Below are 57671 nucleotides of genomic sequence, written 5' to 3' on the forward strand. Positions count from 1 at the left end.
CCATAAGCCAACCCCTGCACTACTCCTGCTGTAATCCTCAGTCCGGTAAAACTACCAGGCCCCCTGTCAAAAGCGATGGCATCCAGTGCGGTGAGTTGGAGAGCTGCCTCTGAGAGTAGCTCATCCACCATTGGCAGTATCCGCTGGGTGTGGCCACGCGGTGTTATCTCAAACCTCTCTACCACCTCATCTCCCACCAGCAGTGCAGCTGAACACCCCTCGGTGACTGTATCGATGGCCAGTATTTTACTGCTCATGCTGCCGCCTCTCTTTTCTGCTCATGCTGCCGCCTCCCTATGTTCTCTGCCAAAGAACTCTCTTACATCCTCAATATCCCTGGTTCTTGCCATATCCGGAAGACTGTTGAGGAAAGTATGGCCGTAGCTTTTCTTCAGTAGACGAGGATCACAAACTACGAAGACACCTCTATCCTCCACGTCCCGAATCAACCTCCCTGCCCCCTGGCGCAGTGCAATTACCGCCCGGGGCAGCTGTAGCTCCATAAATGCATTTCGCCCATCGCTATTGAGGGCATCAATCTTTGCCTGCAGTACCGGGTCACCCGGAGAGGCGAAAGGAAATTTATCAATAATCACACAGGAGAGCGCCTCCCCACGGACATCGACACCCTCCCAGAAACTGGAGGCTCCAAGCAGCAGTGCATTCCCCAGTCGACGAAAACGGTCAATCAGTCTGCTCCGAGGGGCCTCTCCCTGAACCAGCAGGGGAAACTCTATATCCCTCTCGCGCAGATATTCTGCCGCATAACGCAGCGCACGGTGACTGGTGAAGAGAAGAAAGGTACGCCCCTGGCTGGCCTCGATAACCGGCAGCACGGCCTCCATCATTCTCTCGCCATAGTCTGGGCTATTGGGCTGCGGAAGCCCCTGTGGGTGAAAGAAGAGAGACTGGTTCTGAAAATCAAAAGGGCTCTCCCAGTGGAATGTCTCCGCCTCGTCAATCCCGAACTCGCGCAGGAAGTGGTCGAAGCTCTCACCTACAGTCATCGTGGCCGAGGTAAATATCCATCCACAGTTCCGGGCCGCCATATGGCTCTGAAATGTCTCACTGATCTCAAGCGGGGTGTGATGTATAGAGAAACCGTTTTTACGCAGTTCCATCCAGTGAATCTGTCCCGCTGGTGCCACTCCCGTAAGACGAATAAAGCCATCTAGCAGCTCCTTTCCGCGCTGTGCACACCCCTCCAGCCCCTTCCCTCGATCGGCAACTTTTTCCAATTCAACAGCAATCTGTCTGATCGCCTGCTGGAGAGCCTCGGCCTCATCATGAAATTCTGGTTTAGCGGAGAGTTGAGCCCACGGGTAACGCCCTATTCTGTCACCCATGATAAGGCGGAAGTCGGCCACTGCCTTTTTCAGGTCATCTGCACACTGTTGAAGTGGCTTGTGGTCTGGCGCATCGGTTAGATACTCCGCAACAGTGTCTTCTGCCAACTCCTGTAGCTGGCGGTGGCTGATACGCTCTCCAAAGAAGCTCGTTGCTGTCTCTGCCAGCTGGTGAGCCTCATCAAAAATAACCGCATTGGCGCCCGGCAACAGCTCCCCAAAACCCTCATCTCTCAGCGCCATATCAGCAAAGAAGAGGTGGTGGTTGACCACTACCAAGTCAGCCTCCTGTGCCCTGCGTCGCGCATTGGCCACGTGACATTCATCCCACTCCGGGCACTCCTGGCCAAGACAGTTGTCTGCAGTAGATGTAACTCTGGGCCAGAGTAGATCACCCTCTTCCACATCGCTCATCTCGGAGATATCACCACTAACAGTCTCCATCGCCCAGCGTCTGATCTTCATGAATTTGGCAGATTCCCTCCTGGAGTAGAATCGTCCCTGATCTTCAGTAAGATTTAACCGATGGATACATAGATAGTTGGATCGCCCCTTTAGCAGCGCAGTAATTGATGAAGCCCCCAGAATCTTGCGTACTGTTGGAAGATCTCGATGATAGAGTTGATCCTGCAGATTCTTGGTTCCAGTAGAGATAATGATCCGCTTGCCAGAGAGCAGCGCTGGCACCAGGTAAGCATAGGTCTTTCCTGTCCCCGTTCCCGCCTCAGCCACCAGAACTTTCTCTTCACCTATTGCTGCATCTACCGCATCCGCCATCTCCATCTGCGGATGACGGGGCTGGAATCCATCTATTGCATCAGCAAATGGACCTTTTTCACCAAGAACTTCTGAAGGAGCACTAAAATCCACCGCTAGTTACCTGCTCTGCGCCTTGCCTGAATTGCCCCTGACGAGTCTCCAAGTGCATCCTTTGCCTGCGCAATCAGAGACCAGTTCTCCTGTTGCAGAACTGGTTTTCCGGTTGCCAGCCGATTTGAGCGCTGCGCCAGAGTTACACTCTCCTCATAAGATGACTGCCTGTAGCGAATTCTGGCAAGATCATGCCAAAGAGTTGCCCTCTGTGAATCAATCCGCAGCGCCCGTTCCAGTAACACCTCTGCTTTTGAATCATCCCCCTGCTGCAGCGCAGACTCAATCTGTCTGAGTATCTCCTGCAATGGATCCGGGGTCTCTCCCGCTACTGGCGGCGACCGTCTGACCACTGCCTTAGCTACTGGATATTTAATTGACGGCGAGTACCCTTCTCCGGTCGAGAGCGAGTGATCCTCAACCGGTATCCTTGAGGTTGCCGCACAACCGGCAATCGACAACAGGCCAATTATTAAAATCCATTTCAGTACGCTATCCATTTGCGCCACATTGTACCGCTCTATTTGGCTCACTGCCCTCGATAAAGGGAATCTCCATGGAATCTGGACATTCTCTGGCTGTGCTTGACCCATCCGCATCAACCCACACCTTTACCACCCCCTCGGGATAGAGGAGATTGAGCGGGGTTACTGGTAGCCGAGACATCAATTTACCCCATACCCGCAGTGCCCCAGATGAGCCGGTAAGGCCTGCCGGATTATTATCATCTCTACCCATCCAGATCACGGCCAGGCGATCACCACTAAACCCTGCAAACCAGCTGTCCCGCAACTCATCTGTGGTACCGGTCTTGCCTGCCAGACCCATTGATGGTGATACCACCTTGTTTAGATAACGTGCCGTTCCAGATCTAACAACCTGCTGCATCCCCCACTGCAACAGGGCAATGGCTTTTGGTGAGGCAACCTCTTCAAGATGCAGTGGATAACGGTTGAGCGGCGCCCCATTACGGTTCATTACTGCACGTATGGAGCGCAGTGGTGAGCGCACCCCTCCACCTGCAAGAGGCTGATAAAGCTTTGCAACATCAAGTGGTGACAGCTCCAGGGAGCCAAGAAAAATTGATGGGTAACGGGGGATATCACGTTCCACCCCAAGCCGCTTCAAGGTGTGGGCAACCCTTCCAACTCCAAGGTCCACCCCCAACCTTGCTGTAGAGAGATTATAAGAGTGGCTCAGTGCACGGTGGAGCTGAACATCTCCATGATACTTGCGGTCATAATTCATCGGTCGCCACCGATTCTTGCCTTTTCCAAGCTCAAACGGTCTATCTACCAATGGGGTTATCAACGTATAACGTTCCGGCTGTTCCAGGGCTGTCAGGTAGATTGCCGGCTTTACCAGTGAACCAATTGGACGAACAGCATTCAATGCGCGATTGAATCCGGCAGCACGAGAGTCCCTTCCTCCAACTATCGCCTCCACCTCTCCATTATCCGGACTGATTACAACGACAGCCCCCTGTAGATTACGCTTGCCTCCATTTTTGAGCTCGCCAATTCTCTCTCTCAGACTCTCTTCCGCAGCAGACTGTACCTCTGGATTGAGAGTTGTGAAAATCTGCAAACCTGCAGATACAAGATCCTCTCTGTTGTAATCGCGCAGAATCTGCCTACGTACAAGGTCAAGAAAAGCTGGGTGGCGTGACTCGCCTGATGGAGCCTGCTCCAACACACCAAGCGGAGAGTGCTTTGCCATCACAGCCTCATTTTCAGAGATCTCTCCCTGCTGCAGCAGAAGATCAACAATCATATTTCTACGCTGCTTGGCCCTCTCTGGATGTCTCCTCGGGTTATACCATGATGGCCCCTTTAACATCCCAACCAGCAGTGCCGATTTGGCAAGCGTAAGCTGGCCGGCATCATGCCCAAAGAAGAATCTACTGGCCATCCCTACTCCGTGGATTGCACGGCGCTGATCCTGTCCAAAGTAGACCTCATTCAGATAGGCCTCAAGAATCTCGCTCTTCTGAAAGTTGGACTCCAGAATAAAGGTGATCAAAAGCTCCTGGAACTTCCTCCATAAAGTACGTTCTCTGGTCAAGAACATATTCTTGGCCAACTGCTGGGTCAGCGTGCTCCCACCCTGAACTGCCTTTCCAGCACGTAGATTGGCAAATAGAGCTCTAGCCATCCCTGCCGGACTGACCCCTATGTGATCATAAAAAGATCGATCCTCTACCGTAGTAAGGGTGCGGACAAAGATATCTGGCACATCCTCCAGGCGAAGAAGAATCCTGTCCTCCCCATGAGATGGATAAAAACTGCCGATGGGCAGAGGATCCAGCCTGACAACCCCGACATCATCCCCCTCTATCAGATCAACTATTCTGGAGATTTTCCCCCGGTTGATAGAGACCCGAATCTGCCTGGACTTCTCTATCCCGTCCCAGAAATGAAACCGTCTGCTATGGAGTGAAACGGTATCTTCTTGATGAAGATAACTGCCCTCATTGCGAGAAAGAGAGCCGGGTTTTTTTTGGTAACCCAACTGATCAAGTGAATTAACCAGTTGATCAGCATCTATTGTCTTCCCGGCATAAAGCTCAAGTGGAGAGGCGTATACTCGTGCAGGCAGCTCCCACCGTTTGCCTTCAAACTGATCACGAACCGTAAAATCCAGCCACAACGTATAGAGCAATAAAATTGGCAGCAAAACAATAGTGCCAAACTGGAACAATCTGCGTAACAGCATACGTAACCACCCACGTCTGGCGAGGTGGCGCTTATTGCCTTTTTGTGGCCCTCTTTTTTTTATCGTTTTCTTCTGATGACCAGATCTGTTTCTGGCACTGCTCACTTAAGGGAACGAACCATTGATTTAACCTGATCTACCTTGAATTCCCGATCAATTTTCTTACTCATCTCCTTAGCCTCTTTTTTTGAGGCCAGAGACTCGGTAACAATACGCAGACTCTTTTTACCTTTTCTGGTTATCTCGCTCAGTCTTACCTTGTACCCCTTGGACTGCATCTTCTTCAGAAAACTCTCAGCCCGCTTTCTGCTCTTTGCTCCATAACTTACCACCTGTACCTCATATCTCTTGCCACTCTCCTTGGCCTTACTCTCCGCTACCGGAGTACTCTTCCCTGGTTTACTCTCTGGCTTGGATTTTGGTTTAACCTCTGGCTTGGGTGTGGCCACTGGCCTGGAAACAGGTTTGGAGGCAGGCTTCGGCTTGGCAGGCCGCTTTGGAGTTGGCAAGAAATCATCATCACTAATCTCAATAACCGTCTTGGGAAGATTATCAGGCCATGGAGGGATATTGCTCTCCATCAGCTTCACCTCTTCACGAGGATCATCCATCAGAAAAGGGACCAGAATAACAGCCAGTGAAACCAGAACAATTCCACCAATAATGCGTTGTTTTAATTCAACTTTCTGAAGCACAATCGACCCCTCTCTCCAATATAAATAGTTACAAAAGCAATGATAACACTACCGTACTACAGCATAGACATCAAAAACAGAGGCCAAACTTCTTCCCTATTGGAGGTCAAGAACAGCCGCAACTGTATAAAATGACCCAAAAACAATAATTCGATCACCACTATCTGCCAATCCTATGGCAGATTCAAAAGCCAGCTGAACAGTCTCGAATGAGTCAACTCCTGAATCACCAACCGTGGATACTACCACCTTCTCGATCTCACTTGAGGATGCTCCTCGTGCCACATCCAGACCTGCAACCATCCACTGGTCAATCTCTGGAGAGAGGGCCTCAATAACAACCTTCAACTCCTTGTCTTTCAGCATGGCAACCACTGCGATGGTTTTTCCATCCGTTGCGGTTGATGCCAGATTCTCGGCAACTGTTCTGGCCGCCTGTGGATTATGGGATACATCCACAATAACCTCTGGAGCATGCTGAATGGTTTGAAAACGCCCCATAAGGGCTGACTGTGATAGCCCCTCAGCAATCTTCTCCTCACCAATCTTATCCATCCATCCCAACTGCTCTATAACCTCCAGCACTGCTGCACTGTTCTGCACCTGAATCTCTCCATACAAAGCTGGAAATGGCAAATGGTATATCTCTCGGTCACTTGATCCGCGCCATGACCACCCACTTTCATCCGTTACAAAGCAGAAATCTCTCCCTATTTTAAACAACGGGACACCCACTGTTCTGGCGTAGTCAGAGACTGTTAAAGGTATATCAAAATCCCCGATTACAGCAGCTCGGCCACTTCGAAAAATTCCCGCCTTCTCTCTCCCGATCTCCTCCCGACTCTCGCCAAGCCACGACTGATGGTCAAGATCAACTGTAGTTAGTAGCGCTACATCTGCATCAATGATATTTACCGCATCCAGCCGACCACCCAATCCAACCTCCAGCACAATCAAATCCAGGGGCTGACGCCTAAAGATCTCCAGCGCCGCAAGTGTACCGAACTCAAAATAGGTAATGGATTCCTGCTGGCGCGCCTCATCAACAACCTCAAAAGAGTCACACAACAGATCATCAGTCACAATCTTGCCGTTGACTCTAATCCGCTCGTTGTAACGCAAAAGATGTGGCGAGGTATAGACCCCAACCCTCAATCCTGCTGCAAGGGCGATGGATTCAAGAATAGCGATAGAGGAGCCCTTGCCATTGGTTCCAGCAACTGTAACAACCTTTGGTTCAGGGGAGAGTATATTCAGTCGCGTAGCAACTCGGCGAATACGCTCCAGACCTAACTCAATCTCCTCAGGGTGTAGCGTCTCCTGCCAGGAGAGCCACTCATCCAGAGTTCTCAAGCTGCCGATGAGTTCTGACTGTTTTCCATCATCATGGAGAGCAGGGAAGAGAGTTTCTCTCGCATCTCACGGCGGTCAATAATCATATCAACGGCACCATGCTCCACCAGAAATTCACTACGCTGAAAACCTTCCGGAAGCTTCTCACGAACTGTCTGCTCAATCACCCGTGGACCGGCAAAACCGATCAGGGCCTTAGGCTCTGCAACATTGATATCCCCAAGCATGGCAAAACTGGCGGAGACTCCACCCATGGTTGGATCGGTCAAAACAGATATGAATGGAAGACCACGGTCTGCCAGTCTGGTCAATGCAGCACTGGTCTTTGCCATCTGCATCAGAGAGAAGAGTGCCTCCTGCATACGGGCACCACCACTGGCACTAAAACAGACGAGAGGGACATTCTGTTCCAGGCTGGCATTTACCGCCCTTACAAAACGCTCCCCAACGACAGAGCCCATTGATCCACCCATAAACTTGAACTCAAATGCAGCAGCTACCAGAGGAACATCCTCCACTCTGCCCTGCATCACAATAAGCGCATCCTTCTCGCCTGTACTTTTCTGTGCCTGGGCAATGCGATCCTTATACTTTTTGAGATCCTTAAAATTCAGGTGGTCTACTGGGGAGAGGTCCGCTGCAATCTCCTGCGTACTATCCTTATCAAAGAATAGCTCCAGACGACGGCGCGCACCTATTCGCATATGGTGGCTACATTTTGGGCAGACATCCTGGTTGCGCTCCAGTTCTGCGCGATAGAGTACAGCCTCACAGGATGGGCACTTGATCCATACCCCCTCAGGAACTGCCTTCTTGCCACCTTCCGTTCTGATTTTTGGAAGAATTTTTTCAAACCAGGTCATATTGCTATCCCTTACTCTAATTCTTGTCCAGTGCTACCCGCATCTCCGAGAGGATACCACCAATTGCCTCTGGAATCTGATCTGGAGTCTCACGCATTGACTCCATTTTTGAGACTAGCACACTTCCCACTACAACCGCATCTGCCACTGCACCAATTGCAGCCGCTGATTCTGCATCCCTTATTCCAAACCCAACCCCTACAGGAAGATCGGTCTGTTGGCGAATAGCATTAACCTTGTCTCCGACCTCTGATATATCTGGAGCCTGTGAACCAGTCACCCCTTTTACGGAAACATAGTAGATAAAACCCCTGGCCGAATTGGCAATCATGCCAATCCTTTTCTCAGTACTGGTTGGAGCCAACAGGTAGATGGGGTCAAGACCATGTGCCTCACAAATCTGCTCAAACTCTGCCCCCTCCTCCGGCGGCATATCAACCGTGAGCACACCATCAACACCAGATGCCTCCGCAGCTGTGGCAAATTGCTCCACACCCATATTCTCAATTGGGTTGAGGTATCCCATCAACACAACTGGCGTAGTCTGGTTGCTCTCTCTAAACTTTTTCACCATCTCAAGCACATGGTGAATACTGGTGTTCTCCTCCAGTGCGCGCTCACTAGAGCGCTGGATAGTTGGGCCATCTGCCATTGGGTCTGAGAATGGCACTCCCAGCTCAATAATGTCGGCACCCGCATCCACCATTGCACTCATCACTGGCACCGTAACTGAACGATCGGGATCACCTGCAGTCACAAACGGGATCAGCGCAGTACGTCCAGCTGCCTTGCACTGTTCAAAACAGGAGCTGATTCTGCTCATACCTCGACCCCCTCAATCTCTGCAACAGTATGAATATCCTTGTCCCCTCGCCCGGAGAGATTGACGATAATAATCTGATCCTTGCTCATGGTTGGCGCCAGCTTGGTTACATAGGCCAGTGCATGGCTCGACTCCAGTGCCGGCAGGATACCCTCAATACGGGTCAGGTCATGGAACCCCTGCAGTGCCTCCTGATCATCAATTGCCACATACTCAGCCCTCCCCTGGTCCTTGAGCCAGGAGTGTTCCGGACCTACTCCAGGGTAATCGAGCCCAGCAGAGATTGAGTGGGTCTCGATAATCTGCCCATTCTCATCCTCGATGATATAGGTACGGTTGCCGTGCAGTACCCCCGGCTTTCCTGCATTGAGTGTTGCTGCATGCTTGTCTGTATCCAGCCCCAGACCAGCTGCCTCAACCCCATATATCTTGACTTGATCATCATCGAGGAATGGATGAAAGAGACCGATCGCATTTGAGCCGCCGCCCACACAGGCTACCAGTGCATCTGGAAGTCTGCCTGCCTGCTGCTGAATCTGCTCTCTCGCCTCTCGACCAATAATAGTCTGAAAGTCACGCACCAGCATCGGGTAGGGGTGAGGGCCGGCAACGGTCCCAATGATGTAGAAGGTGTCGTCCACATTGGTGACCCAGTCCCGCATCGCCTCATTAAGGGCATCTTTCAGGGTTTTGGAGCCAGAACTTACGGGAACCACCTTGGCCCCCAACAATTTCATGCGGTAGACATTGAGCTTCTGGCGCTCCACATCCACCTCTCCCATATAGACCACGCACTCCAGACCCAGTCGTGCCGCCACTGTCGCTGTAGCAACCCCGTGCTGACCCGCACCAGTCTCCGCAATAATTCTGCTCTTTCCCATGCGCTGAGCAAGCAGCGCCTGGCCAATGGTGTTGTTTACCTTGTGTGCTCCGGTATGGTTCAGATCCTCACGCTTGAGCCAGATCTGTGCGCCACCAAGATGGTCACTCCAGCGTTGAGCATGGTAGAGCGGACTTGGACGACCCACATAGTGCTGCAGATCCTCATCCAGCTCACGCAGAAACTCCTCATCCTCCATATAGCGCGCATACGCCTCGGTCAACTCCTCCAGTGGAGCCATCAGGGTCTCTGAGGCAAAAATCCCTCCATAGATCCCAAAATGCCCATGGCTATCCGGCTGATCTGTCCATCGATTACTCACATCCTGCTCCATTCATCTTGTTGTCTAGTCCTTGACTCGCCTCACATTATCTATAAAGCGATATACCTTGAGGTGATCCTTAACCCCTTTCTCTCGCTCTACACCACCACTTACATCTACAGCCCATGGCCGAACCTGCCTTATTGCCGACTCAACATTATCGGCATTGAGACCACCAGCAAGCACCAACGGCTTATCCATCCCGGATGGAATCCTCTCCCAATCAAAAGTCTCACCAGTTCCACCCGGCACTCCAGGCTGATAGGCATCTACTAACAGGGCTCTGGCTGTTGCATATCTTGCGGCCTCTTGCTGCAGATCAACATCCTCTCGCATCCGAATCGCCTTCATATAGGGGCGAGAGAACGAGTCACAATAAGCCGGGGATTCATCACCATGAAACTGCAACAGATCCAGTGAAACCTTACTAAGAACCTCATTTACAAAACCTGCCTCTGCATCAACAAAGAGCCCTACTGTAGTCACAAAAGGTGGCAGGGCACCAATAATCTCAGCTGCCTGCTCCACAGTTACAGCCCTGGGACTTGGCTCATAGAAGACCAGACCAATCGCATCTGCACCACTCTCAGCCGCATAGATGGCATCCTCTTTAGAGGTTATTCCACAGATTTTCAAACGGGTTTGCATCGCGCAATATTATCACACTGAGGGGATATCAAAATGGTCAGGATACTCCACAGAGACCAGAGAGAGCCCCTCTGGCGGAGCTGTAATTCCACCCTGGGTTCGGTCTCTCAGATCCAGCACCTCTTTTGCCCACTGCGGCTCATTGAGTCCACTCCCGATAGAGATCAAGACCCCTGCAATATTCCGCACCATATGGTGGAGAAATGCATTGGCTCTAACCTCAATCCAGACCTCTTCCCCATGACGGGTCACATTCAGGCTGTGGATAGTACGTACAGGGCTATGGGCCTGACATGCCACCGCTCGATATGAGCTGAAGTCATGCTCCCCCATAAGGTGGTTCGCACCCTGTTGCATCATCTCCTCATCGAGAGGCCGATAGACCCAGGTACGCTCATCGGCAGATATGGCTGTACGCACAGGGCGGTTAAATATAATGTAACGGTAGGAGCGGGAGAGTGCAGAAAACCGGGCATGAAAATCGTCCGAGACCGGCTTGATCCATGCAATACAGAGATCCCTTTCCAGGTTGGCATTGGCGCCATGCACCCATCCACGTTCACTGCGTTCAGAATCACTATCAAAGTGGATAATCTGCCCGGCCGCATGGACTCCTGCATCAGTACGTCCTGCAGTTGTTACCCTGACAAAGTGATCTGCAACCTTTGACAGAGCCTTCTCTACCTCCCCCTGGACTGTACGAACATCCGGTTGCTGCACTTCCCATCCATGAAAATTGGTTCCACTATACTCAACTCCAGCGGCATATCTGGTCACTTGACATCCCCACTATCAGGTTTCTGAATTCTACCCTCAATCCGTTCAACCTCATGATAGAACTCCTTCCATATATCACCACTGTTGTCCTCATCATGGCTACTGCTACCGGTTAATCCTCTATCGCGAGTTGAAAAATTGCCATCCTGATCTGTGATAGATACAGGATCAGCCGCCCTCCACCAACGTATAAATACCAATGCTATCAACCCACCCAACAGGATAAAGAGAGACCATTTTGAGACAACAGGAAGACGCCCTGGTGAAAAAACCTGCTCTACATCGGTTAGCCATGACCCCTGGTCGTCTGCAACCCCTGGCCTGGAAACCATTACTTCACGTACTTCCAGTGCACGATTTCTATCATGCAACAGCCCCTTTATGTAAGTAGCACTTGAGTTTGGTGCCACAGGATCAAGAAATATAGTGAAGTCACGTTCAATCCCACCATCACCGGAGACAAGTTTTAGCTCAAGAATTGGCTGGTTTATTGGAGAGAGTGAAAGCAGAAGCAGTGCGCCCCTGTCGGTTATTCTCTCCACCTCATACTGTTGTACAGAGTCACCTTTCCCGGTTATGGAAAATTTCTTTATCTGTAATTCACCTGGTAGCAACTGGATCTCTGCAATCAAGGGAGAGCCCAGTGCAGAATAAATCTTTATAGATTCATCTGCCTCTGTTTTACCAACAGACAGAATAGAGAGAAGAGCAATCCAACTTATCGTCTGTAAAGATGCACGTTGTAATTTCTGCATCAATCGTTACCAAAACAGTATAGCGAACCTGCTACAGCTCTAATGCAATTCCCATCAGGCGACGCAGTGGTTCTGCAGCGCCCCATAACAGCTGATCTCCAACAGTAAATGCGGATATGTATTCTGGCCCCATGGTTAGCTTGCGTACTCGTCCGACAGGAACGCTCAAGGTTCCAGTTACCTTGGCCGGTGTCAGCTCAACCATGCTCAGGTCGCGGTCATTTGGGATCACCTTCACCCAGTCATTGGCCTGGGCCATGATCGATTCAATCTCTGATACCGGAATGTCTCTCTTCATCTTGATGGTCAGTGCCTGACTGTGGGAGCGCATTGCACCAATACGGACACAGAGTCCATCAATAGGTACTGGGTTATCACTGCGACCCAGAATCTTGTTGGTCTCTGCCTCTGCCTTCCACTCCTCTCGACTCTGCCCACTTGGAAGCTGGGTATCAATCCATGGGATCAGGCTGCCAGCCAGTGGCACCCCAAAATTGTCTGTTGGATAACCATCACTATTCATATGTGAAGAGACGGTACGATCAATCTCAAGAATTGCACTGGCAGGATCATCAAGCAATCCACCGACACTATCCCTGATGCTTCCCATCTGGGAAATAAGTTCACGCATGTTGCGCGCACCCGCACCCGATGCAGCCTGATAGGTCATTGGTGAGATCCACTCAACAAGATTCTCCTGCAAGAGTCCGCCAATTGCCATCAACATCAGACTGACTGTGCAGTTACCTCCTACAAATGTATTTTTCCCGTCACTCAGAGCGTTATCAATTACAGTGCGGTTGACTGGATCCAGCACCAGAGTGGCCTCATCATTCATTCTCAGAGATGAGGCTGCATCAATCCAGTAACCATTCCAGCCTGACTCACGCAGTGGGCCGATCACCGCCTTGGTATAGCTGCCACCCTGACAGCTGATGATGGCATCCATCTCTACCAGATCGGAGACATCATTGGCATCCCTGAGTGATGGCACCTCCTTGCCTACATCAGGGCCTGGTTGCCCAAGCTGTGAGGTAGTGAAGAAAACCGGATCAATTTTTGCGAAATCACCCTCCTCACGCATCCTCTGCATCAGAACCGAGCCAACCATGCCACGCCAACCGACAAAACCTACTTTCTTCATCTTAATCGAACCTTCTGTTTTCCGGATCCCCGCCTTCGCAAGGATGACGGTTTTCTTTGAAAAAGCGCTATAATCTAGAATTCTAGAATTGCTGATCACCAACCACCTAAAAGAGCGATGATAGCCAAAAAAGGCTATGATAATCCTTTCAGCAACATAGCACTACGAGAAAATGGGCAACACCTCCATAACGGATCCTCTGGACAGGCTTCCACCAATTCTTAAAAAAGATCTGGACCGCCATCTATGCACCTGCAACGAGGTGATAAAGATGGATGTAATCAATGCCATTGCAGATGGAGCCGTCTCCGTGGAGGCTATTAAGGAGCAGACCTACGCCACCGATGGAAATGGCTGTTGCAGACATCAGGTAGAACGTTTAATTGAGTTCATCTGCATACCGGAAACGGAGACATGAATCGCCTCGAAAGTATCGACAATCATCCTCTCAGCGCAGCTACCACCGCATCACCCATAGCAGAACAGCTCACCTCCTGCATCCCTTCTGAGTGAATATCTCGGGTACGCAGACCACTATTCAAAACCTTATCAACTGCCTGAGAAATTCTGTCAGCCATATCTGCCTCGTCCAGACTATAACGTAACATCATGGATACCGAGAGAATGGTTGCCAACGGGTTGGCCACATTCTGTCCAGCAATATCCGGAGCAGAGCCATGAATCGGCTCATACATGCCCTTACCATTGGCATCCAGTGAGGCAGATGGCAACATTCCAATTGAGCCTGTCAACATCGCGGCACAGTCAGAGAGGATGTCACCAAACATATTTGTGGTAACCATTACATCAAACTGCTTGGGTGCACGCACCAGCTGCATGGCTGCGTTGTCTACATACATATGGGAGAGCTCCACCTCTGGATAATCCCCAGCCACACGCTCCATCACCTCGCGCCACAACTCTGTAGACTCCAGCACATTGGCTTTATCGACAGAGGTGATACGCTTGTCACGCTTCATTGCGATCTCGAATGCGGAACGGCCAATACGCTCAATCTCATGCTCTGCATAGACCAGAGTATTAAACCCCTGACGCTCTCCACTATCCAAGGTACGGATACCGCGTGGCTGGCCAAAATAGATGCCTCCTGTAAGCTCGCGCACAATCATCAGATCCAGACCAGAGACAACATCCTCTCTTAGAGTAGATGCGCTTGCCAACTGTGGATATAGAATTGCCGGACGAAGGTTGGAGAAGAGATCCAGACCTGCCCTGATTCCGAGCAACCCTTTCTCTGGACGCACCGCAATATCCAGTGACTCCCACTGATAACCACCTACAGCACCCAACAGAACTGCATCAGCCTCTCTGGCAATCTCCATAGTCTGATCCGGCAGAGGGGTTCCATGCACATCATATGCGGTACCACCGATCAATCCATCCTCGGTCTCGACTGACAACCCAAAATCACTCCGCAGAACATTCAGTACCTTGATTGCCTCTGCAACAATCTCCTGACCAATCCCGTCACCGGGCAACACTGCAACTTTCTTACTCATCAACTTGTACTCTTAAAAACTGAAAATTAATAAACCAAAAATCATTATCTCGACAATCCATCTACCTGAACAACCATGGAGCCTCAGAGCTGCGGCGTGCCTCATATACCCTGATGGAATCCTCATGCTGTAGAGTCAGACCAATATCATCCAGCCCATTTAAAAGCCGATATTTGCGAAACTCATCAATCTCGAAGGAGAAGGAGCCACCTTCCGGAGTAGTTACCGTCTGTGCATCCAAATCAATCTGCAATTGATATCCGCTACCCTCTGCCTCCTCCTGAAAGAGCTGCTCAATCTCATCCTCACTAAGGGTGATAGGCAACAGTCCATTCTTGAAGCTGTTATTAAAAAAGATATCAGCAAAACCGGGAGCTATAACCGCTCTGATACCGTAATCTGTCAATGCCCACACCGCATGCTCCCGCGAGGAGCCACAACCAAAATTCTCACGTCCCAAGAGAATTGTTGCCCCCTTATACTTATCATTATTAAGTACAAAACCGGGGTTTGGGCGACGGCTTGCGTTATCAATCGAGAGATCTCCCGGATCAAGATAACGCCAATCATCAAACAGGTTGGGTCCAAACCCGGTGCGCTTGACCGACTTCAAATACTGTTTGGGGATAATCGCATCAGTATCTACATTGGGACGATCCAACGGTACCACCAACCCCTGGTGCCTGGTAAATTTTTCCATTACCGACTCTCCCTCAACAACTCTCTAACATCTGTAAAGTGACCAGTCACTGCAGCCGCAGCGGCCATTGCCGGACTAACTAGATGGGTACGACTTCCCTGCCCCTGTCTTCCCTCAAAATTTCGGTTGGAGGTAGAGGCACAACGCTCACCAGGGTCAAGGCGATCCGCATTCATCGCCAGACACATGGAACAACCAGGCTCTCTCCACTCAAACCCGGCATCGATGAAAATCTTGTCCAGCCCCTCTGACTCCGCCTGCTTTTTGATCAAACCAGACCCGGGAACAATCAGCACCTGCTTAACATTGGGGGCAACTCTTCTGCCTGCAGCAACCAGCGCTGCCTCACGCAGATCCTCAATTCGCGAATTGGTACAGGAACCAACAAAAACCTTATCGACAGATATGGAGTCAATCGGAGTATCCGCATCCAATCCCATATAGGCCAGCGCCTTCTCCATACCACTCTTTTTTACACCATCTGTCTCATTTGCAGGGTTGGGAACACTATCCTCAATTGATACCACCATCTCTGGTGATGTCCCCCAGGTAACCTGGGGTGCTATTTCTGCCCCATTCAACTCAACCACTGAATCAAACTGTGCGTCTATGTCACTGTGCAGATCCTGCCATGCCTCTACCGCCTGCGGCCATAACTCCTCATCAGGTGCATATGGTCTCCCTTTTACATACTCAATAGTTTTCTGATCAACTGCTACCATCCCGGCACGGGCACCAGCCTCGATCGCCATATTACAGACTGTCATCCGTCCCTCAACAGAGAGTTCCTCAATTGCCTCGCCAGCAAATTCGATTGCATATCCGGTACCACCAGCAGTGCCGATCTTGCCAATGATCGCCAATACAATATCCTTGCCAGTAATCCCAGGACCAACAGATCCATTGACCTTAACCAGCATGTTTTTCGATTTTTTCTGCACCAGGCACTGGGTAGCCAACACATGCTCTACCTCGGATGTTCCGATACCAAAAGCAAGCGCACCAAGCGCACCATGAGTTGAGGTGTGTGAATCACCACAGACAATAGTCATCCCCGGAAGGGTTGCCCCCTGTTCAGGACCAATCACATGGACGATTCCCTGACGAATATCTCCCATGGCAAATTCTGTAATCCCGAAATCGGATGTATTCTGTCCCAGGGTTTCTACCTGGGTACGTGCAACTGGATCGGTAATTCCCATCTCCAAATCCCTGGTAGGAACATTATGGTCAGGCACAGCCAGACTGGCGTCCACCCTCCACGGTTTACGGCCTGCCATGCGCAGCCCCTCAAAGGCCTGTGGAGATGTCACCTCATGAAGCAGCTGTCTATCGATGTAGAGCAATGAACTTCCGTCCTCTTCCTCTCGAACAACATGTGCTTCCCAGAGTTTGTCGTATAGGGTCTTTCCGGCCATGGCTTCTGTTATCGGTCCCTGAATAAGTGGATAGCGTGAAAGCGGCCCATTTTACTCCCTGCTGTCCCCGCTGTAAAAGTGTTGATGTTGCTAGCGAATCCAGCGCCAGGTCACAACAAATGCAAGCGCTGTAAGTATGGTTGAGAACAGAAAGATCGATGATGAACCCATTGTCGTCCAGACCACACCGCCCAGCAGACTACCAACCACACCACCAGCCCCAAAACTGATGCTGGAGTAGAGAGCCTGCCCCCTTCCCTGCAATTTTCCACGAAACAGATCATGCACCATGTGAATGGAGACCGCATGGATGATGCCGAAACTGGCGGCGTGGATACTCTGCGCCACAAACATCAAACCCAGACTTTCGGGGAAAAACGCGATCACAAGCCACCGAATAGCCCCCAGGAACAGACTGATCAATAACAGGTTACGCTCCCCGAAGCGAACCATCCAGCGCGACATCACCATAAAAACCGCCACCTCGACCCCAACCCCAACCGCCCAGAGCAGACCGATCAGCCCCTTGTCATAACCAAATGACTCCATGTAGAGGGTATAGAAGGTGTAGTAGGTTCCATGTGCTGCCTGGTTGAGAAAGGCAACTGCCAGCAACGCCGCCACTACCGGGCGACGCAGTACATTTTTCAGAGATAGATGTCCATGGCCATGCTCTGGATCTGGAACTGTCGGAACGGACAGACTACTAACCCAGATTCCCACCATCAGGATCATCAGCGCAACCGGCACCAGACTCACGCTATACCACTCAAGCATTGGTCCCAGTATCGCTACTGTAACGATGAAACCAACCGACCCCCAAAGTCTGATCGAGGAATAACGCTCTACCTTCTCTCCAAGATGGTTCAGCGTCACCGCCTCGAACTGCGGTAGTGAGGCATTCCAGAAAAAACTGAATAGGGCAATTACCAGTGCCAGCCACCAGTAGCCACTACCAATAAAGACCCCTGCGAAAGCAACAATTGATGCCAACGAAGCAAAACGGACTATTGATAGATGTTCTCCCCTTCTGTCAGCCCACCATCCCCAGATATTTGGTGCCACAATCTTGGTTGCTGCCAGAATTGCTGTCAGCTCTCCAATCTCACGAATAGAGAAACCAAGACTCTCCAGATATGGCCCCCAATAGGGGATCAAAACCCCCAGAGTGGCAAAATAGAACAGGTAAAAACTGGATAGTCTCTTGTATAGAGATCTATATGTAAGAGCAGTAGTCACACGATACCCGAGAATCTCAGATTACAGGCGTATCTGAATGTGCAGCTCCATTCTGGCTTCGCTGACGCAGTGCATGGTCAAGCAAAACAATCGCTAGCATTGCCTCGGCAATTGGGGTCGCACGAATCCCTACACACGGATCATGTCTGCCCTCTGTTACTATCTCAACAGGATCTCCAGCATTATTGATGGTATCTGCCGGAATCCGCAGACTGGAGGTCGGCTTGAGCGCCATAGAGACCAGAATATCCTGACCGGATGAAATCCCACCCAAAATTCCACCTGCATTATTACTCTTGAACCCATCTGGTGTCATCTCATCACGGTGCTCTGTACCCTTCTGCTCAACAGAGTCAAATCCTGCACCGATCTCAACCCCCTTTACTGCATTAATACTCATCATTGCATGGGCGATATCAGCATCGAGGCGATCAAATACAGGCTCCCCCCAACCGGGAGGCATACCGGCAGCAACCACATTGATGCGGGCACCAATAGAGTTTCCCTCTCTGCGCAACTCATCCATATAGGCCTCCATTTCGGCAACCTTGCTGCTGTCTGGAGAGAAAAAAGGATTCTGATGAACCTGATCCCAATCCAGATCCTCAACCTTTATGGGGCCAATCTGGGATAGATAGCCATGAATCTCGACCCCAAACTGGGCCTTTAGAACAGCCTTTGCAACCCCCCCTGCAGCAACCCGCATTGCAGTCTCTCGGGCAGATGATCTGCCTCCGCCACGATAGTCACGAAAACCACCATATTTCTGATTATAGGTATAGTCCGCATGGCCAGGACGAAAGCGGTCGGCGATACCGGAGTAATCCTTCGAGCGTTGATCCTCATTGCGAATCAGTAATCCGATAGGGGTTCCCGTGGTTTTTCCCTCAAACACCCCAGAGAGTATCTCTACCTTGTCAGACTCCTTGCGTTGAGTAGTATGACGAGATGTTCCAGGCTTTCTCAGGTCAAGATCTTTTTGCAGTTCAGCCTCTGAAATCTCGACCCCCGGAGGACAGCCATCCACAATACAACCCAGTGCTGCACCATGGCTCTCACCAAACGTAGTGACAGTAAAAAGTTTTCCAAGCGAATTTCCAGACATGTTCTGAATTATACATGGTTCGTAACCATGCGCCCCGTGGTTCATGTGTATAATTTCCCCATGAAAAAATCACGCCCATCAACTTATATCTCAACCCTGCTATTTGGTATCACTCTCTGTGTATCCCTACCATCCAGTGCTGACTTGATTTCGGCAAAACGGGCCATTAGTGATGGCAATGGAGAGCTAGCCATAATGGAGTTAAGCCGCCTGGCAGGGATGGGGAACAGTGAGGCCCAGTACGAACTGGGCAAACTGTACGCACAAGGAAAACTTGTTCCCGAGGATGCCAACCGTGCCATGCTGGCTCTTACCCTTGCTGTTGAAAATGGTTTCCGCATGGCAGAGTCGCTACGCAGTGCGCAACAGAAAAAAATCAATCTTATGCAATTGGCTGCTCTACAGGAACAACTCGGCACCCTGTTTCAAGAGGGTGGGCCAGTCGCAATCGACCCAAATCGTGCAACCGCATGGCTTGAAAACCGGACCCTGAACCCGGTGCCATTCACCAATGAAGAGCGCGGAGAGGTGGCCCGCAAGATAGGCAAAATATATGAAGAGAAGATCTTCAGCTTTACAGCCGCACATACCTGGTACACCCTGGCCGAGGCCTTTGGAACCGAGAGAGCACAAAAAGATCGCAAAAGAATGGAGCTATTTCTGCAAGAGAAGAGTGTTTCTCAATCCAGAATTGATGCTATTGAAAAATACAAAAGCTATCTCAAAAACCACAAGAGGATGGTGGATGGAAAACTTTAGAAGTACTCTATTCTCACGCAACCACCCTTACTACCTGATGCATGGGAAAATATAGAACCAGCTTCTGCGGACGATCCTCCATCTGCTGTAGCACCTTGCCATAACGTTGTAGCTGTGGGGTATAACGAGCCACCTCCTCATCAAGAAAACCATCCAGATTACCGCCACTATGGCTACTGGTCTTCCAGTCCACAATCCAGCGAACTCCATCCTCATCAACAAAGGTACGATCGATAGTAATATTGAATCGCTCATCTCCAATCCTGGCTGACAGACTCCATTCACTCTTTGCTTCTGCGTGGTCAGAGAGCAGATAGCAGCCCTTATCATCCTCCAGCACAAGTCGTAGTGCCTCCATCACCTTGTCTGCCGCCTCAACCATGGTCTCTGATGCCACCCCGAGCTGCCTTAGCTGGTTTTCAGCTCTCTTGCGAACGGAGCGCAGCTTGTCAGAATCACGCCAGCTCTCGACACCAGCATCTGCAATCCACTGCAAAATCGCATGCACCACTGTGCCAACATGTACAGCACTGGCTGCCGCCCACTGATAGACAACCCGTTCACTCTCAAATGTCTGTTGACCTGCGGATGGGGTGGCAGCTGGAGGGTGAGGTTGCTCCCATATAGTGGAGATACGTTGTGGCCTTGCACTGCCTTGTATAACCATCTTTCTGTTTTTTGCTGACTCCAGATCAACAACCCCCGAATCAAACAGCTGCTCATATTTGCTCTTCACAACTGGCCATAGCTGCTCAAGCAGGGAGCCAGATTGGGGACGACCAAGCTCCCCCTCAGAATCTATTTTGCTGGCACCCAGCAGGTGCAGCTTGCGTCTGGCACGGGTAGTTGCCACATAGAGCAGGCGTGATAATTCATTACGTTCGCGCGACTGCTCCACCTTGCGAACATATCGTCCCAATCTATCCTCATCACTACCCTGCTCCGCTGGACGCACCGGAGAGAGCAACAGCTGCATGCTCTCTGCAGAATTCTCACCAACTCCAGGGATCTCCAACCAGTGCAATAGCTTCTGCTGATCTCCTCTGGGTTTTCTGCCAAGCCCGGGAAGGATCACCGTATCAAACTCCAGCCCCTTGGACTTATGGATGGTCATCACCTCTACCCGACTATCTGGATCTGCCCCGGAACGAACTGTCTGCCTGTTCAACTGCTCTCGAAGGTAGTCGAAGTCAGTTAGTTCACCGCCCTCACTCATTCGTCCAAGCAGATCAAAAAACGATGCAGACTCTCTCTCTGCCTGACCAGCAACCCCCATCTGCTCATGGATGGCTGCACCTCCCAACAATACCCATGCACGCTCCACCCATAAATCGACTACCGCTTCGCCACGCTCGGCAAAAACAGATTCGAGCATGTTTCGTAACCACCTAACTCTCTCTGCACCAATTGCTGAGAGCTGCTCCAGACGGGAGTCATCAAACAGTAACGACCAGATTGTTCGATCTGCTGCCCCTGCTGTCAGAGAGAGTAGATCCTGTAGTGAGATCCCACTCCATGGCGCCCTCAATATGGCCAGCCACGCCTCCCTGTCTGCCTGATGAAAGAGGGCACGGGTTAGAGCCAGGAGGTCACGTACTACCGGCCGATCTCCCAGGGACTCAATCTCAACCGCATTGTAGGCTACCCCCGCACTATATAGCTGCCAGGTAATCTGGTTAAGATGGCTACGAGAGCGAACCAGAATGGCGATCTTGTCCCCGCTCTCCTGCAGCAGTGGAATCTCCTCCCTGACCAACTCCACCACCTTTGACGCCTCAGCCTCATAATCTGCCAGCAGTGACGGATGAACTACTACTGATCTCTCAGCAGGTTGGGGCCTTGTAGAGATCGATTCAGAGTAGTGAATAGCCCCACTAAAACGGTCCGAGTGGGCAGGAAATATTGTGCTAAAGCTCTGGTTAATCCATCTCACCACCCCCTCCTCAGAGCGGAAATTTGCCAACAGTTTTTTATACTCAAGCTGTAGTCCGCCAACCCCATCTTTGATCGCCTTGATAAAGAGCCCCACCTCGGCATGGCGAAAACGGTAGATTGACTGCATGGGGTCACCCACCAGAAAGAGGGTACGATCCTTATCCTCATTTGACCACTCTGCAGTCAGACGGCTCAACAGATCAAACTGACCATGAGATGTATCCTGAAACTCATCAACCAGAATATGGTGTATCTGATAGTCCAGGCGCAGTGCCAGATTGGTGGGCTCAGCCTCACTGCCAAGGGCCTGGAGGGCACGCCGTGCAATCTCGTTATGGTCAACTACACCCTTCTCTTCAAACCACCCCATCAACTCAATCTGAGCTATCAACAACACCTGAAACAGTGAGGTGATAGTCTCCCACTGTGAATCCTCATAACGTACTGGTGGCAGCAGTGGAATCTGCTGAATTGCCACAGCTGCCTCATGATCTGATTCAACTGTCTGCAGCAGGGAGAGCATAAGCTGCTTTAACTTGCCCCCTGCAGCTCCAGGGGGGAAGCCGTTATTCTTGTTCCAGCTATTTTTCGATACCCTGAACTTCTCACCACCCTTGAGAAAGAGCGACGCAATCCCCTGCCACTGGGGCAGAGAGAAGGCATCTGCCTCTGGCAACCTATCCATGGCAGCACAGGCAGAGACAGGCTGATTGTTGGCACCACTATTCACAACCTCCGCAGCAGAGGCGGCAAGAGTGACTAGCTGGTCAACCCCGCTCTCCCCCAAAACTCTCAACAACCCATTCCTGGCGTTCTGTAGTGACTGCTCAACCGCCGTACAGAGTGTCTGCTCCAGTGAGTCACGATCAACCACACCACCCACCCCCGCGGCCACATGCGGCAGCCACTGATCACGATGTCCCAACATATCTGTCAACATGCGCTCAAGCTGGCCTACATCATTATCCAGCCATGCCAAAAGCTGAGCTACTGCAGCCCTATCCTTTTTCTCAAGATGCTGAATTGTTCGTCTGGCTGCTCCGGAAAATGCCTCTTCTGCATCATCGCTGATTCCTGGAACCCCCCCAAATGCCGCCATTACCGGCATCTGTCGAACCAGCTTTGCATTAAGACTGTCCATGGTGCGGATCTCCAGACGCCCAGGATTAGTCAACAGCTTCCACCCTCTCTCGCTGTCCCTCTTCAGCACCTCGCTGGCCAACCGCCATGTCACTGCCTTGTGTGGTTCAGCTGGAGATCTCCTGGAGGCCGCCATCATCAATGAATCAAGCAGTCGTGTACGCATCTCTCCTGCAGCCTTGCGGGTAAAGGTGATCGCGAGGATCTCCTCCGGCTCTTTAACGCCAGCCAATAGAGAGAGAAAACGCTGAATCAGCAACTCGGTCTTTCCCGATCCGGCAGGAGCCTGAACTATTGCAGACAACTCAGGGTTTAGCACCTCCTCACGAACAGTCCTCTCCTCCTCCATCTCTATCGACTGCATCACTTCTCTGCTACCTCATACTCAACCCGACAGAGAGACTCCAGTCCACAGTACTGACAACTGTTTTTTCCCTTTAGTGGATCAACCGTCGCAACTCCCTCTCTAAACTCAACAGCCAAATCTGTTACGACAGCACGCCACTGACCAATCTGCTCTCCCCACCCCCCACTGACAACTACTTTTCGTCTTCCTCCCCTGCCCTTTCCATCAGCCCCCTTAAGCAGACTCTCATCTTCCTGCTCCCCCTTATAGGCGACCTCACCAACCTGAACCTGACCAAAGAGCACCGCAGCGACATCATCAAGCAGGGTGGTATAGAGCGGCAACTGCGGCTCTTCCGGACGCTCCCCCTGCCAACTTGCGCTACTAACCTTGCCACTTTTGTAATCAATCAACACCCTGCGTCCATCCTCCAGCCTGTCCACTCTGTCCATCTTCACCGAGATGGTTATCCCATCCAGTGCAATCGTATGCAACTGCTCCATCTCCTCAATCCTGAACTCGGCTACACGCCCTCGATCCAGCTGTAGAAAACGCATCGCGAGCCGGCTCAATCTGGCAGCTTCATTGGCTGCAAAATCATCACCCATGCGATCCTTTCTGGAGTGCCTGAACTTCTCAACTGTCTCTTCTGCCACTGCCGCAACCAGTGATCTCAATACCTGCTCATCAATCTGCTTCAACTTTATGGACGAGAGCCCCAGTTGTTGCCAACATCTTTCGAGCAGATTGTGGACCAGGGTACCCCGTTCTCGCGGATCAAGTCCAAGCTGCTCTCGCTCCACACTCTCTGCCTGCAGGCGATGGCGGACAAATGCCCTGAAGGGACATTGTGACTGGTTTGCAAGAATTGAACTTCCACCACGAACCCTTGATCCATACTGCAGAGAGAGTGCACCCTCATCAATCTCTTCCAGTGAAATGTTGTCACTATCCAGCCACCACTTTTCAACTGTAGTTTTTAGACCAAGAGATTGATAATCCATAAATGGAACATCACCAACCATGGATGTCGCCCGCAGACTCTCCTCACCACCCTCACCCTCACTGCTCTCGGCAAAACTGAAGAAGACCTTGTCTGCTGCAACAGAGAAACCGGCAACCATCTCTTCTGCTATTTTCAGATTATTGCCGCAAGCTGCCATTGGCACCTGGCCACGCTGCCACTCCAGGGAGAGAAAAGGCGAAAGCTCTCTTCTGGCTGGCCAGCTCCGATCATCCATCCCCATCACCCATAGTGCGTCATAACCTACTCCCCGTGCCTCCTCTGGAGTCACAATCTCAACAGCTGCATCAACCGCCTGGTCATACTGAATATCCATTCTGGCAAGAATCTGCCTGAACTCCAAAATAGCTGCAGAGAATGAGATGACTCCAGTAAAGTCTCCAATCGAGGAGAATCGATCCAGTCCGTCTCGCCAGCTGTTATAGGCAGCGAGAGCAATATCACTCTTCTCACCATTTTCGGCCCACTCGAAAAATGCGAGGACACGACTAAAGTTGCCTGCCCACTCGGTCGTGGTTAATCTGGCCTCACTCAACCACAACCCCTCAAGCGCCCTCAGGGCCCCAAGAAAACGTGTGGCATATATGCCGCCATCTACACTCTCCTGCTCAAAAAGGCGAATCAGCGTAGCCAGAGATACCTCTGGATTACGCCAGTGGCGCAATCTCAGCTCAAGTATCGACCTCACCTCAATCTCTGCACCCTGCAGAAGCCAGGGTGAGCGCAACAGAGATGCCGCCTCCTGCAGAGGCAGGCCTCTACCTGCCAACTCCATGAGCTGCATTGCCGTATTTATACGCGGATCCTGTAATAGAGATGGTCCAGATGAAAATCTATAGGGCAGAAGATTGTTCGACAGAGACCGAACCCTGGTCTCAGGCATCAGAATGAAGCCAAACAGCCTCTCAAGACGATTCCGCCTCCCATACAACCCTGGAACCACAACAGCAACCTTGTGGCCCGGATTATCCTGCAGATAATCTCGCAACCAGTATGCAACCGCCACCTCCTCCTCACTCTCACTGGGCAACGAACTCTTAACCACTACACTGCTTATAGATACTCCGCCCTCCTCTCTTACCTCACAGCCAAGCTCGTTCAACTGTTCAATAATTTGTCTCTCGGATCTGCTGAATTGTGATGCCCCATAGATTGAGACAGTCTCTGGCAATATCTCCATGCCCCCATCAAACAGCAGCTCTCTTAACCACTCTGCAATACGTGCATGCTCCAACAAATCATGGCGTTCACAATACTCCTTAAACTGTAACTGCCAGCGCCGGAAAAGCTCCTGCTCGTCAACATGTGAATCTATGGGGAGCCCAGCGCCTCTCTCTCTCCAGCGGTTAAATATCTGGTTAGCCACTATCGCATGCTCAACCAGATCCCCCTTACGCAGAAACGACTCCTCCCCCAACAGCTCATGCGGAATTGTCTGGCGCCAAACCACCCGTTCCTGCTCGGCAGATAACAGATGTGGAAGATCAGCCCCTCTCTGTAGTTGCCGATCCCACTGCTCTCTTATCCAGGCCGACACAGACAGGATAGCTGGGGTTTCCCATACAGCGACTCCTCTCTGCAACTGGTCATCGCCCCACCGATCCCGGAGATATCGAGCCTGTCTGGCAGTTGCAGTTAACGTAAGATTCATCCAACAGACCTTATCACCATGGAAAAAATGGATCGACAGTAAATGACGAATCAGTCCATAATTAAGCCTCCTCTAATACAACGGAATACAACTCTTATGAGCACCAACCCAGATGACAAAGGACAGATTCGTGAAATCCGCATAAACCCGATTGTCCCTAGTGAATCCGTACTGGTGGCAACCGCCCGCAGTATGCGTCCTGTAACAGAGGAGGAACAGGCCCCGCGAGATACCCGCAGCCATGTAGAGAGCTGTCCATTCTGCAGTGGAAATGAGGAGAGAACTCCTCCTGCAATAGCCACATACCCCAATGAGGATGAATGGGAGATTCGTGTCGTGGAAAATCTGTTTCCAGTACTCGGAAAGGCCAGTGATGAGACTCAGGCAAACCTTAATTTTGGCCTCCAATCTGCCATCGAGGGGTACGGTCACCATGAGGTGATGATTGACCACAACAACCATGGGGCAGTAGTCAACGATATGAGTGAAGAGCATCTAACCATGCTCTTTACCGCCTATCAGGATCGAATGCGTGAGCTCTATGAGAGCAATCGAATCCGTTTTGTGCTGGTTTTCAAAAACTACGGCCCAGCTGCCGGCGCCAGTATTCGCCACACCCACAGCCAGATTATTGCAATGCCGGTGGTGCCACAGAATGTCCATGATGAGGTGATAAACAGTGCCGCTCACTACCAAAAATATCATCAATGCATATTCTGCACCCTGATTGATGAGGCCCTTACCTTCGAGACCACAATATATGACCGTCACTCAGGCGAGGTTCGCAGAAAAATAAATGTAGGGCAGTATGTAGTCGACAGATCAGACCACTTTATTGCCATCAAGCCATTTGCCAGCCGCTTCGAGTGGGAAGTCCATATTCTGCCACTGGTTCATCAAAGCGATTACCTGAACACCTCCGCAGAAGAGCTGGCAGACTTTGCAAAAATTGTAAAACGGACCATGCAGCGACTGGATGCAGTTCTGGGCGGGGTACAGTACAACTACTTCCTCCACTCCATTCCTCACAATGAAGATTGTGAGAGCTGTCACGCAAGCTTCCACTGGCATCTTGAGATCGTTCCCCGCACCAGTATCCCTACCGGATTTGAGTTGGGGTCAGGACTCTTTGTAAACACCATTAGTCCCGAGCAGGCTGCCGAGCAGCTACGTAACACAGTAGTGGAGTAAGGAGCCCACAAAGGAGCCTGCGGAGATTGCAAATCTTGTCTGATTCAAAGAGAATTACGCCCCTCTAATATAGGCCTGAAAATAACAAAATGACTACAACAACCAAGATGAGTGATGAAGAGTGCCGTTTTTGCAATGCCAGCCCCACCCGACGTATCTTGATCGAAGGAAAATACGGTTTTGCAGCACTGGATCGCCCCCCCGTCAATGATGGCCATTTTCTGGTTATACCCTACCGCCACTTTCCAGATTACTTTGAGATAGGTGATGAGGAGCGTGAAGATCTATGGTCACTCGTAGCTCAGGGGAAAAAAATAGTTGACGAAAAGTACAATCCAGATGGCTACAATATCGGCATCAATGTAGGCGAGTCTGCTGGCCAATCAGTCCCTCACCTTCATATCCACGTTATTCCACGCTATAAAGGTGATGTAGAAAATCCCAAGGGCGGGGTTCGCGGAGTTGTCCCTAAACGAAAACTATATACCCTTCAACCCGATTAACTAAGTCACTTCGTGACCCAATCAGATCTCAAGACAAAAAAAGCCCAGCTCACTGAGCTGGGCTCTTTTATTTGTACTCTGTAAACGGTGTTACGGAGTTTTTGGAGTCTCGTATGGGACCTCTGTCTGGAATGACTCCCAGATGGTCTCATAACCAACAAAGCCCTGCTCGGTTGGCTCTTTCTGGCGGGTTGTCAGGAAACGGCTATGCCCCGTAGGGACAGTTGGTTTTGTTTTTTCTTCGCTCATAAATCACCTCTTGTCTAAAAAACACAGGATGGCCACCACAAGGGATTGCAGCTTCAAACCATCTTGAATTGTTATAAAAAAAATCCTCTATCATTAAACTGGCACAACTTATAACACCTTAAGGTACCGTTCTGTTACTCGGTCAATTCTACCATATTCTCAATTTCTGGCTCAGGCTCAATCGGGCCACCCAGTTCGATCTCCTCCTCTGTCGCATCACGCACAGTGAGAATCTCGAGCTTAAAGAGAAGATCCCGGCCACAAAGTGGATTATTGCCATCAATGGTCACACTCTTCTCATCAACCCGGGTCACCAGAAAGTTTTTTGTCTCCCCTTTATCATTCTCCATGATAATGGTGGTGCCAACCTCACGGTAATCTTCCGGCACATTCTCCAGATGATCGGTAATCACCAGGGACTCATCACGTTCACCATAGAGCAAGTCACCTTCAATTGGCACCTCAATGACCTCACCACTAGAGCGCCCCTCCAATGCCTCCATAATGGGGCCAGAGAGAATCTCGTTGCGTCCATGAACATAACCGACGGGAAATTCCACAGCAGTCAATTCTGCACCGCTCTTCTGATCCAAAACCTGGTAGGTCAGTTCAACCAGCTTATTTTCCTGAACAGTCTCACTCATAACGTTCTACACCACTAGAAAATGGAGGCGCTAAAGATTTTTACATCATCCTTTTCGTAACCCAGCACCATTCTACCGAGCCACTCTCCATCCTTCTCGGTGCTTCGCACCCGGAACAGAACAGTGACATGTTCGCCACGACGGATCATCCCCAGGTAGTCTGACTCCTCTGAGAGGTTTCTTGCCAGTTGACTCTTGGCAAACTGCTTTCCAACCTCTATCTCATTGAGACCCTGCAAGAGCTCATAAGAGAAGTGGCGGGTAAACATGCCGTACTCACCTTCATTGGAATACTTAATCAAGTCATGCCACATGGGAAGGCCAGCTTCCAGAATCTCCTCGTCACTATTGTCGATAATATTCATTCAAAAATCCTGAATTTCCCACTTTATAATCAAACTATCCTCGAACAGGTCCAATAAAAAAGATCAACAGACGAACATTTACACATTCGAATGTTGATCCTTTATTGAACCGATCCAACAAGGATCAGACTAGCTCTCTCCAGACTTTATATCTGCAAGAGCCTTATCCTCGATATCTCCAACCAGGTGATACAGTGGAGCTTTCTCCATAGTATATGCACCAGTCTTCGGATCACGACGAGATACTGTCAGAACATGCCAGTTCTTGTCATCTACCTTCATGGCATCACCACGGTAGTAGTAACCAGGCCAGCGTGTCTCCTTACGGAACAGGGTGTGCTGCATAACAGACTCAGAGGCAAGCATACGATGCTTCAGCTCCCAGGCACGTAGCAACTCGTGGATATCCTCTGCAGCAATCTTCTCAAGATCCTCTTCCAGGATCTTCATCTTCTTCAGACCAATGTTCAACAGCTTATCATTGGTCATGTAGTTAACAGATGCACCACCAGCGTACTCATCCATCATCTTCTGCAGACGATCAAGACCCTGGCGTGGGTTGATGTAGTTAGGGTTAACTGAACCAGCAACGATATCGTTACGATAAACCTTATAGTGCTCCATTGGCTTATAGATATCTTCCTTGCGGTCACTGATCTGCTTCTCGGAAACTACGATTCCATCAGCCTTGCCATCATCGATGTACTTACAGGCAGCCTTGGCAGCCAGACGACCCTCTGTGAATGAGCCAGAAGAGAATGCATGTGGAGTACCACCAACAGCATCACCAGCACCAAACAGACCTTCAACTGTGGTCATACGGTTGTAGCCCCAGAAGTACTCATCAGGAGATACATCCTCAGGACCAGAACACCATGCACCACAACCGGTAGCATGTGAACCCATAACGTATGGCTCGGAGGTTGTCAGCTCAGGATTCTCATACTTTGGATTGACGTCAGTCGCAGCCCAAAGTACAGCCTGACCAACAGTCATGCCGAGGAAGTTGTGCCAACCGATCTCCTCAAGATGCGGATCCTGGAATGAGTGCATGGTTACCATGTGAATTGGGCCACGTCCTGCATTGATCTCATTGATCAGTGCATGGTTACGCAGACAGGTTGGAATAGGACGATGAGTTGCGTGTGACGCTTCTGGATCCAGATACTCCTTGCCTACCATCTTCTGCAGATCAGGGAACCACTTGGACTCATACTCTTCACCATTACAGTTCTGAGTGTAAGTCTTAAGATGCAGGAAGTATGCACCAACAGGACCATAACCATCCTTGAATCGAGCAAGTACGATACGGTTTTCCATCTGAGTCATCTTGGCACCAGCCTGAATCATCAGACCATAAGCAGAACCAGAAGACCAAGGTGCGTACCATACACGACCAGCACCCTCACCAACAGAACGTGGCTTAAAGATATTGGATGCACCACCAGCACCAACGACTACAGTCTTGGACTTGAATACGTGATAGTTACCAGTACGTACGTTGAAACCAACAGCACCAGCAACACGATTCTCTTTACTCTCATCCATCAGCAGATGGGTAACACAGATACGGTTGAACACCTTGTCGGCAGACTTCTTGGCAGCCTCAGCCACAAGTGGCTTGTAGGACTCACCATGAATCATGATCTGCCAGCGTCCTTCACGCAGATAGGCGCCAGTCTTCGGGTCACGCATGATTGGCATGCCCCACTCCTCAAACTGATGTACTGCAGAGTCAACATGACGTGCCATATCAAAGGCAAGGTCCTCACGAACCATGCCCATCAGGTCGATACGGGCATAACGAACATGATCTTCCGGATTATTCTCACCGAAACGGGTTCCCATATAGCAGTTAATTGCATAGAGACCCTGTGCAACTGCACCAGAACGGTTAATGTTTGCCTTCTCGGCAACAACAATCTTCTTGTCCTGGCCCCAGAAGCGTGCCTCCCATGCTGCACCAGTTCCACCGAGACCTGCACCAGCAACCAGGACATCGATATTATCTTCTACGATAGTTTTATAAGCCATTAGTAGTACACCCCTTCTTTCATTTCCAGACCATTGGACTCGAGGGTGTGTAAACTACCTTCATCGAGACGAATATATTTTGGTTCATTATATAGGCGCTGGTTGTCATCACGCTGCTCCTGACTTGGTGCAGGAACATCAGCCAGCTGAGGAATTGTCTCACGCCATGGCTTGGTCGTAATTGGTGCCAACAGATTCAGATCCATCTCTCCACTACGTGATTTAATGCGCCAGGCGATAACGCCCTTCTCCTCATCACGGTCCACACGTACCGAGTGACCCAGAGGGGCAAAGTCGGCATAACCACGGACATCGATTGCATGGTGAGGACAGGCCTTCACGCATGAGTAGCACTCCCAACACATGTTGGGCTCAATGTTATAGGCACGACGATATTTATCATCGATGTGCATAATGTCGGATGGGCAGATATCAACACAGTGACCGCAACCATCACAACGAGTCATATATACAAAAGTAGGCATAATCTTTCCTTTTTGTCTAGATTAATCTTATAAATCAGTAATGCTTTGGCTCTTCATTCTTGATGCCAAGCCCCATATAGCCAGGGTTCTTACCCATATACTCAGGGATATCAGGGAATCTTGCGTGTAGTTCAGCAGATGCCAGATCAGGTATCTCGGGCAGATTCTCATTAGAACCATCAGCATGAACTGTACGCTTGTTATAAGCTGCAGCAGGCTTGAAGAACATATGAGAGAACTTGGACCAGTAAACCCCACCGAATAGTGAAGCTGTAGAGAGGATCACCAGGATAAACCAGACTCCGGTGCCGCCACCAGTTAAAGACCAGACCAGAGCTGTAGTTGATGTAGCCATCAGTGAGAGGCTGAACATATCTCTTCTAATCTCGATATTTGTCCATGTATTACCCTCGGCAGCAACATCTACCTTGAATACAAACCAGAACCACCAGCTACCTACAAACAGACTGATAGCGCCCAGGTGCCAGAACAGATTCAATGTTGAATCGGCAGCATTATCACCAAAAATCATCATTGCAGTAGCTACATTGAATGAGATAAAACCATACATAGTCAGCAGATGTACAAGTCTGCGAGTCTGGTTACAGAACTCTCCAGAGAGTGCTACATCGGTAACAATGGTCTTGACCAGAATAGAGGCTGCAGGAGCAGTTTTTGTGGCATTCTGCTTCTCTTTTGCAGCTTTCTCGAAGAAGTATTGAGCACTCTTCTTATGCATCATGTCCAGCACAGTCATAACAATAACGAGCGCAACCATCACCATTACATACGTCTGCATTGACGCATATGTGATGCCTGCATCCACTAGTGACTGGATAGGGGTATTACTTAACATAGTATTTTCCTTTTAAAATTCAACAACAAAAATAAACATTAACAACCATCAAAAACAACTTACTGGGCAGAGTGCCCCTTCATCTCAATCTTCACATTCTCATCATCACTAAGAGTTGCGTAGTAGTCCTGAAGCACCTTGGCAACCTCTGGACGGCTGAAGGTAGCAGGTAGAGCCTCACCTTCGGACAACATCTTGCGCACCTTGGTGCCAGACAACAGAATACGATCATCCTTGCCATGAGGACAGGTCTTCATTGATGCCATGCCGTCACAGGCATTACACCAGAAGGTCCAGTCGATCTTCAGTGGCTTGGTCTCCAGAGCATTCTCTGGAATCTCGTCAAAGATGGACTGCGCATCAAATGGGCCATAATAATCACCGACACCAGCGTGATCACGACCAACAATCAGATGAGAACAGCCATAGTTCTGACGGAAAACAGCATGTAGCAGCGCCTCACGAGGACCGGCAAAACGCATATCCAGTGGATAGCCTGCCTGAACCACACTGTTTGGAACAAAATAGTTATCAATAAGAGTCTGAATCGCCTCAGAGCGAACCTCTGCAGGAATATCACCCTTCTTCAGCTTACCGAGTGTAGAGTGAACCAGCACACCATCCAGAGTCTCTACTGCAATCTTTGCAAGATACTCATGGGAACGGTGCATCGGGTTACGGGTCTGGAATGCAGCAATGGTATTCCACCCCTTTGACTCGAACAGGGCACGGGTCTGCTCAGGTGTCATGAACTGATCACCATAAGTCTCGGGGAAACCGCCCAGAGAGAGCACCTTGATTGGACCGGCAAGATTAACCTCACCCTGATCCATCACCATCTGTACACCTGGATGCTCCAGATCAGTAGTCTTGTAAACCGACATGCACTCATGCTCTTTATCGATACCGTACTTCTCGGTAACTGTCATGGTTGCAACAACATCTCCACTCTCACCATCAACCAGCGCAACATCAGAACCCTCATGGGTAGTATCTGCTGTGGCACTATCAGTAGATAGAGTTACCGGAATAGGCCAGAACAGGCCGCTCTCCATAGTGTATGAATCACAAACACCCTTCCAATCGGCATGGTTCATAAAACCATCCAGTGGAGTAAATCCACCGATACCCATCATATAGATATCACCAGCCTCACGCGAGGTAATAGTGATTTTTGGAAGTGTCTCTGCACGCGCCTTCTCATCCTCAAGGGCTGTGCCCTCAAGCAATAGTGATTTCAACTCACCGCCACCATGTGGTCTGACTAGATTTGACATCGTTATCCTTTCCATTTGAATTTTCGACCGTGCAACTCTACTGTTTCCGCTACACCGTTCAAGCAGGTAAATCTTCTTTTGATATAAGCTTCACTTATTGGTTAAAGATAATTTTATGATAGGCTGATATTAGAGCTGAAAAACAGCGCCAAAAAAAACTGCTGTTTTTATTTTAGCTGTTAAATATCATCTAGTTACAATAAGCAACCTGACACATCAACCAACCTCTGCTACACTCCGTTTAACCAACTTTTTTACTCAACTATAGCACCCATATTGATGACAAAATCTTTCCCATGCCCTTTTGCCAAGGCCATTTTGAATGGACATTCCCGCTGTAAATTCAGTGAAACATTCCATATTTCAGAGCGCCACGGAGTACAGTGCACCCAGCCCTCAACCCAACAACTCTGCGCACAACTATCTTCTCAGCTCCACCACCAGAGCCACTTCGCCCTTGGAGTAACCAGAATACCAAAACAGATTACCAGCAATATGGAGTTAAGAATTCAGTGCGGAGGGCTAAATGGTCTGCAACAGTGCACATCCAGGGAGGATGAAACTACAGATATAGCAACACTGATAGAGATGGCAACCGAAATGTTTGGTGCTATAGATAAAATGCCATACCAACAGATAATACAATCAATAAGTCAATGGGCCCCCAAAAGAAGAGGACGCCAACTGCCATGAACCTCCAGGAAGTTACCCCTTATCCTGCTTGGACTGATAATCCTCAACTGCAGCCTTGATTGCATCCTCAGCCAGCACAGAACAGTGCACCTTTACCGGCGGCAGCGCCAACTCCTCGGCAATATCTGAATTCTTGATCTGCTGGGCCTCATCCAGAGTCTTGCCCTTGACCCACTCAGTCACCAGTGAACTGGAGGCAATTGCAGAACCACAGCCATAAGTCTTGAATTTTGCATCCTCTATCACACCATCCTGGTTTACCTGAATCTGCAACTTCATCACATCGCCACAGGCCGGTGCACCCACCATACCGGTACCGACATCATCTGCATCCTTATTCATCACCCCAACATTTCTTGGGTTTTCGTAATGGTCCATCACCTTATCACTGTAAGCCATCTAACTGCTCCTGGAAAACTGCCCAAATAAATACTTGACCTTTTTACTATACTATAGGCCAATCAAGCTTGCATTAAATATCAGTGACGCATTATATTCCAATTAATGGTATCTGATTAGAAGATCGATAAAAAAACGCCAGACATCATCCTGATGTCCGGCGTTACTAACTCCTCCTCTCCCTCCTCGAAGTCCATCTCGAGGGACACTCCTCCAAGTGGGTCGAAGAACTCTACACAGCGTGTAACCCATTGTCAAACAAGATAACGCTCCAATTATGACCAAAATATCTTGCTTACACCGTCACCCCCGCGCAAGCGGGGTGGAGGATCCAGAAAACAGGCAGGAACGGGCACAGAAAATACCCATATCTAGGAATATAAACCGCACTACAGTTGTGACATCATTGCCACTCAATAATTTCATGTAGGAGGAGTTATGGAGGTAACAGCAGGTGAACTGCTTGAGGATCGCACCTCAGCAAAGACCGTATCCAGGGTGATGGCAGCGATGGCACACCCAATCAGAATGAAAATTCTCTGTCTGTTGATTGATAACGAGATGAATGTGAACGAGATACTTGCCGAGGTTGGCAGCTCTCAATCAAACATCTCGCAACATCTTGATGCCCTGAAAGGTGCCAATCTTGTGCAGGTAAGGCGCAGTCAACAACACAGCTACTACTCCCTTACCCATAACGAGACATCCAGAATAATCTTGCTGGTCCGGGATCTATTCTGCCCCGGACACGCCAGGCTATTGCGTAGCAGATCGTAGCTATAACCCTTTATGACTCCTGGTTTACGATAGTTCTCCCTTAACCAGAGAGGGTTTTACAGCGACATGGCCGGCATCCACTCAATGTGTATGCCGGTTTTTTTGTTCAGCGTCAGCTTACCGCATAAACGGCATCATCAGTTTTTCAGGCTTGGTGAACTTATTGATGTCGTAGGCCATACGTCCCATGTTCTGGTCCATTGTTGCCATCGAACCCTGCATATAACCAATATCCCCACTCATATCTACAATACTGTTCGACATCAGAGCGATATTCTCGGACATCCCCTCAATCTTGCCGGACATGGAGTTGATGTTAACGTTGAGCTGATGCATATCCTTGCTCATGTTGCCGATATTTCCGGTCATCGACTGCATACCCTGACGTACCAGAGCAAAATCAGCAGACATCACCGCCTGCCCCTGCTCCATACTCTTTGCCATGGTAGCCATGCGGACACGCATCTCTCGCATATCAGTTGACATACTGTTTACATCGCTCCCCATCTGCAAAACAGCACTCGTCATTCGGTGCATGTTCCACCCCATGCTCGCCATAAACAGTGCCATTCCCGCACCCGCGAAAACCATCACCGTTGTGGCTGTAACCCCTGGTCTCTTATCCACTACCTGCCACACCCTCCTCTGTTCACAACAATAGTTGCCGGTATTCTAGCATTATCTAAATTACAATAATGCAAAACCCATAAAAAAACACCGATACCGTCGAAGAGCGGTATCGGTGCTATCTTCCCACATTTCTCCACCCAAAAAGGAGAGAGAGGAGAGGTCTGATCCCTTACTTTGAGGCCTTGGTACCTGTACCGGTAGCGCCCTTGTTATCGGTCCAGGTTACGGTGATCTTGTCACCCTTCTCACCTGCAACCTTGATACGAAGGTATGGGTTTTTTGAGACTGTAGTGTTGATATCGGCGTTCATGAATGCAACGCCATTCTTCTCTGCAACCACGGTCTGGATAAAGTGTTCAGGAATAACATTTCCTGTCTTCTTGTCCTTTCTAAGTCCAGTCTCCATGGGGTGGGTCAATAGACATTTGACATCAATTACACCCTTCTTTGATTTAGCTCTCAGCTTTACTGCTTTCTTTGCCATTTTCTTATCCTCGTTATATATGTTCTAGGGGTGAATTACTAACCGCATCCACCAGCAGTTACCTTGACCTGGGTCTTATTGCTGATTGTTCCTGATGCAGTCTTGACAACACCATAAACATCACCAGTCTTACCCATCTTGATTCTGGTAGAGACAAATGGAACTGCCCCCTCTCCCAGGTGATAGACGCCAGCAATCGGGCGGCCATTGGCTGCCGCAACAATACTGATACTCTCGATAATACCGTCAACTCCAGTAGCATTAACCTCGACCGGCACCACGGCACCATTCTCGGCAACCTCAGGGGCCTTGATCTTTACAGTATTGCTGGGTGTTCCTGTATCACCAGCATCGCTTGACTCCATTGCAGCCTTTGGCCATGCTGCCAATACTGTGCGAGGTGTCAGAAGCCCTGCACCCAGAGCAGCAGCAACTGCACTGCCTGCCAGGGTTCCCTTCATAAACAATCTTCTTTTCATGGATTTCTCCTCCTTTTTATAAAAAATATCAACCTTATTATTCTGCTGCCATTCATAACCAGACCGTGCAACATGAACGTCAGACTTTAAACAAAATCACCATAATTGTCTACAGATTACTTGAATAAGTCACTCGCTCAATACCTCAATGGCAGCCATGATAGACTCATCAATCTCTCCATTTACAAAATCACGCACCCCAAGCCCTATTATCCGCTGCTGAATCTCCACCCCCTTACGGTCAAGAAACAGCAGGGTCGGGGTCAGCCATACCCCATAACTACTGCCCACGCCTGCCGAGGTCATCTTCTCTCCTGAAAAACCCACTATTTTCTCGGTGTCACCAAGATGAATCTTTCGGATCAGTACCAGGCCGTCATATTCACTGTTTCTAAGTAACGGAACCAGGTGGTCAGACTCCATTACCACACAGTATGGACAGTCATCAGCCGAAAACATAAGGATCATCGGGATACGGCTATCACCTGCCAACCCGCCATCACTCTGTAGATTTGAGCTGAATGGCACAGAGAAGATGTAGGTGTCACGCCCGGGGGTCTCACCAAAGAGAGATGGCGCAACCAACAGAAGAGATAAAAGCAGGGCTCCTTGCATAAAAAAACCCCAACCTCACAACATGAAGCCGGGGCCCTGTTTTCAGCTAACCGGGATCTAGCGTGGTGGGTACGCAGGAGTACTGTCACCCCTGGCATCACCACTACCGTGAAGACGCGCATTCTCGGCAGCATCAGCATCGGCCTCCATGCTGGAAGCGCCCTTGCCAGATGCGTTAATGGACATGCTGAAGTTACCCTCGGCATCACCAGAACCCTTGCCCGCACCACGTGCCTTGCCATCCATTGCACCATCAGCAGAACCTGTACCAGCACCAGACTGGTTATCGTCTCCACTCATAAATGCAAATGCACTAGAGGCAGCAAACGCCATAGCGACGAACCCGACAATTAGTTTTTTCATGACTATCTCCTTTGATTAAAAGCTAATTTTTATTGGCTGAACCTTAGTCAGCCCTGTGACTATAGCAAACAATTGATTAAATTATCAATAGCTAGCTTGAGTGATAACTTTCTCCCCTTCACATCTCCACTGTTACTCGGTACAGTCTCATCCATGCACTCAAAACCCCGCTTCTCACTCCTTAAGCAGACAGGGATAATCATTGGCCTAATCAGTCTACTGGCGGTAATCGGAATCGGCAGCTCAGCATTTATTACCCAGACCATCCAGGGTGCGGCAACCACCATCAACACCTCCGGCGCCCTGCGCATGCTCTCCTACAAGATTGCAACCCAGATGATGCGGGATCAGCGCAAGGACAACCCCACCTCGACCAAAATACGTGGCCTGATCCGTCGTTTTGACTCAAAACTTAACAGCCCATCCCTACAGCAATCGATCCCACAGCCGCGACCTCTTCCAAAAGGGGGCGGATATGAGACCCCACTGCACGCCCTATACAGATCGGTGCGGTGGCAGTGGGATGAGGATATCAAACCACTACTGCTGAGCTATGCGGCACTGCTTGACATAAAACCGAAGCAGGTCACCATCGAGCCAACCAAAGCGAAAATACATGACTCATACCAGCAGACCTATCTCTCCAAAATTGATGAGTTTGTTTTTGATATCAATAACATGGTAAGCCTGATAGAGGAGCAGACCGAGGATAGAATTCAGCTGTTGCGCAACATAGAATTTATATCACTGCCATTACTGCTACTCACCATTCTGGCTGCCCCCATCCTGCTCTACTACAGAATTCTTGTCCCCCTCAAGGATCTACTGCAGATATCTGAACAGGTGCGCAGACGTGACTTCTCCAGACAGTCAAAATACATACGTAACGACGAGCTGGGTGAGCTCGCCAAGGCCTTCAATATGATGAACTCTGACCTCTCCGCCACCTATACCGAGCTGGAGGAGAAGATTACGGAGAAGACCCAGTCACTAATCGATGAATCCAACCGGATCACCCTTATGGAGGAGCGCAACACCATTGCACAGGAGCTCCATGACTCCCTCGCCCAATCCATCTTCTACCTTAATATCCAGATCGGCCGTATAAATGCACTGATCAAACAGGGCGCGTCTCATGACCATCTCAGCCCCATAATTAATGAGCTGCGTGATACCAACGGCCTGATGGACAGACAACTGCGGGAACTGATATCCACCTTCAGAATCAAAACCAACCAGGAGGGAATTGAGGCCTCGGTTGATAAAATTATTGAAAAACAGAGGGGACGGAGCACAACAGAGCTGGAGTTTAACAACCAGATTCCAGAATTCTCTTTCTCCCATAACGAGGAGACATGTCTAATCCAGATTATTCAGGAGGCCGTTGCAAACATCATCAAACATGCTGGTGCAAAACATGGATCCATTCTACTGAAAGAGGACAAAGAGAGCGGTGAGATCATGCTTACAGTCCGTGATGACGGAGTTGGAATCACGGAAAACCCACACAGAACCAACCACTTTGGGCTAAACAACATGGAGGAGCGTGCCCTCAACATCAATGGCAGCCTTACCATCCAGGCTCACCCTCATGGCGGCACCGAGGTTCGACTAAGCTTCACCCCATCCCTGCCACAACAGAGCAAACTGTAACCTGTCAACAAGATGTGACATACTCAGAACCAATACTATAAAAAGAGAACCAACCAAAGAGAAGACCATGAGCGAATCAGACAAAATCTCCCTGTTACTTATAGATGACCACCCCCTTATACGCAAAGGGATTATCCAACTCCTGGAGCTACATGATGGAATCGAACTGGCAGGTGAGGCTGATGGTGGTGCCGAAGGAATAAAGCTTATCAAGGAGCGTCAGCCAGACATGGTACTGCTGGATCTCAACATGAGCAATATGGACGGACTCACCACACTGAAAAAGATCAAAAAACAGTGGCCGGAGATAATGGTTGTCATCCTCACGGTATCCGACAACCCGCAAAACATCATTCAGGCCTTCCGCAACAATGCAGATGGCTATCTGCTGAAAAACACAGATCCGGAGATGATTGTAGAGCACCTTATCCAGGTGATGAACGGAGTAACCATAGTCAGCCCCGAGGTATCGAAGATACTGGCCCAGGCAAAACCTGACAAAAACAACAGGCTCGACATCAACCTTACTCGTCGCGAGAGAGAGGTGCTTACACTAATCGCCGATGGCCTCTCAAATCAGGATGTAGGAGATCGCCTCGGTATCTCGGTCTGGACCGCCAAGGTACATGCAAAGCATATCCTCAAAAAACTTGGCCTCAACACCCGTAACGAGCTGATTGTCTGGGGCATAAAAGAGGGGTTCTCAAGCTAGCCCAAGCTTCCTTAGACGGATTCCCGTACAGTCAAGCCATAACGATTACAGATAAAAAAAACCTCCACCCCGTAAAGGGTGGAGGTTTTTTCCGTTCTAAGAACGAGACTTAAGCGTACTGCTTAGTGCTCTAGTCTCTTAGCACGTTGCGCCTTGAATGCAGCCTGGCGTGCTTTACGCTTAGCGGCATCTTCTGGGCTCATCTTGCCAAGGAACCACTTGTGCTCTGTTGAATTCAGAACAGCATCTAGCTCAGCCTTCAGGTGGTGTGCAGCCTTCTGGTCTGCAGCATCACCGTGCTCACCCTGCTCGATCAGCTCCCTCAGCTCAGGTACCATCTCGGTGTAGAAGTTCTTACCAAGATCGTAAGTACCTTCCCAGTGAGTGATATCTGGACCCTGCATGGAAGCAGCCATACGGGCACGACGTCCCTCATGGTGCCACAGCTCGAACCATACGAAGTCAAGCTTATGAGAGAACTTAGGTCCTTTCATCAGAGGCTTGGCCGCCTTCATCAGACGCTTACCAGGTATGCCATACTTGCGGTTATAGAGATTGATCAACCCTTCATACTGAATATAGAAGTTATCAACCCAACCCTCTTCATGACAGGATAGACATACGGTATACATCTTGTCGCGACGATCTTCCCAGTTCTTCATACGCTTGGATACAGGAGGACGGTTGGTCCAGCTGATACGGTCGCCCACATCGTGAGTAATAGGCTCTTTACGAGTCGCACTCATATGACAAGTGGCACAGGTCGGTGCTACATAGTAGTCCTCACCCACAACCCACTTGGAGCCGTCCATGTTCATCTTCTCGCGGTTAGCACGATAGGCGATACCATGCTTGGACTCGTTGAAGATTTCCATCTGAGGATGGTCTGGACCCATATGACACTTACCGCAGTTCTCAGGCTGACGCGCCTGCGCTGCAGAGAACTGGTGACGTGAGTGACACGCCGCACAGGTACCCTTGGAGCCATCAGGGTTGATTCGGCCAATACCGGTGTTAGGCCATGTGGCCGCATCCAGTGAACCATCTTCAAGAACCTTGACCTGAGAACCATGACACTGCCAGCAACCATTTACTGCCGCTGCAGAGACACCACCAGGGAAGCCTTCAGTGATCATACCGCTATCACCTTCAACCACCTCTGCGAGAAGGTTATCGAGTGACCCCATAATATCACCTGCTGTCGCATGGTGAGATTTAGCCATCTCTCGTGCCTCATTCTCATGACAGTTAGCACAGTCGGCTGGAGAAACGATAATAGAGATATGTTTCTTAACCTTCTTCTCGTCATGGATGAATGCATCAACGTCACTAGAATCTGCCGCGTGACACTCGTAACAACCTACGTTGGCACCGTAGTGCTTACTTGCACCCCACATCTGAACCAGACCTGGGTTATTCTTCTTATGGCACGCTACACACTCTTTGGTCTCATCCGACATAACATTCGGAATCTCACTGACTGCAGCATTCACTGTAGTCACACCAAGCAGGAGCAGGGCACCGGTTAGTACTCTTAGGAACATATAATGTTTCCTCCCATTTTATTGTTGAACATAGATATCTATATACTCGTTCCGGGGGGAGGGTCTTGGTATTACTCTTCGAAGCGACTCCTCCTCTCAACGCGAGTAACGGCGATGGTAACTCTACCGGGGAGGGGTATTCAAGTGTTATATAGAAAAAAATAACAACTAATTTGATGCAGGACAAATCACCAGGTCATTTATTGATTTTAGTCAATTTATCACCTCATGTTGTCGCCGAAACGGCCACCGAAACGGAAAACGTCAGGGCCACAGACATCCACACAGCGTCCACAATTTGTACATTGCGAGTAGTTAACTATATTAGAGGTGCCATCCTCTCCTTTAAGCGGTATACGGAGCACCTGGGGCTCGGGGCACACTGCGAAACAGTCCATACAGTCATTGCATGCCTCACGATCTGCCGCTCTCACCCGTACCAGACTTAACTTTCCAAGCAGACTATAGAATGCGCCCATGGGACAGATATGCCCACACCAGCCGTTGCGACTCCAGAGGAGGTCATAGAGAAATATCCCGCCCACAGCAACCCAGCCAATACCAAACCCGTAGAGTATGCTGCGCTGTAACAGGGTTACAGGGTTGACCAGCTCCCAGAGCAGAGTACCGCTAAGCAGTGACATAACCATAACCATCCCGAGCACCCAGAAGCGAATATTGGGTGAGAGCTCACACCTCTTTTTAAGTCCCAGTTTACGTCTCAACCAGGCTGCCGCATCGGTAACCATATTCATCGGGCAGACCCATGAACAGTAGACCCGACCACCAACTGCCAGATAGAAGAGCACCACAATCAGCGCCCCGACCAGTGCTGTGGTCTCAAAGGCGTGGCCGGCAAACAGCGTCTGCAGGTAGACAAATGGATCTGTCAGGGGGACTGTATCCAGCACCAGACTGGAGACCAGGTTACCCTTGATTATACGAACCGGCTCTCCCCACTCATCCAGGGCGTTCAGAGTTGTTGCTGACCCAACCAGAAACAGGGCAATAATGGAGAGCTGGGAGATTCGTCTCATTACCAGCCACTTGTGAGAACGGATCCACCCCTTCTCCTCAACTGCTGCCTTGCCTATAGAATCACGTGCCATTACGGTTTTCTCCTCTGCTCTCTTCTGTTACAGGTTGCCTGTGGTGTAACGTTAACGCATCAACCGGGCAGGGGGCAATACATGCACCACATCCAGTGCATCTCTCCATATCCATCTCCATCTGTACCTTTCCCCCAATGCGTGGACGGAAACGAAAAACCCGCTGCAGACACTGATCCCCGCAGATCTGGCAGACCACCCCCTTCTGGGCAATACAGGTGTGACTAACCCGAACCTCCAGCCCCCACGGCTCCCCATGATCCTCATCCGAGGCAAACTGTAGCGCCTTCGGCTCACAACAGGTCACACACTCCTCACAGAAGGTGCACTCTCCCCGCTTGAACTCCACAATCGGGAATCTGCTCCCACCCTCGACCAGGATTTTCTCTGGGCAGGCCTCTACACACTTTCCACAGCGGCTACAGATCTCGGTAAACTCAAACTCATCCAGTGCCCAGGGTGGACGGATGGGACGTTTTCTTCCACTCACATCACCACGCAGAAACTGGGTACGACTCACCCCACGGCCACCCTGCCCCTGTTTTTTTTTATCATCTCTGTTTTTTAAAAACTTAAACATTAAAACCGTCCCGTCCCTCACAAGTTATCCTAACCGTACTAAAGAGCCACCTGATTAACCCCAAATCTCGTCACTATCCAACAACATCAAGTGCCCGTGCCCGAAACCCAACCCCACACTCCTGTGCCAGTTGTTGACACGCCTCTATATCAACCCCCTCCAATCCATCTATAGCAGTTGCGGTCACCAATGGAATCTTCCCACTTGCTCTCCGCAGAAAATCCAGCATTGCCTCAAAGGCGCCCCCCAGCTGGGGCTGGCAGTGCCGATTATAGACCTCTCTGTTCTGTCCATTCATTGAGACCGAGAGCTCATCAATAACCCCCACCATCTCCGGTATCACATTGCGTTTATGGACCAGACTGGCCAGCCCATCTGTATTGATTCTGGTCTGCCCACCATGCTGCTTTATCCACCCGGCAACCTCAAGCAGAAGCCTGAGCCGCAGTGTCGGCTCCCCAAAACCGCAGAATACCACCTGACTGTAGCGTGATGGATCACCAATCGCCCCTATCACCTCCTCAACCTCCGGACGGTGGTCGACTGTAAGATCAAACTCGTGAACCTTCATCACCCCCTGGGTCTTGGGACAGAAGTCACAAACCAGGGTGCAACGGTCGGTAATACTGAGATAGAGGCTATCTTTTATCTGGTAGGCAATTGTCTGACTTCTCACTATGCTATTCTCTCACCACTTACCAACTGCAAACAAGATATGAATCCTTGCTAAAGTGATCACAATAATGAAAAAAATTGCCCTGCCATTAATCCTGGCGCAAGGATTAATACTGCTGTTCATGCCTCTATTAAGTCAGGCTAGCCCCACCCTGCTCGATGCTGCCAATCAGGGCGAGATCAGACAGGTCAAAAAACTGCTGCAGGCGGCAGCCCCCCTCTACCCCCTGACTCGCTCTGGAGAGACCCCGCTACACCGGGCCGCATATCATGGGTACAGAGAGATAGTCTCTCTGTTACTGAACGCAGGTAGCGAGGTTGATATCACCTCCAGACCAGGGGAGACTGCACTCCACAAGGCAGCACAGAGCGGCCATCTGGATGTGATTCAGAAACTTCTGGATGCCGGTGCCGATATCAACCGACGCAGTGAATATGGCATTACCCCACTACAGAAGGCGGTCGCCAATGGTCAGATAGATGCAGTAAAACTGCTGTTGGGATGGGGTGCCGACCCCGCACTGCAGGATGATCTTGGAATCACTCCACTACAGTACGCCGAGATGGGGGGCGAGAGTGAAATTGCAGAACTACTGGAATCTTACTTTACCTCTACCCAACGTTAGGTATAGACTCCCCGATCCACATAAAAAGTTATCCAAAGACAATTTCTCAACAAGGAGGAGAATCGTGAAAAAAGTTTATTCAGTTATGGCATCAACTGCCATCGCACTAACCCTGGCACTCTCACAGAGCCAGGCAGCTTCTGCCGACAACAGCATGGTCGATGCCGGACTAGACGAGGCAAAACAGCTCTATAGCAAGGCTCTGCCGATGAATATGGACTCTCTGAAAAGGGCCGAACTGCTTGGGCAGGCTGTAGATATCCTGACCGGGGTTATCGAAAACGATCCAAAATCTCTGGAGGCACACCGCAAACTAATGGGGGTCTACCTGCTACAACAGGATTACTCCAACGGTATCCGTACCCTGCAGAATGCAATCACCCTCGCTCCCGAGGATCCTAAGCTCTTTATCTCCCTGGCATTTATGTATGAACACTCTGGTGCCCTGGAGTATGCAGACGAGATGCTGAATCAGGCGCTTTCTCTGAAACCTGGAGATAAAGTCACAAAAATGGTCAGAGATTATAAGGTTGCCATCAGAAAGAAGATTGAGGCGGCAAAAGATAATAACAATATGGAGCAGCTTCATGGCGGAGAGAACCCCATGGACGCACAACATGGGCAGCTTAAACCTGGAGCAGATACCTCCGCCCACTAAACCATGAAAGCAGAACTCACAGACCCATTTGGCAGAAGAGTCGATTACCTCCGTCTCTCGGTAACCGACCGCTGTGACCTGCGTTGCGTCTACTGTATGCCACAGGGGTTTGATGACTATGAGGCACCCGCTGACTGGCTCACCTTTGACGAGATTGAACGGGTAGTCAGGATATTTGGCGAGCTGGGAGTCAGCCGGATACGGATGACTGGTGGGGAACCCCTGGTTCGCAAGGGCATTGTCGAGCTCAGTAGACGGCTTTCGTCGCTACGCGAAATTGATGATCTCTCCATGAGTACCAACTGTGTAAGCATGGAGAAATTTGCCCAGCCGCTTAAAGATGCCGGTATCAGCCGTATCAATGTCAGCCTTGACAGCCTCAACCCGAAAAAATTCCAGGAGATTACCGGCGGGGGCAAACTGAGCAAAGTAATTGCTGGTCTGTTAGCCTCCAAGGCGGCTGGCTTTACCCCCATCAAGATAAATGCGGTTGCGATGAAAGGGGTAAATGATGATGAGCTCGGTGATATGGTTGAGTTCTGTCTCAAACATGACTTTACCCTCCGTTTTATCGAGACCATGCCTATTGGTGATACCGGATGTCGTGCCAAGGACTCTCACTACCTTGATCTCGAGGTGATCCGCGAGGAGCTGGAACAGCGCTTTGATCTGGTCCCAAGCGTTATGCCGGGAGCGGGGCCAGCCCGTTATTTCAGGATTAAAGATACGGATATGCACTTTGGTTTCATCACCCCGATCTCTCAACATTTCTGCGAGACCTGCAACAGACTGCGCCTCTCTACCGATGGCACTCTCTATATGTGTCTGGGACAGGATGATAAGTATGAGTTACGACCACTGCTACGAGGTGGTGCCAGCGATGATGAGATCAAGGATGCAATCCACGAGGCGCTGACCCTAAAACCGGAACGCCACGAGTTCAACGAGGGCAAGGGGCAGACTGTTCGTTTCATGAATATGACAGGCGGATAGGGACCCTAAACCACCTACGACACAAACATTCTAATCGATAGAAACAGTAGAAAGAGTGCAAACAGCTGCTTTAGCCTCTCTGCCGGCAGTCGATGTGCCAACCTTGCACCAACTGGAGCAGCAAAGGCACTCATAACGATAATCCCAAAAAATGCGGGCCAGTAGATAAAGCCGCTGCTCCATATTGGTAGCCCGTCAACCCCCAACCCAGACCAGATAAATCCGACTCCGCCAGCCACCGCAATAGGCAATCCAACTGCTGCCGAGGTTCCCACGGCCTGATGTATCTTCACCCGATGCCATACCAACCAGGGTACAGTCATGGTTCCGCCACCAATTCCCACCAGCGCCGAAATCGCACCAATTACAACTCCTGCCAGGCCATTCAATATTCTCCCGGGGATCTCTCCATGGACTCTTGGTCCAAGATTGAACCCCATCTGAATCGCCACCAGAAGCTCAAACAGGGCAAAAAATATACGCAGAGAGTCACTGTTAACCTGTTTTGCAAACTGTGCTCCGAACCATCCACCCAGAACTATCCCTGGAACCAATAACCAGAACAGATCCCAGCGCACTGCCCCTCTCCTGTCGTGGGCAGAGACTGAGGAGATAGAGGTGATGACAATGGTTGCCAATGAGGTGCCGATGGCCAGATGCATCAACCATGGAGATGAACCCAGCTGCTGCTGAAAGATCCATAACAGAAACGGCACAATAACCAGGCCACCGCCTACTCCGAGGAGGCCGGCCAAGAGACCTGCAAAAGCACCAACCAGGAGATAGAGAGCTATTGATTCCATCGTCAGAGATTATCAAACTACGGAACGGTTTGGATAGAACTCAGTATGTTGCTCTCCCGAGAGAGCCGTTAAGAAAGCTCTGATTAAGTCACTTCGTGACCCAATCAGATCTCCCTTACAAATTATTCTATGGGGGAAGGGTTATGGTTCAGTATGTTACAACAACACCTGTTGAGCCCTTCCCCCAAACCCCCATTCCATTACGCTTTTTCAGATGGAATGGACACCGCCCTCCCTTAATCGGCATCAAAGTGCCATAGTTGGGTTGTTACACATCAACTAAATAGAGAGGACGGTATCCATGAAAGAGATTAACGTAATAGGTTTGGATTTGGCAAAAGATGTTTTCCAGGTACACGGCATTGATAGTGATGGAGAAGTTGTGACTCGCGTCAAGTGGATAGCCCGTTTGCTGTTAAAAGAGATTAAACCTGAATTCCCCCCCTCTTGTGCGCTAACCCCTCACTCCGCCGACTATTAACCACTACAATCTTAGCACGGGATAACGCATTAAAATCGGTTGCTGAAGCTGCAGTATAGGCCCCCATCTGATGCCCTACCACCAGGTCTCCCAGCTCCATCTTCGGTAGCTCAATCGCCTGCTCTACCACATCGATACTGTCACAGGTAGGGCCCGCCAATACACTTTCACGATGCGGCCCTTCACGGAACACCTCGACCGGATAGTCGGCATGGTCAAACAATTTGCCACTCCAGGAGCCGTAGACCCCATCATCCAGGTAGTACCAGGGGCGGCCATCACGCTCACTCTTGCCCACCACCGAGGTGATGACGGAGACTGCCGGGGCCACCAGATAACGGCCCGGCTCGGCAACCTTGCGTACACGCTGTGGCAACTTGTCGAGTGCCTGACGAATCGGCGCACAGAAATCCTCGATCTCCGGTACAGCATGCCGGTACTCCACCGGGAACCCGCCGCCCATATCGAGCAGGTTGATCTCGTTAAATCCCATTGCCCACGCCCGCTCCATCAGTGCATGGGTGGTCTCAATGGCTGCCACATGGCTATCGGGCTGCCCCGATTGAGAGCCAACATGGAAAGAGAAACCCTTGATGCGAATCCCCTTGCGGCGCGCCAACTGCAACAACTCCACTGCCTCCTCCGGGGAGCAACCAAATTTGCTGGAGAGGTCGACCACCGCACTCTTACCCTGGAAACGTATACGGATCAGCAGACCGACCCGGTTGTGGTAGCGCCGGAACTTCCTCAGCTCCTCTCTGTTGTCGACCACAAAGGTGGTAGTGCCGTAGCGTAGCGCAGCACGGATCTCACTATCCTTCTTGATGGGGTGGGTATGGATGGTGGCACGAGGAGATAGTCCACTCTGGCGCGCCAGTGCCACCTCACCACTGCTGGCGATATCGAGACCAACCCCTTCGGAGACCAGTGCAGCGATCACCTCAGCGCGAGGCAGCGCCTTGATCGCATAGAACAACTCTACTCCAGGCAGTGCAGCGGATAGCTGACGAACCTGTCGACGCAGTTGGGCCTCATCCACCACAAACAGTGGAGAACCATACCGGGTAACCAGCTGACGATACTGCGCCTCCTGCTCTGAAGCGGGCAGACTGCTCCAAGGATAGAGCGGTACGATATTATCGTTCATCAAATCACTCCTCATCCAGTGCCTCAGCAATCGCTTTCTGCAGATACTGCGGCAGAGCAAACGCAGCCTGATGGATCGCAGGATTGTAGTAGCGGGTCTCGATCCCCGCCTGTTCAAAGCGGGTCTGCAGTGTAGTCAGATCCACACTGCGCAGTGCCGTGTTATCGGTGGCCCAGGCAAAGGTCATGATCCCCCCCACATAGGTCGGCACTGCCGCACTGTAGAAAGTGCTGTCGGCAAATAGTGATCGCAGACGACGTGCCGTATCCTGCACCTCATCCAGCTGCATGAAGGCGACCCCGTTCTGGGTCACCAGAATACCGCCTGGGGCCAGACGTGCCTTACAGGCACTGTAGAAGTCCTGGGTAAAGAGGCTCTCTCCCGGTCCAATCGGATCGGTGGAGTCGGAGATGATCACATCAAACTGCCGATCACTGTTGCTGGCGTAGTTCATCCCATCATCGATCACCAGCTCAAAGCGTGGGTCATCAAAAGCCCCGGCGGAGTGGTTCGGCAGGTGCTCAATACTCATCTCAACCACAGCACGGTCAATCTCCACCTGGGTAATCTGCTCAATGCTCTGATGACGACACACCTCCCGCAATATCCCCCCATCACCACCACCGATGATCAGTACTCGTTTGGCATTGCCGTGTGCCAGCAGCGGCACATGGGCCAGCATCTCATGGTAGATGAACTCATCCGCCTCGGTGGTCTGCACCACCCCATCGAGCACCATCACCCGTCCGAAACGGGGGTTGTGGAAAATCTTCAACTGCTGCTGGCCAGTGCCGTGCTCAAAATAGACCTCACCCACCTCAAAGCCTTGCCAGTAGCTGTCGTAGAGGGTCTCTTCAAAGGTGTGTTGATTGCTCATTGGCCGCAAGCCCCGCGCAGATGCTCATGGATATTGATATGGGTCGGGTTGAAGGTGCGTTTGAACACCTCGATCGACAACTCCGGGCGGGCGTCTCCACACATAAAGACATCGAAGGCTGCATACCCCTTCTCTGGCCAGGTATGGACGCTGATATGGGACTCTGCCAGAACGGCCACTCCGGAGATCCCACCACTGGGGGTGAAGTGATGGAGATGGATATGGAGCAGTGTGGCTCCACATAGATCAACCGCCTCTCGCAAGGTCTGCTCCATCAGGTTCAAATCATCCAGATTCGAGGCCTTCCACAGATCCAGAATCAGGTGAGTGCCGGCAAAGGTGATGCCGTTGCGGGTAATAAAATGGTCGAGCAGATGCTCAGTCTCACCCTGCTGATTGTGGGTGGGCCAGATGGCGGAATTGATCTCCTCTCCGGTTGCAGGGAAAAGATCGGTGCTTTTAAGGTCATACTGACCAATAGAAACGGCTGTCTCCATTGTGCAAGCTCCTCCAAAACAAAGTGCAAATTGTTACTGATGCGAAGCACTTCACAGAGAGGGCAACGCACGGCCTAGAAAAACATAAAACCTTCTATCAAGTCGAAAGGGGGCGCGATTTTCAGTCCAAAATGGATTCTTGTCAACACTTTTTTACAGCCATTTTCCGGAAACTCAAAACCGACGATAGACAGTCTATTGTCTAGTGACAGAGTCTAAACAAGATCCACTTTTGAACCGATTCACAACATAGCAACCAAATTTTCATGGATACGCACTCGACAGTCGTATCCGTTGAAACTCAATCCTGACCAAGGATCGCCATGCCCACTCTAGGGAGCCATAGAGAAAATATCGTAGCCAAAGGGTGCTGATTACCATCTGCATCAAACCAAACAGAAGCGCAATCAACAGCAGCTCATAACGCTGAAAGCTGCCATGGCAACTGCTACAGACGCTTCCCGGAGTAGACCGCTGGTCAGCAACGGCTATATTGATCGAGATCGGCACCGACATGTCCCAGTTTGGGAATATTCAGCAGTTCGCTTCATGGGCAGGCCTCTGTCCCGGTAATAACGAAAGTGCCGGAAAAAGAAAAAGCGGAAAAACGCGCAAAGGGAATCGATCCCTTCGACACTCTTTATGTGAGGTGGCCAATGCCGCCAGTAGAACCACGAGTCAGTTCAAAGTCAAATATCAAGGACTTGTCATACGCAGAGGCCATAAACGGACCATTATCTCGCTGGATGAAGAAGTTATGGGAATTTGGCTATTTGCCTCAACTGGCTCAGCCTCAGACAACGTAAACTGCATCAAACTGCGGCAGGGTAAAGTCCGCCTTCAGATTAATCTGAGGGCAGGGATACCTATGTTTTTGTGGGGGTAATTATTTTCACAGTAAAGATTTAGGGAACCTCTGAATTGTCCCCAAGTAACCTGCCCCGCTCTCTCAATTCCCGGCACCGCGCATACTGCGGAAAGCCAACTTTTCAAAATGGTCGGCAATCTTGCGTACGCAGACCACACACCCCTCCTTCCCCATCAGCAGCTCTGAAAACCTCTTTTTGATGCGATTGCCATATTTGTCAGAGATCTCTACCTGCTGTTCATCAGGCAAAATCTGCGCATCCAGCCTGAACTCTCTGAGTATCTCTCCAAGCTCGGTAAATCTATTCATATCATATCTTGCTGCTACCATTTCTTAACCCTCCTCAACTACGCTTTTACATTACAGAGACCAAAAAACCCCCATAACGAGTTATCTCCACTGACTAAAAGTATCAGACAAACAAAAACTGTCAACTATCTTAAATCTTAAATGATATTGTTGAATAGGCTGACAGCTACGTAACAGCTACACTTAGATAAATTATTAATAGAGTATGGTGGAGTACAAATGCAGGGACAGCTATGGTTGAACCAATTGATGTAGATCAATTAACAAACCATGATACTTGTTGACGTAGCTATTGTTTTTTGAGATAAACACCTTTCACATGTTTTTATGTGGATATAACCAACTATAGTAGTAGGTTATATCTAGGAAAAACCGTACCTGGGGAGGGGACGGTGAACAAACTCTCCCTAAAGATACGGTTCTATAATTTAGAATTAAAACGTAAATAGTGAGGAGAAGTATCTATGGGAATCTCTAGAAGAGAGTTTATCAAATCCAATGCTGTGGCCGCGGCGGCTACTGCTGTTGGTATTAGCGGTATCCCCGTTGTAACCCAGGCAAAAGATGGCTACGATTCTGACGGTATCCGCTGGGACAAGGCCCCATGTCGCTTCTGCGGCACTGGCTGTAGTATTCTGGTTGGTACCAAAAACGGCAAGCTGGTAGCTACGCAGGGTGACCCGGACGCACCAGTCAACAGAGGGTTGAACTGTATCAAGGGGTACTTCCTCTCCAAGATCATGTACGGCAGAGACCGTCTAACCACCCCTCTGTTGCGCCAGACTGATGGCAAGTACGACAAGAATGGTGAGTTTACCCCAGTGAGCTGGGATGATGCATTCGACATCATGGCCAAGAAGTGGAAAACGGCGATGGCCAATGACCACGCTCGTGGTGATGGCAAATCCACTGTTGGAATGTTTGGTTCGGGTCAGTGGACTGTTCTTGAGGGTTATGCTGCATCCAAACTTTACAAGGCTGGTTTCCGTTCAAACAATATTGACCCTAACGCACGCCACTGTATGGCATCTGCGGTAGGTGCATTCATGCGTACCTTCGGCTCCGATGAGCCCATGGGCTGCTATGATGATTTTGAGCATGGTGAGAACTTTGTACTCTGGGGCTCCAATATGTCGGAGATGCACCCCATCCTCTGGTCGCGTATCACTGATACACGCCTGACCAAGAAAAACTCATCGGTACATGTTCTCTCTACCTATACCCACCGTAGCTGTGACCTTGCAGACAATGTACTGATCTTCGAGCCACAAACTGACCTGGTGATTGGTAACTATATTGCAAACCACATTATCCAGAGTGGCGCTGTAGACCATAATTTTGTAAAGAAACATACAAATATACGTCTCGCCAATACCGATATCGGTTATGGGCTGCGCCCAAATGATCCTCGTGAGAAGAGTGCAAAAAACAGCTCTCCACGCAAGGCTCAGGTTGGCTCCAAGCCAATGACCTTTGATGAGTACAAGGCATTTGTTGCCGAGTACACCCTGGAGAAGGCCGTCGAGATGTCTGGTGTCCCTGCAGAGAACCTGAAGGCACTGGCTGATCTCTATGCTGACCCAAGCAAGAAGATCGTCTCTCTCTGGACCATGGGAACCAACCAGCATGTACGTGGTGTCTGGATGAACCACCTGATGTATAACCTGCATCTGCTGACCGGCAAGATCTCCGAGCCTGGCAATGGGCCATTCTCTCTGACTGGACAGCCTTCTGCCTGTGGTACCGCACGTGAGGTTGGAACCTTCGCCCACCGTCTGCCTGCAGACCTGGTGGTGATGAAGAAACCACACCGTGACTTTACCGAGAAGACCTGGAAGATTCCTGCAGGAACTATCCCTGGCAAACCTGGATACCATGCGGTACTACAAAATCGCAAACTCAAGGATGGCAAGCTGAATGCCTACTGGGTAATGTGTAACAACAACGTTCAGGCGGCACCAAATCTTAATGATGAGACCATGCCTGGGTATCGTAATCCAAAGAACTTTATTGTCACCTCGGATCCATACCCAACTATTACCGCAATGGCATCTGACCTGATCCTTCCTACTGCAATGTGGATTGAGAAGGAGGGTGTATATGGTAATGCAGAGCGTCGCTCTCAGGCGTGGCGTCAGCAGGTTCCACCTGTAGAGGGTGCCAAGTCAGATCTCTGGCAGTTGATGGAGTTCTCCAAGCACTTCACTACCGAAGAGGCGTGGGGAGAGGCGCACGTTGCGGCCAACCCAGAGTTCAAGGGCAAGACCCTGTTTGATGTGCTCTATGGTAATGGACAGGTCAACAAGTATGGCCTGGAGGATCTGGAGAGAGGGTTTGATAACGAAGAGGCGTTCCACTTCGGTTTCTACCCACAGAAGGGGCTCTATGAAGAGTATCGCCTGTTTGGTCTAAATGGCCCAAAGAAGGGGCATGAGCTTGGTGAATATACCCAGTATCACAAGACGCGCGGCATGCGCTGGCCGGTAATCGATGGCAAGGAGACCCTTTGGCGCTATCGTGAAGGGTTTGACCCACTGGTTAGAAAGTCAAACCCAACGGTTGCCAAGGGTGATGTCTACTTCTATGGAAAACCGGATGGCAAGGCCAACATCTTCTGTTGCCCTTACGAGCCACCTGCGGAGTCTCCGGATGCAGAGTTCCCACTGTGGATGACTACTGGTCGTGTACTCGAGCACTGGCACTCTGGCTCAATGACTCAGCGTGTTCCTGAGCTCTACCGTGCAGTACCTGATGCATTGATCTATATGCATCCAAAGGATGCCAAGGCGGCAGGACTACATGATGGTGCAGCAGCAATGGTTACATCCCGTCGCGGCAGCATGAAAGCGCGCGTCTCCACTCGAGGACGTAACAAGATGCCAGAGGGGCTGATATTTGTTCCATGGTTTGATGCGCGTCGTCTGGTAAACAAGCTGGTTCTTGATGCAACCGACCCTCTCTCCAAAGAGACGGACTTTAAGAAGACCGCTGTTAAAGTGACTAAGGCCTAAGGAGGAGATACCAATGAAAAAGCGTAATATCATGATGTTTGTATTGGGTGCTTCTCTGGCTGCACTGCTAGGTGGAAGTTCTGTTGTTGTGGCTGGCGATGTCACCTCCCTGCGTGGAGGCAGTGATATCAATGCCGATTCGGCAATTCCTACCAGGAAAAACCGCTTTAAGGATGCTGATCCTTTTGCACGAACCTGGAAAGAGCAGCCCCCGGTAATGCCTCACAAAGACTATTCAATCTCTGTAAAAGAGAACGAGTGTATGGATTGTCATAGTGATGCGAACTACAAAGAGGAGGAGGCCACCAAGATTGGCCGTAGCCACTATGTAGATCGTGCCGGCAACACTCTTAACCACCTCTCTGGAGCAAGATTCTTCTGTAATCAGTGTCATGCCCCTCAATACCGGGTGGATCCGCTGGTTGTAAATGAATTCTCAACCAGTGCAAGACGCTAATGGCTAGAGAGTAGCTATTGAGTAGAAATAGCCGCTTGGATCTTGCATGATCCAAGCGGTTTTTTTATGCTGACGGTATAATCAGGATAAACTAAACATATAAAACAAGGGAAAGGAGGCAGATAGTGGAAGATACAGTTATACAAATTTCGGGAGTTGCAATCAGACTCAGACCAGAGATGATGGAGTCGGTTAAATCACAACTCAACGCCATTGATGGTCTGGAGATTCATGCCGAGGATGCTGCAGGAAAACTTGCCATCACTCTGGAGGGGCGTGACGCCAATACCATGACAGATAGCATCACCGAAATTGAGTCAATTGATGGTGTTATTATTGTTAACCCTGTATATATTCACGATGAGACGGAGATTGCAGAGGCCTCTTAACCGAACCTGAGCCAGCCATGAGCAAGAAGAAGGTAGACCGCAGGCAGTTCCTCACCGACAGTGGAAAGATGGTTGGTGGGCTCTCTGTTGCTGGTGCTACGATTGGCCTGTTCGGCAAGCAGGCGAGCTCAATGCCGGCCTATGCGCTGCGTCCACCTGGTGCACTTCCCGAGAATGAGTTTCTGGGCTCCTGTATCCGCTGTGGTCTCTGTGTTCAGGATTGTCCCTATGAGATCCTCCATCTGGCAGAGCTACAGGAAGAGGTGGCTCTAGGTACTCCATACTTTATCGCTCGCGACAAGCCGTGCGAGATGTGCGAGGAGATCTACTGCATCCAGAATTGTCCTACCGGGGCACTGGATAGAGGCCTGGCTGATATCAATACCTCGCGCATGGGGGTTGCAGTTCTGGTTGATCAAGAGACCTGTCTGAACCTGCTGGGGCTGCGTTGCGATATCTGTTACCGAGTCTGTCCGGTTCTTGATGAGGCGATATCACTGGAACGCTTTCACAATGCCCGCACCAAGCGTCACACAATCTTCGTGCCGACTGTACACTCCGATGCCTGCACCGGTTGTGGCAAGTGTGAATATGCATGTCCTCTACCTGTTGCAGCAATCAAGGTGCTGCCGGAAAATATAGCCAAGGGACAACTTGGCGAGCATTATCGTTTAGGCTGGAGAGAGAAGGAGCAGGCCGGAGAGTCTCTGGTGACCCCGGACATAGAGCATCAATACAACCTGCCTGAGGGATTCCAATATGACCTCGAGGGCGAGGGGTTGATTGCACCTGAGGAGGGACCAAACCTTCTTGATCTTAATATTCCGGGAATGCCAAAATTCTCGATTCCCGCCCCCAAAACAACCAAAAAATAGGTTACTGAACCATGAAAACTGTTATTGCGATAATCTGTTCGCTATTTGTCTACCAATCTGCCTATGCCAATGATGCGTCCATATCGGATCGGGTCACTGCGCTGGAGAATCGTATCAGTGAGCTGGAGGATCAGCTCAGGGATAGTATCGGTAAAAATCGCTGGAAGGATGATGTTCTGTGGCAACGGGTCAAAAAGGATATGACATCCCGCTCAATAAAGAGCCTGCTGGGCAAGCCCGGGCGAATTGAGGAGTCGATCTTCACCACCTGGTACTACCATCCAACCTCCAAGCTATATGCTTTTGTCTGGTTTGATGAGGACAAGGTTCTGGGGTGGAAGGGGCCTGAGTAAGTTTTACCCAATCCAGATGGTTTTGGCGTTCACAAACTCATGCATTCCAAGTTTGGATAACTCTCGTCCGTAACCGGAATTTTTGATTCCTCCAAAGGGGAGACGCGGATCACTTTTGACGATCCCGTTTACAAAGGTGGCACCTGATTGAATCTTGCGGGCCACGCGCTCACCACGCTCCAGATCTTCGGTCCAGACGCTCCCTCCAAGCCCAAATGGGCTGTCGTTGGCAATACGGACTGCATCGGTCTCATCTGTGGCACGAATCACAATCGCCACCGGCCCGAAGAACTCTTCACTGTAAGCCGCCATTCCAGGTTTTACATGGTCGAGAATTGAGGGGGCATAACCGGCATGGGTTATATCTGATGGGCTACATCCGGTCAACGGCTCCGCCCCCGCCTCGATACTTCTCTGTACCTGCTGATCAAGCTCATCACGCAGATCTGTTCTCGCCATTGGTGCCAGTGTGGTGGCTGGATCCATTGGGTCGCCCAACTGCAACTCCTCCACGGCCTGTTTGAACCGAGAGACAAACTGGTCGGCAACAGCCTCAACCACAATAAACCGTTTGGCTGCAATACAGCTCTGTCCACTATTAAGGTAACGAGAGGCTACTGCTACCTTTACCGCCGCATCCAGATCACAATCCTCCAACACAATGAATGCATCGGACCCCCCAAGCTCGAGCACGCTCTTTTTGAGGCTTGCCCCTGCTGTTGCAGCTACCTGTCGCCCCGCCGGCTCACTCCCTGTAAGGGTGACAGCGTGAACACGATCATCCTCGATGATTTTTGCCACCTGGGAGGCACGAATCATCAATGAGGTGAATACCCCCTGTGGCGCACCGGCCTCTCTGAACACCTCCTCAATGGCATGTGCAGAGCCGGGTACGTTGGATGCGTGCTTGAGCAGACCGGTATTACCGGCAACCAGTGCGGGGGCGGCAAAACGGAAAACCTGCCAGAGCGGGAAATTCCAG

61 protein-coding genes (2 of these 61 cut by a window edge) are annotated in these 57671 nt (G+C 50.3%); 17 read left to right on the forward strand and 44 right to left on the reverse strand.

Going from position 1 to position 57671, the window contains the following annotated elements; translation table 11 throughout:
- The 13 genes from tsaB to asd all read right to left on the reverse strand — a co-directional run.
- Window positions 1–257: the beginning of a tRNA (adenosine(37)-N6)-threonylcarbamoyltransferase complex dimerization subunit type 1 TsaB gene (gene tsaB / locus H8D24_06860; protein ID MBC8520108.1), read on the reverse strand. 433 nt of this gene lie to the left of the window's left edge; only the first 257 of its 690 coding nucleotides appear in the window; its start codon is at window positions 255–257; the stop codon falls past the left edge of the window.
- A 21-nt stretch (window positions 258–278) separates the two neighbouring features.
- Window positions 279–2129 carry an ATP-dependent DNA helicase gene (locus H8D24_06865; GenBank protein MBC8520109.1) on the reverse strand — a complete coding sequence of 617 codons (1851 nt, stop codon included), beginning with the start codon at window positions 2127–2129 and terminating at the stop codon, window positions 279–281.
- A gap of 89 nt (window positions 2130–2218) precedes the next feature.
- A complete protein-coding gene (locus tag H8D24_06870; GenBank protein ID MBC8520110.1) occupies window positions 2219–2725 on the reverse strand; it encodes a hypothetical protein in 507 nt (168 codons plus the stop codon).
- Complete coding sequence (gene mrcB / locus H8D24_06875; protein MBC8520111.1) at window positions 2709–4931, reverse strand: penicillin-binding protein 1B; 2223 nt, start codon at window positions 4929–4931, stop codon at window positions 2709–2711. Before mrcB ends, H8D24_06870 begins: the two co-directional genes overlap by 17 nt.
- A 101-nt stretch (window positions 4932–5032) precedes the next feature.
- Window positions 5033–5626, reverse strand: a complete 594-nt coding sequence (locus H8D24_06880) for an SPOR domain-containing protein (protein ID MBC8520112.1) — start codon at window positions 5624–5626, stop codon at window positions 5033–5035.
- A gap of 96 nt (window positions 5627–5722) precedes the next feature.
- Complete coding sequence (gene folC / locus H8D24_06885) at window positions 5723–6979, reverse strand: bifunctional tetrahydrofolate synthase/dihydrofolate synthase (protein MBC8520113.1); 1257 nt, start codon at window positions 6977–6979, stop codon at window positions 5723–5725.
- A complete protein-coding gene (locus H8D24_06890; GenBank protein ID MBC8520114.1) occupies window positions 6976–7842 on the reverse strand; it encodes an acetyl-CoA carboxylase carboxyltransferase subunit beta in 867 nt (288 codons plus the stop codon). The genes folC and H8D24_06890 overlap by 4 nt, the downstream gene beginning before the upstream one ends.
- Window positions 7843–7858: 16 nt before the next feature.
- Window positions 7859–8665 carry a tryptophan synthase subunit alpha gene (locus H8D24_06895; protein MBC8520115.1) on the reverse strand — a complete coding sequence of 269 codons (807 nt, stop codon included), beginning with the start codon at window positions 8663–8665 and terminating at the stop codon, window positions 7859–7861.
- The gene (gene trpB / locus H8D24_06900; GenBank protein MBC8520116.1) at window positions 8662–9879 is read right to left on the reverse strand and encodes a tryptophan synthase subunit beta; all 1218 of its coding nucleotides are present in this window, start codon (window positions 9877–9879) and stop codon (window positions 8662–8664) included. The genes H8D24_06895 and trpB overlap by 4 nt, the downstream gene beginning before the upstream one ends.
- Window positions 9880–9891: 12 nt before the next feature.
- Window positions 9892–10515, reverse strand: coding sequence for a phosphoribosylanthranilate isomerase (locus H8D24_06905; protein MBC8520117.1), 624 nt, complete (start codon window positions 10513–10515; stop codon window positions 9892–9894).
- A gap of 12 nt (window positions 10516–10527) precedes the next feature.
- Window positions 10528–11292 carry a tRNA pseudouridine(38-40) synthase TruA gene (gene truA / locus H8D24_06910; protein ID MBC8520118.1) on the reverse strand — a complete coding sequence of 255 codons (765 nt, stop codon included), beginning with the start codon at window positions 11290–11292 and terminating at the stop codon, window positions 10528–10530.
- On the reverse strand, window positions 11289–12047 hold the full coding sequence (locus H8D24_06915; protein ID MBC8520119.1) for a hypothetical protein: 759 nt from the start codon (window positions 12045–12047) through the stop codon (window positions 11289–11291). Before H8D24_06915 ends, truA begins: the two co-directional genes overlap by 4 nt.
- Window positions 12048–12078: 31 nt before the next feature.
- The gene (gene asd / locus H8D24_06920; protein MBC8520120.1) at window positions 12079–13191 is read right to left on the reverse strand and encodes an aspartate-semialdehyde dehydrogenase; all 1113 of its coding nucleotides are present in this window, start codon (window positions 13189–13191) and stop codon (window positions 12079–12081) included.
- A 172-nt stretch (window positions 13192–13363) separates the two neighbouring features.
- On the opposite strand from asd, the gene H8D24_06925 reads away from it, so the two are divergent.
- Window positions 13364–13609 carry a (2Fe-2S)-binding protein gene (locus tag H8D24_06925; GenBank protein ID MBC8520121.1) on the forward strand — a complete coding sequence of 82 codons (246 nt, stop codon included), beginning with the start codon at window positions 13364–13366 and terminating at the stop codon, window positions 13607–13609.
- A gap of 22 nt (window positions 13610–13631) precedes the next feature.
- Here H8D24_06925 and leuB read toward each other — a convergent pair whose 3' ends face one another.
- The 5 genes from leuB to aroC all read right to left on the reverse strand — a co-directional run bounded on the left by leuB (window position 13632) and on the right by aroC (window position 19173).
- The gene (leuB, locus tag H8D24_06930) at window positions 13632–14711 is read right to left on the reverse strand and encodes a 3-isopropylmalate dehydrogenase (GenBank protein ID MBC8520122.1); all 1080 of its coding nucleotides are present in this window, start codon (window positions 14709–14711) and stop codon (window positions 13632–13634) included.
- A gap of 61 nt (window positions 14712–14772) precedes the next feature.
- Window positions 14773–15411: a 3-isopropylmalate dehydratase small subunit gene (gene leuD / locus H8D24_06935; GenBank protein MBC8520123.1), complete on the reverse strand. Its 639-nt coding sequence runs from the start codon at window positions 15409–15411 to the stop codon at window positions 14773–14775.
- Entirely contained in the window at window positions 15411–16829 is a 1419-nt protein-coding gene (gene leuC / locus H8D24_06940; protein ID MBC8520124.1) for a 3-isopropylmalate dehydratase large subunit, read from the reverse strand. The genes leuD and leuC overlap by 1 nt, the downstream gene beginning before the upstream one ends.
- A 90-nt stretch (window positions 16830–16919) precedes the next feature.
- Window positions 16920–18068, reverse strand: coding sequence for an MFS transporter (locus H8D24_06945; protein MBC8520125.1), 1149 nt, complete (start codon window positions 18066–18068; stop codon window positions 16920–16922).
- A 16-nt stretch (window positions 18069–18084) separates the two neighbouring features.
- Window positions 18085–19173, reverse strand: a complete 1089-nt coding sequence (gene aroC / locus H8D24_06950) for a chorismate synthase (GenBank protein ID MBC8520126.1) — start codon at window positions 19171–19173, stop codon at window positions 18085–18087.
- A 60-nt stretch (window positions 19174–19233) separates the two neighbouring features.
- On the opposite strand from aroC, the gene H8D24_06955 reads away from it, so the two are divergent.
- On the forward strand, window positions 19234–19932 hold the full coding sequence (locus tag H8D24_06955) for a sel1 repeat family protein (GenBank protein MBC8520127.1): 699 nt from the start codon (window positions 19234–19236) through the stop codon (window positions 19930–19932).
- A gap of 13 nt (window positions 19933–19945) precedes the next feature.
- Here H8D24_06955 and H8D24_06960 read toward each other — a convergent pair whose 3' ends face one another.
- Both H8D24_06960 and H8D24_06965 read right to left on the reverse strand, forming a co-directional pair.
- The gene (locus H8D24_06960; protein MBC8520128.1) at window positions 19946–23371 is read right to left on the reverse strand and encodes a UvrD-helicase domain-containing protein; all 3426 of its coding nucleotides are present in this window, start codon (window positions 23369–23371) and stop codon (window positions 19946–19948) included.
- Window positions 23371–26028 carry a PD-(D/E)XK nuclease family protein gene (locus H8D24_06965; protein ID MBC8520129.1) on the reverse strand — a complete coding sequence of 886 codons (2658 nt, stop codon included), beginning with the start codon at window positions 26026–26028 and terminating at the stop codon, window positions 23371–23373. The genes H8D24_06960 and H8D24_06965 overlap by 1 nt, the downstream gene beginning before the upstream one ends.
- A gap of 96 nt (window positions 26029–26124) precedes the next feature.
- Between H8D24_06965 and H8D24_06970 the strand changes: the two genes are divergently transcribed.
- Together H8D24_06970 and H8D24_06975 are read left to right on the forward strand one after the other, a co-directional pair.
- The gene (locus H8D24_06970; protein ID MBC8520130.1) at window positions 26125–27219 is read left to right on the forward strand and encodes a DUF4931 domain-containing protein; all 1095 of its coding nucleotides are present in this window, start codon (window positions 26125–26127) and stop codon (window positions 27217–27219) included.
- Window positions 27220–27326: 107 nt separating this feature from the next.
- On the forward strand, window positions 27327–27722 hold the full coding sequence (locus H8D24_06975; protein ID MBC8520131.1) for an HIT domain-containing protein: 396 nt from the start codon (window positions 27327–27329) through the stop codon (window positions 27720–27722).
- A 90-nt stretch (window positions 27723–27812) separates the two neighbouring features.
- On the opposite strand, the gene H8D24_06980 is transcribed toward H8D24_06975, so the two are convergent.
- The 7 genes from H8D24_06980 to sat all read right to left on the reverse strand — a co-directional run bounded on the left by H8D24_06980 (window position 27813) and on the right by sat (window position 33632).
- Window positions 27813–27971, reverse strand: coding sequence for a hypothetical protein (locus H8D24_06980; protein MBC8520132.1), 159 nt, complete (start codon window positions 27969–27971; stop codon window positions 27813–27815).
- 134 nt (window positions 27972–28105) lie between these two features.
- Window positions 28106–28615, reverse strand: a complete 510-nt coding sequence (locus H8D24_06985; GenBank protein MBC8520133.1) for a peptidylprolyl isomerase — start codon at window positions 28613–28615, stop codon at window positions 28106–28108.
- Window positions 28616–28629: 14 nt separating this feature from the next.
- Entirely contained in the window at window positions 28630–28980 is a 351-nt protein-coding gene (locus H8D24_06990; protein ID MBC8520134.1) for a hypothetical protein, read from the reverse strand.
- Window positions 28981–29109: 129 nt separating this feature from the next.
- Entirely contained in the window at window positions 29110–31014 is a 1905-nt protein-coding gene (locus H8D24_06995; GenBank protein ID MBC8520135.1) for an adenylyl-sulfate reductase subunit alpha, read from the reverse strand.
- Window positions 31014–31499, reverse strand: a complete 486-nt coding sequence (aprB, locus tag H8D24_07000; protein ID MBC8520136.1) for an adenylyl-sulfate reductase subunit beta — start codon at window positions 31497–31499, stop codon at window positions 31014–31016. The genes H8D24_06995 and aprB overlap by 1 nt, the downstream gene beginning before the upstream one ends.
- A gap of 34 nt (window positions 31500–31533) precedes the next feature.
- Complete coding sequence (locus H8D24_07005; GenBank protein ID MBC8520137.1) at window positions 31534–32355, reverse strand: adenylylsulfate reductase; 822 nt, start codon at window positions 32353–32355, stop codon at window positions 31534–31536.
- 59 nt (window positions 32356–32414) lie between these two features.
- Window positions 32415–33632: a sulfate adenylyltransferase gene (gene sat, locus H8D24_07010; protein ID MBC8520138.1), complete on the reverse strand. Its 1218-nt coding sequence runs from the start codon at window positions 33630–33632 to the stop codon at window positions 32415–32417.
- 279 nt (window positions 33633–33911) lie between these two features.
- Between sat and H8D24_07015 the strand changes: the two genes are divergently transcribed.
- Window positions 33912–34325: a hypothetical protein gene (locus H8D24_07015; GenBank protein ID MBC8520139.1), complete on the forward strand. Its 414-nt coding sequence runs from the start codon at window positions 33912–33914 to the stop codon at window positions 34323–34325.
- A 12-nt stretch (window positions 34326–34337) separates the two neighbouring features.
- Here H8D24_07015 and iscU read toward each other — a convergent pair whose 3' ends face one another.
- Window positions 34338–34724 (reverse strand): Fe-S cluster assembly scaffold IscU, encoded by a 387-nt coding sequence (gene iscU, locus H8D24_07020; GenBank protein MBC8520140.1) that lies wholly within the window; start codon window positions 34722–34724, stop codon window positions 34338–34340.
- A 438-nt stretch (window positions 34725–35162) separates the two neighbouring features.
- Here iscU and H8D24_07025 point away from each other — a divergent pair, with 438 nt between their 5' ends.
- The gene (locus tag H8D24_07025; GenBank protein ID MBC8520141.1) at window positions 35163–35501 is read left to right on the forward strand and encodes a winged helix-turn-helix transcriptional regulator; all 339 of its coding nucleotides are present in this window, start codon (window positions 35163–35165) and stop codon (window positions 35499–35501) included.
- A gap of 117 nt (window positions 35502–35618) precedes the next feature.
- Here the strand turns inward: H8D24_07025 and H8D24_07030 are convergent, their stop codons facing one another.
- The 5 genes from H8D24_07030 to H8D24_07050 all read right to left on the reverse strand — a co-directional run bounded on the left by H8D24_07030 (window position 35619) and on the right by H8D24_07050 (window position 38072).
- Window positions 35619–36128, reverse strand: coding sequence for an LPXTG cell wall surface anchor family - like protein (locus H8D24_07030; protein MBC8520142.1), 510 nt, complete (start codon window positions 36126–36128; stop codon window positions 35619–35621).
- Window positions 36129–36300: 172 nt separating this feature from the next.
- Window positions 36301–36615, reverse strand: coding sequence for a thiosulfate oxidation carrier complex protein SoxZ (soxZ, locus tag H8D24_07035; GenBank protein MBC8520143.1), 315 nt, complete (start codon window positions 36613–36615; stop codon window positions 36301–36303).
- Between the two features lie 38 nt (window positions 36616–36653).
- Entirely contained in the window at window positions 36654–37094 is a 441-nt protein-coding gene (locus H8D24_07040) for a thiosulfate oxidation carrier protein SoxY (GenBank protein ID MBC8520144.1), read from the reverse strand.
- 129 nt (window positions 37095–37223) lie between these two features.
- The gene (locus H8D24_07045) at window positions 37224–37709 is read right to left on the reverse strand and encodes a thioredoxin fold domain-containing protein (protein ID MBC8520145.1); all 486 of its coding nucleotides are present in this window, start codon (window positions 37707–37709) and stop codon (window positions 37224–37226) included.
- A 57-nt stretch (window positions 37710–37766) separates the two neighbouring features.
- Complete coding sequence (locus H8D24_07050; protein ID MBC8520146.1) at window positions 37767–38072, reverse strand: hypothetical protein; 306 nt, start codon at window positions 38070–38072, stop codon at window positions 37767–37769.
- A gap of 96 nt (window positions 38073–38168) precedes the next feature.
- Here H8D24_07050 and H8D24_07055 point away from each other — a divergent pair, with 96 nt between their 5' ends.
- A complete protein-coding gene (locus H8D24_07055) occupies window positions 38169–39725 on the forward strand; it encodes a type IV pili methyl-accepting chemotaxis transducer N-terminal domain-containing protein (GenBank protein MBC8520147.1) in 1557 nt (518 codons plus the stop codon).
- A gap of 67 nt (window positions 39726–39792) precedes the next feature.
- Complete coding sequence (locus H8D24_07060) at window positions 39793–40437, forward strand: response regulator (GenBank protein MBC8520148.1); 645 nt, start codon at window positions 39793–39795, stop codon at window positions 40435–40437.
- A gap of 122 nt (window positions 40438–40559) precedes the next feature.
- Here the strand turns inward: H8D24_07060 and H8D24_07065 are convergent, their stop codons facing one another.
- From H8D24_07065 to H8D24_07080, 4 genes are all read right to left on the reverse strand, one after another.
- On the reverse strand, window positions 40560–41981 hold the full coding sequence (locus tag H8D24_07065; protein ID MBC8520149.1) for a hydroxylamine oxidoreductase: 1422 nt from the start codon (window positions 41979–41981) through the stop codon (window positions 40560–40562).
- A gap of 221 nt (window positions 41982–42202) precedes the next feature.
- Window positions 42203–43090 carry a quinol dehydrogenase ferredoxin subunit NapH gene (napH, locus tag H8D24_07070; protein ID MBC8520150.1) on the reverse strand — a complete coding sequence of 296 codons (888 nt, stop codon included), beginning with the start codon at window positions 43088–43090 and terminating at the stop codon, window positions 42203–42205.
- Window positions 43080–43670, reverse strand: coding sequence for a ferredoxin-type protein NapF (gene napF / locus H8D24_07075; GenBank protein MBC8520151.1), 591 nt, complete (start codon window positions 43668–43670; stop codon window positions 43080–43082). Before napF ends, napH begins: the two co-directional genes overlap by 11 nt.
- A gap of 73 nt (window positions 43671–43743) precedes the next feature.
- Entirely contained in the window at window positions 43744–44346 is a 603-nt protein-coding gene (locus tag H8D24_07080; GenBank protein ID MBC8520152.1) for a radical SAM protein, read from the reverse strand.
- Window positions 44347–44413: 67 nt separating this feature from the next.
- Here H8D24_07080 and H8D24_07085 point away from each other — a divergent pair, with 67 nt between their 5' ends.
- The 3 genes from H8D24_07085 (at window position 44414) to moaA (ending at window position 46622) form a co-directional block, all read left to right on the forward strand.
- Window positions 44414–44971 (forward strand): ankyrin repeat domain-containing protein, encoded by a 558-nt coding sequence (locus tag H8D24_07085; protein ID MBC8520153.1) that lies wholly within the window; start codon window positions 44414–44416, stop codon window positions 44969–44971.
- A gap of 64 nt (window positions 44972–45035) precedes the next feature.
- Window positions 45036–45629 carry a cytochrome C biogenesis protein gene (locus tag H8D24_07090; protein MBC8520154.1) on the forward strand — a complete coding sequence of 198 codons (594 nt, stop codon included), beginning with the start codon at window positions 45036–45038 and terminating at the stop codon, window positions 45627–45629.
- A 3-nt stretch (window positions 45630–45632) separates the two neighbouring features.
- Window positions 45633–46622: a GTP 3',8-cyclase MoaA gene (gene moaA / locus H8D24_07095; protein ID MBC8520155.1), complete on the forward strand. Its 990-nt coding sequence runs from the start codon at window positions 45633–45635 to the stop codon at window positions 46620–46622.
- 14 nt (window positions 46623–46636) lie between these two features.
- Here moaA and H8D24_07100 read toward each other — a convergent pair whose 3' ends face one another.
- The 5 genes from H8D24_07100 to H8D24_07120 all read right to left on the reverse strand — a co-directional run bounded on the left by H8D24_07100 (window position 46637) and on the right by H8D24_07120 (window position 50937).
- Window positions 46637–47425 carry a sulfite exporter TauE/SafE family protein gene (locus tag H8D24_07100; GenBank protein MBC8520156.1) on the reverse strand — a complete coding sequence of 263 codons (789 nt, stop codon included), beginning with the start codon at window positions 47423–47425 and terminating at the stop codon, window positions 46637–46639.
- Window positions 47426–47850: 425 nt separating this feature from the next.
- Window positions 47851–49053 (reverse strand): type III PLP-dependent enzyme, encoded by a 1203-nt coding sequence (locus tag H8D24_07105; protein MBC8520157.1) that lies wholly within the window; start codon window positions 49051–49053, stop codon window positions 47851–47853.
- A gap of 4 nt (window positions 49054–49057) precedes the next feature.
- Window positions 49058–49930, reverse strand: coding sequence for a polyamine aminopropyltransferase (speE, locus tag H8D24_07110; GenBank protein ID MBC8520158.1), 873 nt, complete (start codon window positions 49928–49930; stop codon window positions 49058–49060).
- Window positions 49927–50427: an adenosylmethionine decarboxylase gene (gene speD, locus H8D24_07115; protein MBC8520159.1), complete on the reverse strand. Its 501-nt coding sequence runs from the start codon at window positions 50425–50427 to the stop codon at window positions 49927–49929. Before speD ends, speE begins: the two co-directional genes overlap by 4 nt.
- 264 nt (window positions 50428–50691) lie before the next feature.
- Window positions 50692–50937, reverse strand: a complete 246-nt coding sequence (locus H8D24_07120; protein ID MBC8520160.1) for a DUF418 domain-containing protein — start codon at window positions 50935–50937, stop codon at window positions 50692–50694.
- Here H8D24_07120 and H8D24_07125 point away from each other — a divergent pair.
- Window positions 50861–51313 carry an IS110 family transposase gene (locus H8D24_07125; GenBank protein MBC8520161.1) on the forward strand — a complete coding sequence of 151 codons (453 nt, stop codon included), beginning with the start codon at window positions 50861–50863 and terminating at the stop codon, window positions 51311–51313. The two genes, H8D24_07120 and H8D24_07125, sit on opposite strands and share 77 nt — an antisense overlap.
- A gap of 63 nt (window positions 51314–51376) precedes the next feature.
- On the opposite strand, the gene H8D24_07130 is transcribed toward H8D24_07125, so the two are convergent.
- The gene (locus H8D24_07130; protein MBC8520162.1) at window positions 51377–51604 is read right to left on the reverse strand and encodes a hypothetical protein; all 228 of its coding nucleotides are present in this window, start codon (window positions 51602–51604) and stop codon (window positions 51377–51379) included.
- Window positions 51605–52068: 464 nt separating this feature from the next.
- Here H8D24_07130 and napA point away from each other — a divergent pair, with 464 nt between their 5' ends.
- From napA to H8D24_07155, 5 genes are all read left to right on the forward strand, one after another.
- The gene (gene napA / locus H8D24_07135; protein ID MBC8520163.1) at window positions 52069–54615 is read left to right on the forward strand and encodes a nitrate reductase catalytic subunit NapA; all 2547 of its coding nucleotides are present in this window, start codon (window positions 52069–52071) and stop codon (window positions 54613–54615) included.
- A 13-nt stretch (window positions 54616–54628) separates the two neighbouring features.
- Window positions 54629–55072 carry a nitrate reductase cytochrome c-type subunit gene (locus H8D24_07140; protein MBC8520164.1) on the forward strand — a complete coding sequence of 148 codons (444 nt, stop codon included), beginning with the start codon at window positions 54629–54631 and terminating at the stop codon, window positions 55070–55072.
- 125 nt (window positions 55073–55197) lie between these two features.
- Complete coding sequence (locus H8D24_07145; GenBank protein MBC8520165.1) at window positions 55198–55461, forward strand: chaperone NapD; 264 nt, start codon at window positions 55198–55200, stop codon at window positions 55459–55461.
- A 17-nt stretch (window positions 55462–55478) separates the two neighbouring features.
- Window positions 55479–56336, forward strand: coding sequence for a ferredoxin-type protein NapG (napG, locus tag H8D24_07150; GenBank protein ID MBC8520166.1), 858 nt, complete (start codon window positions 55479–55481; stop codon window positions 56334–56336).
- An 11-nt stretch (window positions 56337–56347) separates the two neighbouring features.
- Complete coding sequence (locus tag H8D24_07155; GenBank protein ID MBC8520167.1) at window positions 56348–56689, forward strand: hypothetical protein; 342 nt, start codon at window positions 56348–56350, stop codon at window positions 56687–56689.
- Window positions 56690–56692: 3 nt separating this feature from the next.
- Here H8D24_07155 and H8D24_07160 read toward each other — a convergent pair whose 3' ends face one another.
- Window positions 56693–57671, reverse strand: partial view of an NAD-dependent succinate-semialdehyde dehydrogenase gene (locus tag H8D24_07160; GenBank protein MBC8520168.1) — the 3' portion only. The gene runs 386 nt beyond the window's last position; the window shows 979 of its 1365 coding nt (coding positions 387–1365); its start codon lies beyond the right edge, outside the window; it ends in the stop codon at window positions 56693–56695.

Origin of the sequence: Candidatus Thiopontia autotrophica (genome assembly GCA_014384675.1) — a bacterium.
Classification (GTDB): domain Bacteria; phylum Pseudomonadota; class Gammaproteobacteria.

Bases quoted from the DNA above. Each gene is read 5' to 3' on its own strand.
- H8D24_07050 (MBC8520146.1), bottom strand. From the start codon at position 38,072: ATGAAAAAACTAATTGTCGGGTTCGTCGCTATGGCGTTTGCTGCCTCT.
- H8D24_06960 (MBC8520128.1), bottom strand. From the start codon at position 23,371: ATGCAGTCGATAGAGATGGAGGAGGAGAGGACTGTTCGTGAGGAGGTG.
- H8D24_06990 (MBC8520134.1), bottom strand. From the start codon at position 28,980: ATGAATATTATCGACAATAGTGACGAGGAGATTCTGGAAGCTGGCCTT.
- napF (MBC8520151.1), bottom strand. From the start codon at position 43,670: ATGTTTAAGTTTTTAAAAAACAGAGATGATAAAAAAAAACAGGGGCAG.
- leuC (MBC8520124.1), bottom strand. From the start codon at position 16,829: ATGGCCGGAAAGACCCTATACGACAAACTCTGGGAAGCACATGTTGTT.
- H8D24_06905 (MBC8520117.1), bottom strand. From the start codon at position 10,515: ATGCAAACCCGTTTGAAAATCTGTGGAATAACCTCTAAAGAGGATGCC.
- H8D24_07140 (MBC8520164.1), top strand. From the start codon at position 54,629: ATGAAAAAGCGTAATATCATGATGTTTGTATTGGGTGCTTCTCTGGCT.
- leuB (MBC8520122.1), bottom strand. From the start codon at position 14,711: ATGAGTAAGAAAGTTGCAGTGTTGCCCGGTGACGGGATTGGTCAGGAG.
- H8D24_07100 (MBC8520156.1), bottom strand. From the start codon at position 47,425: ATGGAATCAATAGCTCTCTATCTCCTGGTTGGTGCTTTTGCAGGTCTC.
- trpB (MBC8520116.1), bottom strand. From the start codon at position 9,879: ATGGAGCAGGATGTGAGTAATCGATGGACAGATCAGCCGGATAGCCAT.
- H8D24_07065 (MBC8520149.1), bottom strand. From the start codon at position 41,981: ATGTTCCTAAGAGTACTAACCGGTGCCCTGCTCCTGCTTGGTGTGACT.
- H8D24_07040 (MBC8520144.1), bottom strand. From the start codon at position 37,094: ATGAAAAGAAGATTGTTTATGAAGGGAACCCTGGCAGGCAGTGCAGTT.
- napA (MBC8520163.1), top strand. From the start codon at position 52,069: ATGGGAATCTCTAGAAGAGAGTTTATCAAATCCAATGCTGTGGCCGCG.
- H8D24_06925 (MBC8520121.1), top strand. From the start codon at position 13,364: ATGGGCAACACCTCCATAACGGATCCTCTGGACAGGCTTCCACCAATT.
- H8D24_07045 (MBC8520145.1), bottom strand. From the start codon at position 37,709: ATGCAAGGAGCCCTGCTTTTATCTCTTCTGTTGGTTGCGCCATCTCTC.
- speD (MBC8520159.1), bottom strand. From the start codon at position 50,427: ATGGAGACAGCCGTTTCTATTGGTCAGTATGACCTTAAAAGCACCGAT.
- leuD (MBC8520123.1), bottom strand. From the start codon at position 15,411: ATGGAAAAATTTACCAGGCACCAGGGGTTGGTGGTACCGTTGGATCGT.
- sat (MBC8520138.1), bottom strand. From the start codon at position 33,632: ATGTCAAATCTAGTCAGACCACATGGTGGCGGTGAGTTGAAATCACTA.
- H8D24_06955 (MBC8520127.1), top strand. From the start codon at position 19,234: ATGAAAAAATCACGCCCATCAACTTATATCTCAACCCTGCTATTTGGT.
- H8D24_07105 (MBC8520157.1), bottom strand. From the start codon at position 49,053: ATGAACGATAATATCGTACCGCTCTATCCTTGGAGCAGTCTGCCCGCT.
- H8D24_07085 (MBC8520153.1), top strand. From the start codon at position 44,414: ATGAAAAAAATTGCCCTGCCATTAATCCTGGCGCAAGGATTAATACTG.
- mrcB (MBC8520111.1), bottom strand. From the start codon at position 4,931: ATGCTGTTACGCAGATTGTTCCAGTTTGGCACTATTGTTTTGCTGCCA.
- H8D24_07015 (MBC8520139.1), top strand. From the start codon at position 33,912: ATGACAAAATCTTTCCCATGCCCTTTTGCCAAGGCCATTTTGAATGGA.
- speE (MBC8520158.1), bottom strand. From the start codon at position 49,930: ATGAGCAATCAACACACCTTTGAAGAGACCCTCTACGACAGCTACTGG.
- asd (MBC8520120.1), bottom strand. From the start codon at position 13,191: ATGAAGAAAGTAGGTTTTGTCGGTTGGCGTGGCATGGTTGGCTCGGTT.
- napG (MBC8520166.1), top strand. From the start codon at position 55,479: ATGAGCAAGAAGAAGGTAGACCGCAGGCAGTTCCTCACCGACAGTGGA.
- napH (MBC8520150.1), bottom strand. From the start codon at position 43,090: ATGGCACGTGATTCTATAGGCAAGGCAGCAGTTGAGGAGAAGGGGTGG.
- H8D24_06915 (MBC8520119.1), bottom strand. From the start codon at position 12,047: ATGCAGAAATTACAACGTGCATCTTTACAGACGATAAGTTGGATTGCT.
- H8D24_06865 (MBC8520109.1), bottom strand. From the start codon at position 2,129: ATGGAGATGGCGGATGCGGTAGATGCAGCAATAGGTGAAGAGAAAGTT.
- H8D24_06985 (MBC8520133.1), bottom strand. From the start codon at position 28,615: ATGAGTGAGACTGTTCAGGAAAATAAGCTGGTTGAACTGACCTACCAG.
- H8D24_06895 (MBC8520115.1), bottom strand. From the start codon at position 8,665: ATGAGCAGAATCAGCTCCTGTTTTGAACAGTGCAAGGCAGCTGGACGT.
- H8D24_07130 (MBC8520162.1), bottom strand. From the start codon at position 51,604: ATGAATAGATTTACCGAGCTTGGAGAGATACTCAGAGAGTTCAGGCTG.
- H8D24_06975 (MBC8520131.1), top strand. From the start codon at position 27,327: ATGAGTGATGAAGAGTGCCGTTTTTGCAATGCCAGCCCCACCCGACGT.
- soxZ (MBC8520143.1), bottom strand. From the start codon at position 36,615: ATGGCAAAGAAAGCAGTAAAGCTGAGAGCTAAATCAAAGAAGGGTGTA.
- H8D24_07005 (MBC8520137.1), bottom strand. From the start codon at position 32,355: ATGTTAAGTAATACCCCTATCCAGTCACTAGTGGATGCAGGCATCACA.
- aroC (MBC8520126.1), bottom strand. From the start codon at position 19,173: ATGTCTGGAAATTCGCTTGGAAAACTTTTTACTGTCACTACGTTTGGT.
- H8D24_06980 (MBC8520132.1), bottom strand. From the start codon at position 27,971: ATGAGCGAAGAAAAAACAAAACCAACTGTCCCTACGGGGCATAGCCGT.
- H8D24_07060 (MBC8520148.1), top strand. From the start codon at position 39,793: ATGAGCGAATCAGACAAAATCTCCCTGTTACTTATAGATGACCACCCC.
- H8D24_06995 (MBC8520135.1), bottom strand. From the start codon at position 31,014: ATGGCTTATAAAACTATCGTAGAAGATAATATCGATGTCCTGGTTGCT.
- H8D24_06890 (MBC8520114.1), bottom strand. From the start codon at position 7,842: ATGACCTGGTTTGAAAAAATTCTTCCAAAAATCAGAACGGAAGGTGGC.
- H8D24_06970 (MBC8520130.1), top strand. From the start codon at position 26,125: ATGAGCACCAACCCAGATGACAAAGGACAGATTCGTGAAATCCGCATA.
- H8D24_07155 (MBC8520167.1), top strand. From the start codon at position 56,348: ATGAAAACTGTTATTGCGATAATCTGTTCGCTATTTGTCTACCAATCT.
- H8D24_06965 (MBC8520129.1), bottom strand. From the start codon at position 26,028: ATGAATCTTACGTTAACTGCAACTGCCAGACAGGCTCGATATCTCCGG.
- iscU (MBC8520140.1), bottom strand. From the start codon at position 34,724: ATGGCTTACAGTGATAAGGTGATGGACCATTACGAAAACCCAAGAAAT.
- aprB (MBC8520136.1), bottom strand. From the start codon at position 31,499: ATGCCTACTTTTGTATATATGACTCGTTGTGATGGTTGCGGTCACTGT.
- moaA (MBC8520155.1), top strand. From the start codon at position 45,633: ATGAAAGCAGAACTCACAGACCCATTTGGCAGAAGAGTCGATTACCTC.
- H8D24_07025 (MBC8520141.1), top strand. From the start codon at position 35,163: ATGGAGGTAACAGCAGGTGAACTGCTTGAGGATCGCACCTCAGCAAAG.